Source organism: Streptomyces sp. NPDC060049, assembly GCF_042736715.1.
Taxonomy (GTDB): domain Bacteria; phylum Actinomycetota; class Actinomycetes; order Streptomycetales; family Streptomycetaceae; genus Streptomyces.
Genome location: NZ_JBHWVV010000009.1, coordinates 301649 through 357185, shown reverse-complemented (window position 1 = coordinate 357185; position 55537 = coordinate 301649). Strand labels below are relative to the sequence as shown.

53 protein-coding genes (1 of these 53 only partly in view) are annotated in these 55537 nt (G+C 72.9%); 29 read left to right on the top strand and 24 right to left on the bottom strand.

The genetic code is table 11. The features are described 5' to 3' along the window. Positions 1-1062, top strand: the 3' portion of a protein-coding gene (locus ACFWBY_RS19640; protein ID WP_385342677.1) for an aminotransferase class I/II-fold pyridoxal phosphate-dependent enzyme. It extends 270 nt beyond the left edge of the window; only the last 1062 of its 1332 coding nucleotides appear in the window; its start codon lies off the left edge, out of view; its stop codon occupies positions 1060-1062. Positions 1063-1149: 87 nt separating this feature from the next. Here ACFWBY_RS19640 and ACFWBY_RS19635 read toward each other — a convergent pair whose 3' ends face one another. Further along, on the bottom strand, positions 1150-2094 hold the full coding sequence (locus ACFWBY_RS19635) for a DMT family transporter (protein ID WP_385342679.1): 945 nt from the start codon (positions 2092-2094) through the stop codon (positions 1150-1152). A gap of 74 nt (positions 2095-2168) precedes the next feature. Between ACFWBY_RS19635 and ACFWBY_RS19630 the strand changes: the two genes are divergently transcribed. After that, entirely contained in the window at positions 2169-3089 is a 921-nt protein-coding gene (locus ACFWBY_RS19630; protein WP_385342680.1) for a LysR family transcriptional regulator, read from the top strand. Between the two features lie 58 nt (positions 3090-3147). Here the strand turns inward: ACFWBY_RS19630 and ACFWBY_RS19625 are convergent, their stop codons facing one another. Further along, the gene (locus ACFWBY_RS19625) at positions 3148-3606 is read right to left on the bottom strand and encodes a pyridoxamine 5'-phosphate oxidase family protein (protein ID WP_385342704.1); all 459 of its coding nucleotides are present in this window, start codon (positions 3604-3606) and stop codon (positions 3148-3150) included. Between the two features lie 91 nt (positions 3607-3697). Between ACFWBY_RS19625 and ACFWBY_RS19620 the strand changes: the two genes are divergently transcribed. The 8 genes from ACFWBY_RS19620 to ACFWBY_RS19585 all read left to right on the top strand — a co-directional run bounded on the left by ACFWBY_RS19620 (position 3698) and on the right by ACFWBY_RS19585 (position 10397). Then, the gene (locus ACFWBY_RS19620; RefSeq protein WP_385342682.1) at positions 3698-4312 is read left to right on the top strand and encodes a cysteine hydrolase; all 615 of its coding nucleotides are present in this window, start codon (positions 3698-3700) and stop codon (positions 4310-4312) included. Positions 4313-4330: 18 nt separating this feature from the next. Beyond that, entirely contained in the window at positions 4331-5170 is an 840-nt protein-coding gene (locus tag ACFWBY_RS19615) for a HipA family kinase (protein ID WP_385342683.1), read from the top strand. Further along, positions 5167-5550 (top strand): DUF3037 domain-containing protein, encoded by a 384-nt coding sequence (locus tag ACFWBY_RS19610; protein ID WP_385342684.1) that lies wholly within the window; start codon positions 5167-5169, stop codon positions 5548-5550. The genes ACFWBY_RS19615 and ACFWBY_RS19610 overlap by 4 nt, the downstream gene beginning before the upstream one ends. Positions 5551-5693: 143 nt before the next feature. Next, the gene (fabG, locus tag ACFWBY_RS19605) at positions 5694-6455 is read left to right on the top strand and encodes a 3-oxoacyl-ACP reductase FabG (protein WP_385342686.1); all 762 of its coding nucleotides are present in this window, start codon (positions 5694-5696) and stop codon (positions 6453-6455) included. A gap of 20 nt (positions 6456-6475) precedes the next feature. After that, complete coding sequence (locus ACFWBY_RS19600; RefSeq protein ID WP_385342688.1) at positions 6476-7258, top strand: SDR family oxidoreductase; 783 nt, start codon at positions 6476-6478, stop codon at positions 7256-7258. 152 nt (positions 7259-7410) lie between these two features. Continuing rightward, entirely contained in the window at positions 7411-8994 is a 1584-nt protein-coding gene (locus ACFWBY_RS19595; RefSeq protein ID WP_385342690.1) for an ABC transporter substrate-binding protein, read from the top strand. Positions 8995-9144: 150 nt separating this feature from the next. Then, positions 9145-9813, top strand: coding sequence for a uracil-DNA glycosylase (locus ACFWBY_RS19590; protein WP_385342706.1), 669 nt, complete (start codon positions 9145-9147; stop codon positions 9811-9813). Between the two features lie 95 nt (positions 9814-9908). Next, positions 9909-10397: a hypothetical protein gene (locus ACFWBY_RS19585; RefSeq protein WP_385342708.1), complete on the top strand. Its 489-nt coding sequence runs from the start codon at positions 9909-9911 to the stop codon at positions 10395-10397. A gap of 65 nt (positions 10398-10462) precedes the next feature. Here ACFWBY_RS19585 and ACFWBY_RS19580 read toward each other — a convergent pair whose 3' ends face one another. Together ACFWBY_RS19580 and ACFWBY_RS19575 are read right to left on the bottom strand one after the other, a co-directional pair. Continuing rightward, positions 10463-11044 carry a hypothetical protein gene (locus ACFWBY_RS19580; protein WP_385342692.1) on the bottom strand — a complete coding sequence of 194 codons (582 nt, stop codon included), beginning with the start codon at positions 11042-11044 and terminating at the stop codon, positions 10463-10465. A gap of 115 nt (positions 11045-11159) precedes the next feature. Then, complete coding sequence (locus ACFWBY_RS19575; protein WP_385342693.1) at positions 11160-11684, bottom strand: DinB family protein; 525 nt, start codon at positions 11682-11684, stop codon at positions 11160-11162. A 117-nt stretch (positions 11685-11801) separates the two neighbouring features. On the opposite strand from ACFWBY_RS19575, the gene ACFWBY_RS19570 reads away from it, so the two are divergent. Then, positions 11802-12707 (top strand): Gfo/Idh/MocA family protein, encoded by a 906-nt coding sequence (locus ACFWBY_RS19570; RefSeq protein ID WP_385342710.1) that lies wholly within the window; start codon positions 11802-11804, stop codon positions 12705-12707. On the opposite strand, the gene lnt is transcribed toward ACFWBY_RS19570, so the two are convergent. From lnt to ACFWBY_RS19545, 5 genes are all read right to left on the bottom strand, one after another. Further along, positions 12652-14223, bottom strand: coding sequence for an apolipoprotein N-acyltransferase (lnt, locus tag ACFWBY_RS19565; protein WP_385342694.1), 1572 nt, complete (start codon positions 14221-14223; stop codon positions 12652-12654). The two genes, ACFWBY_RS19570 and lnt, sit on opposite strands and share 56 nt — an antisense overlap. A 38-nt stretch (positions 14224-14261) precedes the next feature. After that, the gene (locus ACFWBY_RS19560; protein ID WP_385342696.1) at positions 14262-14732 is read right to left on the bottom strand and encodes a nuclear transport factor 2 family protein; all 471 of its coding nucleotides are present in this window, start codon (positions 14730-14732) and stop codon (positions 14262-14264) included. 69 nt (positions 14733-14801) lie between these two features. Then, entirely contained in the window at positions 14802-14978 is a 177-nt protein-coding gene (locus ACFWBY_RS19555) for a hypothetical protein (protein ID WP_385342698.1), read from the bottom strand. Between the two features lie 281 nt (positions 14979-15259). After that, positions 15260-16138, bottom strand: a complete 879-nt coding sequence (locus ACFWBY_RS19550) for an undecaprenyl-diphosphate phosphatase (protein ID WP_385342699.1) — start codon at positions 16136-16138, stop codon at positions 15260-15262. Positions 16139-16186: 48 nt separating this feature from the next. Further along, positions 16187-16915, bottom strand: coding sequence for a TVP38/TMEM64 family protein (locus ACFWBY_RS19545; protein ID WP_385342701.1), 729 nt, complete (start codon positions 16913-16915; stop codon positions 16187-16189). A 49-nt stretch (positions 16916-16964) separates the two neighbouring features. Between ACFWBY_RS19545 and ACFWBY_RS19540 the strand changes: the two genes are divergently transcribed. The 4 genes from ACFWBY_RS19540 (at position 16965) to ACFWBY_RS19525 (ending at position 21147) form a co-directional block, all read left to right on the top strand. Then, positions 16965-17681, top strand: a complete 717-nt coding sequence (locus tag ACFWBY_RS19540) for a DNA alkylation repair protein (protein ID WP_385342702.1) — start codon at positions 16965-16967, stop codon at positions 17679-17681. Between the two features lie 458 nt (positions 17682-18139). After that, positions 18140-19318: an elongation factor Tu gene (gene tuf, locus ACFWBY_RS19535; protein WP_385343259.1), complete on the top strand. Its 1179-nt coding sequence runs from the start codon at positions 18140-18142 to the stop codon at positions 19316-19318. Between the two features lie 82 nt (positions 19319-19400). After that, the gene (locus ACFWBY_RS19530; RefSeq protein ID WP_385343257.1) at positions 19401-20273 is read left to right on the top strand and encodes a patatin-like phospholipase family protein; all 873 of its coding nucleotides are present in this window, start codon (positions 19401-19403) and stop codon (positions 20271-20273) included. 82 nt (positions 20274-20355) lie between these two features. Continuing rightward, the gene (locus ACFWBY_RS19525) at positions 20356-21147 is read left to right on the top strand and encodes a spermidine synthase (protein ID WP_385343268.1); all 792 of its coding nucleotides are present in this window, start codon (positions 20356-20358) and stop codon (positions 21145-21147) included. Positions 21148-21221: 74 nt separating this feature from the next. Here ACFWBY_RS19525 and ACFWBY_RS19520 read toward each other — a convergent pair whose 3' ends face one another. Both ACFWBY_RS19520 and ACFWBY_RS19515 read right to left on the bottom strand, forming a co-directional pair. Next, positions 21222-22577, bottom strand: a complete 1356-nt coding sequence (locus ACFWBY_RS19520) for an MFS transporter (RefSeq protein ID WP_385343255.1) — start codon at positions 22575-22577, stop codon at positions 21222-21224. 70 nt (positions 22578-22647) lie between these two features. Then, entirely contained in the window at positions 22648-23730 is a 1083-nt protein-coding gene (locus ACFWBY_RS19515; RefSeq protein WP_385343252.1) for a hypothetical protein, read from the bottom strand. Positions 23731-23825: 95 nt separating this feature from the next. Between ACFWBY_RS19515 and ACFWBY_RS19510 the strand changes: the two genes are divergently transcribed. The 4 genes from ACFWBY_RS19510 to ACFWBY_RS19495 all read left to right on the top strand — a co-directional run bounded on the left by ACFWBY_RS19510 (position 23826) and on the right by ACFWBY_RS19495 (position 27990). Further along, positions 23826-24278 (top strand): DUF4442 domain-containing protein, encoded by a 453-nt coding sequence (locus ACFWBY_RS19510; RefSeq protein ID WP_385343249.1) that lies wholly within the window; start codon positions 23826-23828, stop codon positions 24276-24278. Between the two features lie 188 nt (positions 24279-24466). After that, entirely contained in the window at positions 24467-24619 is a 153-nt protein-coding gene (locus tag ACFWBY_RS19505; protein ID WP_385343265.1) for a DUF2191 domain-containing protein, read from the top strand. A 129-nt stretch (positions 24620-24748) separates the two neighbouring features. Further along, complete coding sequence (locus tag ACFWBY_RS19500) at positions 24749-27253, top strand: beta-glucosidase (protein ID WP_385343246.1); 2505 nt, start codon at positions 24749-24751, stop codon at positions 27251-27253. A 59-nt stretch (positions 27254-27312) separates the two neighbouring features. Further along, the gene (locus ACFWBY_RS19495; RefSeq protein WP_385343243.1) at positions 27313-27990 is read left to right on the top strand and encodes a DedA family protein; all 678 of its coding nucleotides are present in this window, start codon (positions 27313-27315) and stop codon (positions 27988-27990) included. A gap of 44 nt (positions 27991-28034) precedes the next feature. Here the strand turns inward: ACFWBY_RS19495 and ACFWBY_RS19490 are convergent, their stop codons facing one another. Continuing rightward, positions 28035-28580: a gamma carbonic anhydrase family protein gene (locus ACFWBY_RS19490; protein ID WP_385343240.1), complete on the bottom strand. Its 546-nt coding sequence runs from the start codon at positions 28578-28580 to the stop codon at positions 28035-28037. Between the two features lie 124 nt (positions 28581-28704). Between ACFWBY_RS19490 and ACFWBY_RS19485 the strand changes: the two genes are divergently transcribed. Both ACFWBY_RS19485 and ACFWBY_RS19480 read left to right on the top strand, forming a co-directional pair. After that, a complete protein-coding gene (locus ACFWBY_RS19485; protein ID WP_385343237.1) occupies positions 28705-29445 on the top strand; it encodes an acyltransferase in 741 nt (246 codons plus the stop codon). After that, complete coding sequence (locus ACFWBY_RS19480; RefSeq protein ID WP_385343235.1) at positions 29442-30038, top strand: GNAT family N-acetyltransferase; 597 nt, start codon at positions 29442-29444, stop codon at positions 30036-30038. The genes ACFWBY_RS19485 and ACFWBY_RS19480 overlap by 4 nt, the downstream gene beginning before the upstream one ends. 159 nt (positions 30039-30197) lie before the next feature. Here ACFWBY_RS19480 and ACFWBY_RS19475 read toward each other — a convergent pair whose 3' ends face one another. Beyond that, positions 30198-31067: an EamA family transporter gene (locus ACFWBY_RS19475; protein WP_385343232.1), complete on the bottom strand. Its 870-nt coding sequence runs from the start codon at positions 31065-31067 to the stop codon at positions 30198-30200. Between the two features lie 107 nt (positions 31068-31174). On the opposite strand from ACFWBY_RS19475, the gene ACFWBY_RS19470 reads away from it, so the two are divergent. After that, the gene (locus ACFWBY_RS19470) at positions 31175-31756 is read left to right on the top strand and encodes a helix-turn-helix domain-containing protein (protein WP_385343262.1); all 582 of its coding nucleotides are present in this window, start codon (positions 31175-31177) and stop codon (positions 31754-31756) included. A gap of 31 nt (positions 31757-31787) precedes the next feature. Here ACFWBY_RS19470 and ACFWBY_RS19465 read toward each other — a convergent pair whose 3' ends face one another. Beyond that, the gene (locus ACFWBY_RS19465) at positions 31788-32192 is read right to left on the bottom strand and encodes a CoA-binding protein (protein ID WP_385343229.1); all 405 of its coding nucleotides are present in this window, start codon (positions 32190-32192) and stop codon (positions 31788-31790) included. A gap of 110 nt (positions 32193-32302) precedes the next feature. On the opposite strand from ACFWBY_RS19465, the gene ACFWBY_RS19460 reads away from it, so the two are divergent. Beyond that, positions 32303-32929, top strand: a complete 627-nt coding sequence (locus ACFWBY_RS19460; RefSeq protein ID WP_385343226.1) for a YigZ family protein — start codon at positions 32303-32305, stop codon at positions 32927-32929. Here ACFWBY_RS19460 and ACFWBY_RS19455 read toward each other — a convergent pair. The 5 genes from ACFWBY_RS19455 to ACFWBY_RS19435 all read right to left on the bottom strand — a co-directional run bounded on the left by ACFWBY_RS19455 (position 32898) and on the right by ACFWBY_RS19435 (position 40490). Further along, positions 32898-33227, bottom strand: a complete 330-nt coding sequence (locus ACFWBY_RS19455) for a hypothetical protein (protein WP_385343223.1) — start codon at positions 33225-33227, stop codon at positions 32898-32900. The two genes, ACFWBY_RS19460 and ACFWBY_RS19455, sit on opposite strands and share 32 nt — an antisense overlap. Before the next feature lie 475 nt (positions 33228-33702). Next, positions 33703-34857: a trypsin-like peptidase domain-containing protein gene (locus ACFWBY_RS19450; RefSeq protein WP_385343221.1), complete on the bottom strand. Its 1155-nt coding sequence runs from the start codon at positions 34855-34857 to the stop codon at positions 33703-33705. A 6-nt stretch (positions 34858-34863) separates the two neighbouring features. Then, positions 34864-39162, bottom strand: a complete 4299-nt coding sequence (locus ACFWBY_RS19445) for an AAA family ATPase (RefSeq protein ID WP_385343218.1) — start codon at positions 39160-39162, stop codon at positions 34864-34866. 193 nt (positions 39163-39355) lie between these two features. Continuing rightward, positions 39356-39532, bottom strand: a complete 177-nt coding sequence (locus tag ACFWBY_RS19440; RefSeq protein ID WP_385343215.1) for a hypothetical protein — start codon at positions 39530-39532, stop codon at positions 39356-39358. A 94-nt stretch (positions 39533-39626) separates the two neighbouring features. Next, positions 39627-40490, bottom strand: coding sequence for a DNA/RNA non-specific endonuclease (locus ACFWBY_RS19435; RefSeq protein WP_385343212.1), 864 nt, complete (start codon positions 40488-40490; stop codon positions 39627-39629). Between the two features lie 326 nt (positions 40491-40816). Between ACFWBY_RS19435 and ACFWBY_RS19430 the strand changes: the two genes are divergently transcribed. From ACFWBY_RS19430 to ACFWBY_RS19415, 4 genes are all read left to right on the top strand, one after another. After that, on the top strand, positions 40817-41116 hold the full coding sequence (locus ACFWBY_RS19430; RefSeq protein ID WP_385343209.1) for a hypothetical protein: 300 nt from the start codon (positions 40817-40819) through the stop codon (positions 41114-41116). 106 nt (positions 41117-41222) lie between these two features. Then, positions 41223-41621: a hypothetical protein gene (locus ACFWBY_RS19425; protein WP_385343206.1), complete on the top strand. Its 399-nt coding sequence runs from the start codon at positions 41223-41225 to the stop codon at positions 41619-41621. A gap of 378 nt (positions 41622-41999) precedes the next feature. After that, positions 42000-43172 (top strand): exonuclease SbcCD subunit D, encoded by a 1173-nt coding sequence (locus tag ACFWBY_RS19420; RefSeq protein WP_385338605.1) that lies wholly within the window; start codon positions 42000-42002, stop codon positions 43170-43172. Next, positions 43169-46180, top strand: coding sequence for an AAA family ATPase (locus ACFWBY_RS19415; protein WP_385338608.1), 3012 nt, complete (start codon positions 43169-43171; stop codon positions 46178-46180). The genes ACFWBY_RS19420 and ACFWBY_RS19415 overlap by 4 nt, the downstream gene beginning before the upstream one ends. Before the next feature lie 130 nt (positions 46181-46310). On the opposite strand, the gene ACFWBY_RS19410 is transcribed toward ACFWBY_RS19415, so the two are convergent. Beyond that, the gene (locus tag ACFWBY_RS19410) at positions 46311-48035 is read right to left on the bottom strand and encodes a DUF885 domain-containing protein (protein ID WP_385338610.1); all 1725 of its coding nucleotides are present in this window, start codon (positions 48033-48035) and stop codon (positions 46311-46313) included. A gap of 48 nt (positions 48036-48083) precedes the next feature. Beyond that, positions 48084-48566 carry an Lrp/AsnC family transcriptional regulator gene (locus ACFWBY_RS19405; protein ID WP_385338613.1) on the bottom strand — a complete coding sequence of 161 codons (483 nt, stop codon included), beginning with the start codon at positions 48564-48566 and terminating at the stop codon, positions 48084-48086. A gap of 60 nt (positions 48567-48626) precedes the next feature. Here ACFWBY_RS19405 and ACFWBY_RS19400 point away from each other — a divergent pair, with 60 nt between their 5' ends. Beyond that, positions 48627-49856, top strand: coding sequence for a trans-sulfuration enzyme family protein (locus ACFWBY_RS19400; protein ID WP_385338616.1), 1230 nt, complete (start codon positions 48627-48629; stop codon positions 49854-49856). Here the strand turns inward: ACFWBY_RS19400 and ACFWBY_RS19395 are convergent. The 3 genes from ACFWBY_RS19395 to ACFWBY_RS19385 all read right to left on the bottom strand — a co-directional run bounded on the left by ACFWBY_RS19395 (position 49780) and on the right by ACFWBY_RS19385 (position 54256). Beyond that, positions 49780-51222 carry a GNAT family N-acetyltransferase gene (locus ACFWBY_RS19395; protein ID WP_385338619.1) on the bottom strand — a complete coding sequence of 481 codons (1443 nt, stop codon included), beginning with the start codon at positions 51220-51222 and terminating at the stop codon, positions 49780-49782. The genes ACFWBY_RS19400 and ACFWBY_RS19395 overlap by 77 nt on opposite strands. A 231-nt stretch (positions 51223-51453) precedes the next feature. Continuing rightward, on the bottom strand, positions 51454-53055 hold the full coding sequence (locus ACFWBY_RS19390) for an alkaline phosphatase D family protein (RefSeq protein WP_385338621.1): 1602 nt from the start codon (positions 53053-53055) through the stop codon (positions 51454-51456). 361 nt (positions 53056-53416) lie between these two features. After that, positions 53417-54256, bottom strand: a complete 840-nt coding sequence (locus tag ACFWBY_RS19385; RefSeq protein WP_385338624.1) for an alpha/beta fold hydrolase — start codon at positions 54254-54256, stop codon at positions 53417-53419. Between the two features lie 299 nt (positions 54257-54555). Here ACFWBY_RS19385 and ACFWBY_RS19380 point away from each other — a divergent pair, with 299 nt between their 5' ends. Next, positions 54556-55314: a GntR family transcriptional regulator gene (locus ACFWBY_RS19380; RefSeq protein ID WP_385338627.1), complete on the top strand. Its 759-nt coding sequence runs from the start codon at positions 54556-54558 to the stop codon at positions 55312-55314. Positions 55315-55537: the final 223 nt, after the last annotated feature.

Here is a 55537-nt window from a genome sequence, read left to right as displayed (position 1 = left end):
CCGGAGGGGGCGCGTGACCTCACCTCGGGCAACCCGGACGTGCGGCTGCTGCCCCCGCTCGACGCCGCTCTGGCGGGCGCGGCGCGGCGCTACGCCCAGGAGCCGACGCTCTACGGGATGGACCCCGTCGTTCCGGAGCTGGCGCGGCTCGCCAGGGCGGGCCTCGACGCCGACGGGGTGCCCGCCGGAGCGGTCGCGGTGACCTCGGGGGCGCTGGACGGCATCGAACGGGTGCTGGCCGCACACCTGCGGCCCGGGGACGCGGTGGCGGTCGAGGACCCGGGGTGGGGGAGCGTGCTGGACCTCATCCCGGGGCTCGGTCTGCGGGTGGTCCCGGTGGCCGTGGACGACGACGGGCCGGTGCCGGACTCCGCGGCGCGCGCCCTGGCCGAGGGAGCGCGGGCGTTGCTCGTGACGGCCCGCGCGCAGAACCCGACCGGGGCCGCGGTCAGCGCGCAGCGGGCGCGGGAGCTGCGGGCGGTGCTGTCCGGGCATCCGGAGGTGCTGGTCATCGACGACGACCACGGACACGGCATCGTGGACCTGCCGCTGCACGTGCTGGGCGGGGTCACGCGGCACTGGGCGCTGGTCCGCTCCACGGCGAAGGCGTACGGGCCGGACCTGCGGCTCGCCGTGCTGACCGGCGACGACGTGACGCTCGACCGGGTACGGGGCCGCCAGCGGCTGGGGCCGGGGTGGGTGAGCCGGCTGCTGCAGTACGCGGTGGTGGAGCTGTGGAACGCGGGAGCGGTCGACCACGCGGCGGTCGCGCGGTCCTACGGGGAGCGGCGGGACGCGCTCGTCGCCGCGCTGGCCGAACGGGGCGTACGGGCCCACGGGCGGAGCGGGATGAACGTGTGGGTGCCCGTCGCCGATGAGACGGCGGTGGTGACGAGCCTGCTGGGCGCGGGCTGGGCCGTCGCTCCGGGGGCCCGGTTCCGGGTGGAATCGCGGCCCGGGGTGCGGATGACGGTGTCGGCGCTGTCCCTGTCGGAGGTGCCTCGGCTGGCGGCGGCGGTCGCCGCGGCCGTCCGCCCCGAGGCCGGCGGCCGCTTCGACTGACCCGGCCCGGCCGGGTCCTGGCGTCACGGTCGGGCCGGGCGCCGCTGTGACGACAGGACCCGGCTCGGCGAGATCCGAAGAGCCGGCCTAGGAACGGCGTGGCTGGCTGAGGGCCGCGCCCGCGAGGACGATGACCGCGCCGACCGGGGTGTTCCAGTGGAGCTGTTCGTCCAGCAGGAGGACGCCCGCCGTCGTGGCGATGACCGGGATGAAGTAGGTGACCATCTGCGCGGTGGTCGGGCCGACTTCCGTGACCAGGCCGTACTGCATCCGCAGCGCCATGCCCGTGCCCAGTGCGCCGAGCGCGATCACCGACAGGGTGGGCCAGAGCGGGAAGGAGGTCGGCGCGGAGGTGAACAGGACGCTGACTGCGCCCAGTTGGACCGTGGCGATGAGGAGCTGGGCGCTCGTGAGGGCCAGCGGCGAGCCCGGGGTCGAAGCCATCGTGCGGCGGATGTAGATCCAGCCGATCGGGTAGCTGAGCGCGGCGAGCAGGGCGAGCAGGGTGCCCTTGGCGTCGATGCCCGAGAAGCCCTGCCAGGCGCCGAGGACGGTGAGCACGCCGAGGAAGCCGAGGCCCAGGCCCGCGAACCGGCGGCGCGTCGGGCGGTCCTCGGAGAGGGCGACCAGGGAGAGCGCCATGCCCCACAGTGGCGAGGTGGCGTTGCAGATGCCGGCGAGGCTGGAGGGGATGGTCAGCTCCGCGTACGCGAAGAGCGAGAACGGCAGGGCGTTGAGCAGCAGCGCGGCCACCGTCAGGTGGGCCCAGGTGCGTCTGCCCCGGGGGAGCGGTTCCCGGCGGATCAGGAGCACGGCGAGCAGGGCGAGCGCGCCGAAGAAGACCCGGCCGAGAGCGACTTGGAAGGGGGCGTACGCCTCCGTGCCCACTTTGATCAGCAGGAAGCTGAAGCCCCAGATCGCGGAGAGGACCGCGAAGCGCAGGCGCCAGTCCAGCCGCCCGGCGGCGGGGGTCGACGGGGTGATGGTGGGGGAGGGTGAGGATGCCGGGTGAGGAGTGGTGGGTGCGCTCATGACCGTTACTCTCGCCCGCGCGACCTCGTAGGACAAGCGAGAGTTGTTGGGCGGGACGCCGTAGCATTGCTTATATGTTGAACTTGGAGCGCCTTCGCACGCTCGACGCCCTCGCACGCCACGGCTCGGTCAGCGGCGCCGCCGACGGCCTCCACGTCACCACCTCCGCCGTGTCCCAGCAGATGGCCAAACTGGAGCGCGAGGTCGGCCAGCCGCTGCTGGCCAAGAACGGGCGCGGAGTCCGGCTCACCGACGCCGGCCGGCTCCTGGCCGACCATGCGGCCCGGATCATCTCCCAGGTGGAGCTCGCCCAGGCCGACGTCGAGGCCCGCCGCGGCTGCGTCGTCGGCGAGCTGCGCATCGGCGCCTTCCCGACCGCCATGCGGGGGCTGCTGCCCCGGACCCTGGCCGCCCTGCGCGCGGATCACCCCGAACTGCGCCCGCACGTGAGGGAACAGGAGCCGGAGGAGGGCCTGGCCGCCGTCGTGCGGGGCGACCTCGATCTGGCCCTGGCCATCGACTGGCACAACAAGCGCATGCCGGTGCCGGCGGAGCTCACCCGGACGCACCTCCTGGACGACTCCGTGGACATCGCGGTGCCGGTCGGCCACCGGCTGGCCGGCCGCCCCGGGATCTCCCTCTCCGAGTTCGCCGACGACGACTGGATCTCTTGGAACGAGGGCCAGTTCTGTCACGAGTGGCTCGTCCACACCCTGCGCGGCACCGGTGTCGAGCCCCGGATCGCCCACATCGCCGAGGAGCACCACACCCAACTGGCGTTCGTCGAGGCCGGACTCGGTGTCTGCGTGGCCCCGCGACTGGGGCGCGGGCCGGTGCCGCCGGGGGTCCGGCTGCTGCCGGTGTGCGACAGCGTCCGCCGCCACGTGTACGTCGTCTGGCGGGCGGACGCCGGCCGGCGGCCCTCGATCCGGGCGGCCGTCGAGGCCCTGCGGCGGGCGGCGGCCGATGACGGCGGGGACCAGGTCCCGCACTAGTGACCTGAGGCCGTCTCTTTCGGATCTTGCCGGGCCGACACGGTCCGAAGGCGACGGCCTAGATCTTGCGGAAGTCCCACGACACGATCGACTCCGGGGTCAGCCGGATCCAGGCGTGCCGCCCGTCGTGCGGCATCTCGGTGATGCCGAAGTTCTTGACGGGGAAGATCCGCTCGGCCTCCGCCAGCTCCTCGCAGGGCTCGCCCGTACGCGGGGCCTCGCCGACGAAGACGGCGTTGCCGGACAGTTCCACGCCGCGCAGTTCGCCGTACTCCTCGCCGGCGTCCACGACCACCGAGATCCGGGGGTCCTCGCGCAGATCGGACCAGCGCCGGCTGCGGGTGATCGAGTACAGCCACAGCGAGGTGCCGTCCCAGGCGAACCAGAGCGCGCCCACGTGCGGGCGCCCGTCGGGGGAGACCGTGGCCACTCGGCAGGTGCGCTGCTCGCGCAGGAAGAGGTCGACCTCCCCGTCGGTCATCATGATGCGGCGGCCCCGCCGCTGCGCCTTGTCCACGCGTGTCTCGTCCATCCGCTCCGCGCCCCTTCACATCTGACTGTGTGTCAGGAATCATGGGTGCTCTTCCGTCGCCACGCCAGGGGGAGCCATGGCCGAACTCGATCCCGCCACCACCGCGCTGCTCACCGTCGAGTGCCAGAGCGGTGTCGTCGGCGAGGAGAGCGCCCTGCCGGAACTCGCGAAGGAAGCCCGGGACTCCGGAATGCTGGACCGGGTCGCCGCGCTCGTCGAGGCGGCGCGCGGAGCCGGCGTACAGGTACTGCACGCCGTCGCCGAGCGGCGGCCGGACGGGCTCGGGGCCAGTACCAACGCGCGGCTCTTCCGGGCGGCCGGGAGGCTGCCGGTGCGCCAGCTGACCGGCAGCCCGGCCGTCGAGGTCGCCGCCCCCATCACCGTCGCCGAAGAGGACCTGGTGGTGCGCCGCCTGCACGGGCTCTCACCGATGGCCGGAACCGACCTGGACGCCCTGCTGCGCAACCTCGGCATCCGCACGCTCGTCGTCACCGGGGTCTCCTCGAACATCGCGATCCCGAACACCGTCTTCGACGCCGTGAACCTCGGCTACCAGGTCGTGGTCCCCTCCGACGCCATCGCCGGGGTGCCCGCCGCGTGCACCGCCGAGGTGATCCGCAACTCCCTCTCCCTCGTCGCGGCCATCACCACGGCCGAAGCGCTCATTACTCAGTGGGCTACCGCGCACTGACCCCCGTAACCTGGGCGGATGCTGTCCGAAGTGATCGCGACCCGCTACGTCACGCCCTTGCGTGAGGGCGGCTCGCTCCCGGGGATCGTCGAGGCCGACGACCTCGGGACCTACGTCATGAAATTCACCGGAGCCGGCCAGGGCCGCAAGACCCTGGTCGCCGAAGTCATCTGCGGCCGCCTGGCCCAGCGGCTGGGGCTGCGCGTCCCGCGGCTGGTGCAGATGCAGCTCGACCCCGTCATCGGGCTCGGCGAGCCCGACCAGGAGGTCCAGGAGCTGCTCAAGGCCAGCGGCGGGCTGAACCTCGGGATGGACTACCTTCCCGGCTCGATCGGCTTCGACCCGCTCGCGTACCGGGTGGATCCCCTGGAGGCGGGGCGCGTGGTCTGGTTCGACGCACTGATCAACAACGTCGACCGGTCCTGGCGCAACCCCAACATGCTGGTCTGGCACGGGGACCTCTGGCTCATCGACCACGGCGCCACCATGATCTGGCACCACAACTGGCCCACCGCCGAGAGCGCGGCCGCCAAGCCGTACAACGCCTCCGACCACGTCCTGGCCCCCGTCGGCCCGGACATCGCCCGGGCGGCCGCCGAGCTGGCACCTCTCGTGACCGAGCAGGTGCTCACCGAGGTCGCGGCCGACGTGCCCGACGAGTGGCTGGTCGACGAGCCCGGCTTCGGCTCCACCGACGCGCTGCGCCGCGCCTACGTGGAGGCCCTGCTGCCGCGCGCGGCCACGATCCACGAGAGGATCACGATGGAGGCCGAGGTGAAGGCCCGGTCGGGTCCGCCCGGCTGGCTCGCCGACCGCCTCGACCCCCGGCCCCGGAAGATGAAGAGCGACAGCGAGTGACCAAGCGGGACGTGTTCGAGTACGCGCTGGTGCGTGTGGTGCCCCGGATGGAGCGCGGCGAGTGTTTCAACGCCGGCGTGATCGTCTACTGCCGGGCGCATTCCTACGTGGCCGCGCGCACCCACCTCGACGAGGCCAAGCTCCTGGCCCTGGACCCGAAGGCCGACGTGCCCGGGGTGCGGGCCGCCCTGCGCGGCGTCGAGGGGGTGTGCAGCGGCGGCGAGCTGGCGGGGCAGGCGGCCGGCGACGACGCCGGTCGGCGTTTCCGGTGGCTGATCGCGCCGCGCAGCACGGTGGTGCAGCCGGGCCCGGTGCACACCGGACTGACGGCCGACCCGGCCGCCGAAGTGGAACGGCTGCTCGACCTGCTGGTCCGCTGATCGGCGGAGCCTCGAGAGCCCTGGCACCTGGTGGCGTTGACACCGGGTGCCAGGGCTCCTAGCGTCTCCTCAGCCGAAGCTACTAAGCGGTTGCTCACCCATGGGAACCGTTTCGGCCACCACAAGGGCGAAGGAGATCCAGCATGTCCACCACCGAGCAGCGCGTCGCGATCGTCACCGGGGCGGCCCGGGGCATCGGCGCGGCCACCGCCGTACGCCTGGCCGCCGAGGGCCGGGCGGTCGCCGTACTCGACCTGGACGAGGCGGCCTGCAAGGACACCGTGGAGACGATCACGGCGGCCGGCGGCAAGGCCGTGGCGATCGGCTGCGACGTCTCCGACGCCGCGCAGGTGGAGGCGGCCGTCGAGCGCGTCGCGAGCCTGCTCGGCGCCCCGACCGTCCTGGTCAACAACGCGGGTGTGCTCCGGGACAACCTCCTCTTCAAGATGAGCGAGAACGACTGGGACACCGTCATGAACGTGCACCTGCGCGGCGCGTTCCTGATGTCGAAGGCCTGTCAGAAGCACATGGTGGAGGCCAAGTTCGGCCGCATCGTGAACCTCTCCAGCAGCTCCGCGCTGGGCAACCGCGGCCAGGCGAACTACTCGGCGGCCAAGGCCGGCCTGCAGGGCCTGACCAAGACGCTGGCCATCGAGCTCGGCAAGTTCGGTGTCACCGCGAACGCCGTCGCCCCCGGTTTCATCGCCACCGAGATGACCGCCCAGACGGCGGCCCGCGTGGGCATGGGCTTCGAGGACTTCCAGGCCGCGGCCGCCACCCAGATCCCGGTGCAGCGGGTCGGCCGCCCGGACGACGTCGCCAACGCCATCGCGTTCTTCACGGGCGAGGCCGCCGGCTTCGTCTCCGGCCAGGTCATGTACGTGGCCGGCGGCCCGCTCAACTGACGAGAGGCAGGGTCACGATCATGACGGACGAGGCGTACGGGTCCGCGCGCGGCGGCGCGGACAGCGGCAAGGTCGCGCTGATCACCGGTGCGAGCCGGGGCATCGGCTACGGGATCGCCGAGGCGCTGGTGGCGCGCGGCGACCGGCTCTGCATCACCGGCCGGGGCGAGGAGGCCCTCAAGGAGGCCGTCGAGCGGCTCGGCGCCGACCGGGTCATCGGGGTCGCGGGCAAGGCGCACGACGAGGCCCACCAGGCCGCCGCCGTGGAGCGGACGATGGAGGCCTTCGGCCGCGTCGATTTCCTGATCAACAACGCGGGGACCAATCCGGTCTTCGGGCCGATCGCGGACCTGGACCTCGGGGTGGCCCGCAAGGTCTTCGAGACCAACGTGATCTCCGCGCTCGGCTTCGCCCAGCGCACCTGGCACGCCTGGCAGAAGGAGAACGGCGGGGCCATCGTCAACATCGCCTCCATCGCCGGTGTCTCCGCCTCGCCCTTCATCGGGGCGTACGGGATGAGCAAGGCGGCCATGGTCAACCTGACCCTCCAGCTCGCCCACGAGATGGCGCCGGGCGTGCGGGTCAACGCGATCGCGCCCGCCGTGGTGAAGACCAAGTTCGCCCAGGCGCTCTACGAGGGCCGCGAGCAGGAGGCCGCGGCGGCCTATCCGCTCGGCCGGCTCGGCGTACCGCAGGACATCGGAGGGGCAGCGGCTTTCCTCACATCTGCACAAGCGGAATGGATCACCGGGCAAACTCTCGTCGTTGACGGGGGAATGTTCCTCAATGCCGGAGTGCACTGACCGATAATCGGACGCATTTGCCTCCAGAGAGGGGGCAAATGCGTACCGAATATGCACGTATTCGGTCAAGTGCCGCACGAAACCTACCCATTGGATTTGTGAGGCACTGCGGTAGGGTCTGCCGCACCCCTGGCTGATCGAGGAGCGTGCACGTGTTCAACCGGACCAGATGCCTGCAGATCACTGCGGCCCTTGCGTCCATATCCCTGCTCTCCGGATGCGGCCTGTTCTCGGACGACGGCGGCGACGGCGCACAGCGGATTGTCGTCGGAACGACGAGCGCACCCACCACCCTCGATCCGGCGGCGGCCTGGGACGGCTCGTGGGAGCTGTACCGGAACGTCTACCAGACCCTGCTGGCTTTCCCCACGGGCGCCACCAAGCCCCAGCCGGACGCCGCGCAGAGCTGTGAGTTCACGGACTCCGGGAACGAGTCGTACCGCTGCATTCTGAAGAAGGGCCTGAAGTTCTCCAACGGCGAGGTGCTCGACGCGAAGGCCGTCAAGCACTCCCTCGACCGGATCGGCGCCATCGACGCCCCGGCCGGCCCCAAGGCCCTCTTCGGCAGCCTGGACAAGATCGAGACGCCGGACGCCCTGACGGTGGTCTTCCACCTGAAGACCCCGGACGCCACCTTCCCCTTCGTGCTCGGCTCGCCGGCCGCCTCCCTCGTCGCCCCGAAGGAGTACCCGGCCGACAAGCTGCGGGAGGGCTCCGCGGTCACCGGCTCCGGCCCGTACACCCTCGAGTCCTACAAAGAGGGCGGCGAAGCGGTCCTCGACCGCAACGGCAGCTACACCGGCTTCGCCAACCGCCGCAACAACGGCGTGACCATCCGGTACTTCACGGACTCCAAGAAGATGATCGCGGCGCTCAAGGCCAAGGAGATCGACGCGACGTACCGAGGCCTGTCGGCCCCGGAGATCAAGGACCTGCAGACCCCCGAGTCGCACAACGAGGGCGTCCAGGTCGTCGAGAACGTCGGCGCGGAGATCCGCTACCTCGTCTTCAACCCCAAGGACCCGCAGGCCGCCAAGACCCCGGTGCGCCAGGCGATCGCCCAGATCGTCGACCGCGGGGCGCTCGTCTCCAAGGTCTACCAGGGCACCGCCGAGCCGCTGTACTCGATGGTCCCCAAGGGTGTCGTCGGCCACAAGACGCCCTTCTACGACACGTACGGCCAGGTCGACGCCGGCAAGGCCAGGAAGATCCTCAAGGACGCCGGGGTCCCCACGCCGGTGGAGCTGACCTTCTGGTACACCACCGACCGGTACGGCGCCTCGACCGCGGACGAGTTCACCGAGCTCAAGCGCCAGCTGGACGAGAGCGGCCTCTTCAAGATCACCCTGCGCGGCCAGCCCTGGAAGGCCTTCCAGGAGGGCTACAAGAAGGGCGAGTACCCGGTCTTCGGCCGCGGCTGGTTCCCCGACTTCCCGGACCCGGACAACTTCATCGCGCCGTTCGTCGGCAAGGACAACGCCGTCGGCACCCCGTACGAGTCCAACGAGATCCTCAGCGTCATCCTGCCCAAGTCGCGCCGCGAGGGCGACCGGTCGGCCGGCATCCACGAGTTCGAGCGGGCCCAGCAGATCTTCGCCGACGACGTCCGGCTGCTCCCGCTGTGGCAGGGCAAGCTGTACGTCGCCGCGCGCGACGACATCGCGGGCGCCGAGCGGGCCCTCGACCCGCAGACCGTCATGCAGGTGTGGGAGATGTACCGCAAGACGAGCTGGTAGCGGACGCCGTGGCCGCCGGGTCCGGGCACGGACTCGGCGGCCGCGTTGTCAGTGGCGCCCGGTAGGTTCTGAAGCAGTCGCGCGAGCAGTTGAGCGAGCGCGACGCGACGTCTCGAAGAACTCGTACCGGAGGTTGTCCCCGTGACCCAGATGCTGCCCGAGTCCTGGCTCCCCGTCCTCGGCGGGGAGCTGGAGCAGCCCTACTTCAGGGAGCTCGCCGAGTTCGTCGAGAAGGAGCGGGCGAACGGGCCGGTCTACCCGCCCCGAGAGCAGGTCTTCGCGGCGCTCGAGGCCACCCCCTTCGACGAGGTGAAGGTACTGGTCCTCGGCCAGGACCCCTACCACGGAGCGGGCCAGGGCCACGGCCTGTGCTTCTCCGTGCAGCCCGGTGTCAAGACCCCGCCCTCGCTGCGCAACATCTACAAGGAGATGCAGGCCGAGCTGGGCACCCCCGTTCCGGACAACGGCTATCTGATGCCGTGGGCCCGCCAGGGCGTCCTGCTGCTCAACGCGGTGCTCACCGTCCGGGAGGCCGAGCCCAACTCGCACAAGGGCAAGGGCTGGGAGAGGTTCACCGACGCGGTGATCCGCGCGGTCGCCGAGCGCCCCGACCCCGCCGTCTTCGTCCTCTGGGGGGCGTACGCGCAGAAGAAGCTCCCGCTGATCGACGAGGGGCGGCACGTGGTCGTCAAGGGCGCCCACCCCTCCCCGCTCTCGGCCAAGAAGTTCTTCGGCTCCCGGCCCTTCACGCAGATCAACGAGGCCGTCGCCGCCCAGGGCCATGCGCCGATCGACTGGCGCATCCCGGACCTGGGCTGACGCGCGACCGCGCCTAGGCGGCATTGCCGGTGCCTGCGGCTAGCGTCGTGACGATCAGACCGGAGCAGGTCTGGCAGACCGAGCCGGAGGCCGCGTTGACCGAGCAGCAGGAGGCGTCGGAGGACGCCGTCATGACCAGGATCGGCCAAGCGGTCATCCTGCTGCACGCCGGAGACCGCGAAGAGGCCCGCAACCGGCTCGGCGAGATCTGGTCCGAGATCGGCGAGGACGGCGACTCCCTGCACCGCTGCACGCTCGCCCACTACATGGCCGACGCGCAGGACGACCCCGCCGAGGAGCTGGCCTGGGACCTGCGCGCGCTGACGGCCGCCGACGGGCCCGGCCCGGCGCCGGCCGTCAGGGTCTTCTACCCCTCGCTGCACCTGAGCCTGGCCGCCGACTACGTGAAGCTACGACGCCCCGAGGCGGCCCGGATCCACCTGGCCCGGGCCAGGGCCGCCACCGGGGCACTGGGCGACGACGGGTACGGCGACGGCGTACGGGCCGCCATCGCCCGGCTGGAGCGCCGGCTCGCGGCGGAACCGGGCGAGGCACACCGGCCGTTCCCGGAGCAGCACACCTAGGCCGTGGCCTCGTAAGCCGGCCGGGCGGATCCGCCCGGGGTTCAGGGGCCGGGCCGGGTCGGGTGTCAGCCGCCGTGGACGCCCGCGCAGATCCGGGCCTCGGGGCTGTCCGGGTGCCAGCGTCCGTGGCGGCGGCCCAGGGCGCACACGTCGGCCGGCCGCACCGGCAGCTCCCGGGCCAGCTCGCGGGGCACCTGCGCCTCCTCGGAGCGGGGATGCCGAGGCCGGTGGCCGCCGGGACGCCCGTCCGCGTGGCCCCGGGGCTCACCGGCATGGCGGGGCTCCGGGATGTCCGGGACCGGAGGAGCGCCGCGTGAGGCGCCGGTACCGGCGGCTCCGCGCTCCGCCGTTCCGCGCCGGGCGTCGGGGGCCCCGGTCCCCGCGGCGACCTGCCGCCCGGTGACCGAGGGCGCGGGCCCGGCGGGCCGGCCCGGCGCCGCCTTCAGCGCCTCCAGGGCGGGTGCCTGGACGACCACCGACGTGGTTCCCGGCCCACCGCGGGCCTCGTGCCGGGGCGGTTCCTCCGGGGTGCCGGGAGCGGTCGCCGGCCGCATGGGGGCCGGGCTCACATTCACGCAGCCGGAGACGGCCGAGATCGCGCAGGCGACGCCGAGCAGCAGCTTCGTCGTGGTTCGGGTTGGATGCACTCGCGCAACTCTGCTGTGCGAGGACCCCGTTGCGAAAACCCGGAGCCGATATTCACCCCGCACGGGTGACGGCTACTCGCCTTCGACGGGGTTCCGTTACGGCCCGCCCTCCCGGCTACTCGCCCGTGGATCCGTCGAGGTGCTCCCGCAGCAGGTCGGCGTGGCCGTTGTGGCGCGCGTACTCCTCGATCATGTGCGTGTAGACCCAGCGCAGGCTGAACACCTCGCCGCGGCGGTGGCTTTCGGCCTCGGAGGCGAGGTCCAGGGAACGACCGGAAGTGGCCTGACGGGCCAGCTCGACCTCGGTCTGCCACACCTGCTCCGCCTCGCCCCAGGTGTCCTGGCCGCCGAAGTGGAAGTCCCCGTCCGGTTCGTCGTCGGTGCAGTAGAGCTCGGGGAGCTCCTCGCCCAGCATGATCTCCCGGAACCAGTACCGCTCCACCTCCGCCATGTGCCGTACCAGCCCCAGCAGGCTCAGTTCGGACGGCAGCAGGGGCTTCGCGCGAAGCTGCTCCTCCGAGAGTCCCCCGCACTTCCAGGCAAGAGTGGAACGGTGGTAGTCGAGCCAGCCGTCGAGCATGTCGCGCTCGTTCGCCGTGGTGGAGGGTTCGGTGCGGTGGGATGCGCTGGTGAGGGTCATGACCCCATCCTTGTCGAACGCGCCCGCGCCCACCAGCGATTAGGCTGCGTACATCCCACGAGGCTGCGTACATCCCACGAGGTGCGCGCATCCACGAGCAATGATCTGGAGGCTCCGGTGAAGGTCGGCTGTATCGGACTCGGTGACATCGCGCAGAAGGCCTACCTGCCGGTCCTCGCCACCCGCCCGGGGCTCGAACTGCACTTGCAGACCCGCACCCCGGCCACCCTGGAGCGGGTCGGCGCCCACCACCACATTCCGGCCGAGCGCCTGCACGCCGACCTCGACTCGCTGCTCGCGCAGAAACCCGACGCGGCCTTCGTGCACGCCCCCACCGCCGTCCACCCCGAGATCGTGGAACGGCTGTTGGAAGCGGGCGTGCCCACCTACGTCGACAAGCCGATCGCGTACGATCTCGCGGACTCGCGCCGCCTGGTCGAACTGGCCGAGGCGCGCGGGGTCTCGCTCGCCGTCGGTTTCAACCGCCGTTACGCGCCGGGCTACTCGCAGTGCGCCGACCACCCGCGCGAGCTGATCGTCATGCAGAAGAACCGGGTCGGCCTGCCCGAGGACGTACGCACCTTCGTCCTGGACGACTTCATCCACGTCATCGACACCCTGCGCTTCCTGCTGCCCGGCGAAGCCGACCACCTCGACGTGCGGGCCGTGGTGCGCGAGGGCCTGATGAGCCAGGTGGTGCTCCAGATGTCGGGTGCCGGCTTCACCGCGCTCGGCATCATGAACCGGCTCTCCGGTTCCACCGAGGAGATCCTGGAGGTTTCCGGCCAGGACACCAAGCGCCAGGTCGTCAACCTCGCGGAGATCATCGACCACAAGGGCCAGCCGACGGTCCGCCGACGGGGGGACTGGGTGCCGGTCGCCCGCCAGCGCGGCATCGAACAGGTCGTGGACGCCTTCCTGACGGCCGTGGAGACGGGCCGCACCCTCAGCGCCCGCGACGCGCTGCTCACCCACGAGCTCTGCGAGCGGGTGGTGGAGTCGGCTCTGGAGCAGGCGCGCTGACCGGCCTCCCGGGCCGCACGGAGCGGGCGCCCGCGACCGCGCAGTAGGCGGCCAGGGCCGTCAGCGCGGCGCCCACCGCCCAGTCCCCGAAGCGGACGTACAGGGTCGTGCCCCGGGCGAGCGGGACCTCGTACACGCGGGCCGTGCTCGCCGAGGTGGACAGGGCCGGCCCGACGCGCTCGCCGGCGGGGCCGCGGACCTCGCTGACGCCGGTGAGGGTGGCGTGGACCACGGGGCGGCCGGTCTCGGCGGCGCGCAGAGCGGACAGCGAGGCGTGCTGGGCCGGGGCCCAGCTGTTCTGGAAGGTGGACGTCGCCGACTGGTCGACGAGCAGAGCGGCCCCGCTCCGGGCGAGGTGGCGGCTCATGTCGGGGAACGCCGACTCGAAGCAGACCAGCGGGCCGAGGCGGACGTCCGTCCGTCCGGGCAGCTCCATCAGCACGGGGGCGACGCCGGGAACCCTGTTCTCGTCGGCCGCCTTGCCGACCGACGTGGCCCAGCCCAGCAGCGTGCGGGCCGGTACGTACTCCCCGAAGGGCACCAGGCGCATCTTGTCGTACCGGTCGCCGGTGGGCCCAAGCGGCCCGACGAGGACCGCCGATTTACGGATCCCGGGGCGGTCCGCCGCCCGTGCGTCCACATTGACCAGTAGGGGAGCCCCGACCTCGGCCGACAGGGCGGCGAGCCGCCGGGCCAGGTCCGGCCGGGTCGCCAGGTCCTCGCCGACACTGCTCTCGCCCCACACCACCAGGTCCGGGCGCTGCCCCGCCAGGGACCGGGTCAGCTGCTCCCCGAGGGCGAAACGCCGCTCCGGGGCGCTCGGTCCGTCCGCCGTCAGACCCGGCTGCACCACGGCCACGCGGAGCCCGCCGGACGCCTCAGGGCCCGGCGCCCACAGCCACACCGCCCCCGTCAGCACCGCGCACCCGGCCACCCCCGCGACCGCGGGCGACCGCGCCCCCGGCACCGCGATCAGCAGCACCACCGCGCAGTTCACCGCCACCACCAGCAGGCCGACCAGCCAGACCCCGCCCACCGAGGCCAGCCGCAGGGCGGCCGGCACCTGCCACTGACTGGCCCCGAGCAGCCCCCACGGCCCGCCCAGCCCCTGCCAGGACCGGGCCAGCTCGGACAGCAGCCACCCGGCCGGTACGAGGACCAGCGCGGCCGCGGCCCGCCCCCGGCCCGGGGTCCCCCCGAGGAGCTCGCGCACCAGCAGGGCCCAGGGGATCCAGAGCACGCCCAGCAGAGCCGCCAGGACGATGAGGAACACGTGCAGGCTGGGCAGCAGCCAGTGGTGCACGGCGAAGACGAACCCGGCTCCGCCGAGCCAGCCCTCCAGGGCTGCGCGCCGTCCGGTGGGCGCCGACCTCAGCAGCAGGATCCAGGGCACGAGGGCGACGTAGGCGAACCACCAGAGCGCGGGGGCGGGAAAGGCGAGAAAGGGCAGCGCTCCGGCGGCGGGCGCGGCCGCCGCACGCCACCACAGCCGCGGCTTCGGGACGGTGAGCACCATGACGCGCCTCCGCATCCAGTGTGGAACAGCCCTGCGCGTCATGCCGACACGTGGCGCCACTTCTCGTGGACGGTGACGCGGGAGAGCCGCCAGCCGGCGCGGGGGGTGCGGGTGAGGGCGAAGGCGTAGCGGCCCGCGGCGACGAAGTTGGGTGCGGTGACCGACCCGTCGAACTCTTCGCCGGCCAGCCGCATCGGGTTGAGGAAGTCCGCCCGCACCTCGGCCGTGTCGCCGGGGGAGCCGCCCTCGTCCGCCACCCGGATCAGCCGGTTGACGATGAGGTGCTGGCGCACCGGGAACAGCTTCATCGTCTCCTCGAGCCAGCCCGCGACCTCCCCGGCCGGGCCCTCGATCCCGCCGGCCGAGCTGTAGTCGGCCCGCCCGCCCGGGGCGAAAAGGCCGCGGTACGCGGCCCAGTCACCGTCGTCGACGGCCACCGCGTACCCCGTGACCACCTCGTCGATCGCCAGCCGGTCCATCACGGCCGCAAGGTCCACACGCTGCGTCATCGGGACAGTGTGGGGCTGCGGGGCCCGCAGGCCAAGGGGCATGCGGGAACCGGATCATCCGGCGGCCGGTCAGCGGCCGGAATGCGCCTCCCGGGGACGGACCACGACGAGGAACGCGTCGCTGTCCAGGTCCATCACCACCTCGGCCGCCACGCCCTCGCGCAACCGCTGCGCCGCGTACTCCTCGGCCGGCCAACTCCCCCTCGGACTTCCGGCCGGAAACCGCTCCAACACCACTCGCCCCATGGGACACCCCCTGTCGCTCGTCTTCAGGTCGCTTCAGGTCTTACAGGCACAACGACGCGAAGGCCGCCCGGGAACGTTCCCGAACGGCCTCCGATTCACGCGGAGCAGTGAACCGCGACGCGAGTGCTGTGACCGGGAAGGTCCACCGGGTCGCGGCGCCCGGCACGGCACCTCGCCGCGTTGTCGGGCCACGGCGGTACGCCCAGTACGAGCCGTGGCCCTCCGCCTTGCGATGCACCGCACCGAACACCGGGACCCGGCACACCTTCCCGGCCACAGCACTAGCCCGCCGACTCGCCGGCGTGGGGGCTCAGCACGCCCATGCCGATCAGGGCGAACAGCACGATGCCCAACAGGATCCGGTAGATCACGAAGGGCATGAAGCTCCTGCTGGAGATGAACTTCATGAACCAGGCGATGACCGCGTATCCGACCAGGAAGGCGATGACCGTCGCGAAGATCGTCTCGGGCCAGGAGATGTGGCCCGGGTCCTCGATGACGTCCTTGATCTCGAACAGGCCGGAAGCCAGCACGGCCGGGATCGCGAGGAGGAAGGAGTAGCGGGCCGCCGCCTCGCGGGTGAAGCCCAGCAGCAGCCCGCCGGACAGCGTCGCGCCGGAGCGCGAGACACCCGGGATCAGGGCCATCGCCTGGCACAGACCGAAGATCAGGCCGTCCTTGACGCCCAGCTCCTTGAGCGTCTTGCGCTCGCGGATCGCGCGGTGCCGGCCGCCCTCCTCGTCACGCGCGGCCAGCCGGTCCGCGGCGCCGAGCACGATGCCCATCACGATGAGGGTGGTGGCGATCAGTCGCAGGTCGCGGAAGGGGCCCTCGATCTGCTCCTTGAAGGCGAGGCCGAGAACACCGATCGGAATCGAGCCGACGATCACCAGCCAGCCCATCTTGGCGTCCTGCTCGGAGCGCAGCGCCTTCGTGTACAGGGAGCGGAACCAGGTGGAGATGATCCGCGCGATGTCCCTGCGGAAATAGATCAACACGGCGGCCTCGGTGCCGATCTGCGTGATCGCGGTGAAGGCCGCCCCCGGGTCCTGCCAGCCGGCGAACGCCGCGGTCAGGCGCAGGTGGGCGCTGGAGGAGATCGGGAGGAACTCCGTAAGCCCCTGGACGAGACCGAGGATTAGGGATTCGAACCAGCTCATGTCGGGGTGCGCTCGTCCTTGTGATCGTCGGGCAGTTCGGGTCCGATGCTAGGGCCCGTGGGGTGCGGCCGTGACCACAGGGGGGTGTACGGGCGTCAGTTCGCGGGAGGGCGCGGGCCGTCGGACGGGCACCAGCCGGTGCCGCTTGCGCCAGGCGACGACCGCCGCACCCACCGCGGACAGGGCGATGAAGCCGAACGAGGCGAGGAACGCGGGGGAGGAGGGGGAGGAGGCGCTGGCGCCCGCGACCACGTACGCGGTGGTGTTCGGGACCACGCCGATCGCGGTGGCGAGGAGGAAGGGCAGCCAGCGGCAACGGGACAGCGCGGCGGCGTAGTTGGCCACCGCGAAGGGCAGGCCCGGAAAGATGCGCACCGCCAGCATCGAGCGGAAGCCGTGCCGGGCCAGCTGGTCGTCGGCCGCCTGCAGCCAGCGGCCGCGGATCAGCGGACGCAGGGCGTCGCGGCCCATCATCCGGCCGAGCCCGAACGAGATGCCCGCGCCGACGACCGAGCCGGCGACCGCGGCGAGCAGACCGAACGGGGAGCCGAAAAGGGCCCCGGAGGCCAGGTTCAGCAGGGGCCGCGGCACCAGGGCGGCCGTGCACACCCCGTACGCCGCGGCGAAGAGCAGCACCGCCGCGCCCACCGGGAGCCCCGGGGGCCAGCCCTCCGACAGCAGGCGCTGGGGCTCGTACAGCACGACGCAGACGCCGGCCGCCAGGAGCAGCGCGACGAGCAGCGAGAGCCGGGTCCACGGCGCGAGGAGGAGGGACATCCCGGGAGACTAACCGACCCCTCGTCGCGCGCGCCGTAATCTGGACCTCATGCAGCCGACCGTCCAGCGGTGTCCGCCGGTTCCGCACAGCCCCCTCGCGGAGCTGCTGGCGGAGCGCCTGGTGCGGTCCTTCGGCGCGGCCGCCGACGCGGGGCAGGCCACGCACATGGCCGCCTACATGAAGGGCGTCGCTCCCTTCCTCGGGATCCGCACCCCGCTGCGGCGCGAGCTGTCGCGGGCCGTGACCAAGAACACCCCGAAACCGGACGAGGCGGACTGCGTCGCGCTCGCACTGCGCTGCTGGGAGCTTCCGGAGCGCGAGTACCACTACTTCGCCGCCGACTACCTGCGCCGGCACGTCGCGCGCTGCTCCTCCGGCTTCCTCCCCCTCGTCCGGCAGCTGATCACCACCGTCCCCTGGTGGGACACCGTCGACACGCTCGCCGCGCACACGGTCGGCCCGCTGGTGGCGGCCGACCCCTCGCTCACCGCCGTCATGGACGAGTGGATCGGCGACGACGACCTGTGGGTGGCCCGCACCGCGCTCCTGCACCAGCTCCGGTACAAGTCCGCGACCGACGCCGATCGGCTCTTCGCGTACTGCCGCCGCCAGGGCGGCCACCCCGACTTCTTCGTCCGCAAGGCCATCGGCTGGTCCCTGCGCGAGTACGCGAAGACGGACCCCGGCGCGGTACGCGCCTTCGTGGCCACCGAGCGGGAGTCGCTGTCGCCTCTCTCGGTGCGCGAGGCACTCAAGAACGTCTAGTGCTGTGGCCGGAAAGGTTCACCGGGTCGCGACGCCCGGCACGGCACCTCGCCGCGTTGTCGGACCACGGAAGTACGTCCAGTACGAGCCGCGGTCCTCCGCCTTGCGATGCACCGCACCGGACGCCGCGACCCGGCAAACCTTCCCGGCCACAGCACTAGGCGATCCTTCCCGGCCGGAGCCCTCGGCCAGAACGCCGGTCGGCCAAAAATCATTCGACGGGCCGAACCGCCTCCGGCAGGATCGTCCCCATGACCAGGCACGCCTTCCCCGCAGCGCCGTCCGCAGTCGCGGACGCGCCGGAGGCTGCCGTCCTCGCGGAACTCGCCGCGGGCGCACCCGCATTCGGCGGCGCACGAAGCTGACCCTTCCCGGATCGTCCGGCGGACCCCACAGGGGGAGGGTCGGTTCGCTCCGGGGGTCCCGTATTCCAGCTTCGGATCACACGGGAAGACATCATGGCCAAGACGGCCTTCGTGCGCACCAAGCCGCACCTCAACATCGGCACCATGGGTCACGTCGACCACGGCAAGACGACGCTGACCGCCGCGATCACCAAGGTTCTCGCCGAGCGGGGCGGCGCCTCCTTCGTGCCGTTCGACCGCATCGACCGGGCCCCCGAGGAGGCCCGGCGCGGCATCACCATCAACCTCACGCACGTCGAGTACGAGACCGACACCCGGCACTACGCGCACGTCGACATGCCCGGCCACGCCGACTACGTCAAGAACATGGTCACCGGCGCGGCCCAGCTCGACGGGGCGATCCTCGTCGTCTCCGCGCTGGACGGGGTCATGCCGCAGACCGCCGAGCACGTGCTCCTCGCCCGGCAGGTCGGCGTCGACCACATCGTCGTCGCGCTCAACAAGGCCGACGCCGGGGACCCCGAGCTCACCGACCTGGTCGAACTGGAGGTGCGCGAGCTGCTCACCGCGAACGGCTACGGCGGCGACACCGCCCCGGTCGTACGGGTCTCCGGGCTCGGGGCGCTGGAGGGCGACCCGCGCTGGACCTCGGCGATCCTGGCCCTGCTCGACGCCGTGGACACCTACGTGCCGATGCCCGTGCGGTACACGGACGCGCCGTTCCTGATGCCGGTGGAGAACGTGCTCACCATCACCGGCCGCGGGACCGTCGTCACCGGCGCCGTCGAGCGCGGCACCGTCCGCACGGGCGACCGCGTCAGCCTGCTCGGCGGCGACGGCGAGCCCGTGGAGTCTGTGGTCACCGGACTGGAGACCTTCGGGAAGCCGATGGAGTCCGCCGAGGCCGGGGACAACGTCGCGCTGCTGCTGCGCGGGGTGCCGCGCGACGCGGTGCGCCGGGGTCACGTGGTGGCCGCGCCCGGCAGCCTCGTGCCCACCAGGCGCTTCACGGCCCGGGTGTACGTCCTGTCCGCCCGGGAGGGCGGCCGCACCACGGCGGTGGCCTCCGGCTACCGGCCGCAGTTCTACATCCGCACCGCCGACGTGGTGGGCGACGTGGACCTGGGCGAGACGGGTGTGGCCCGGCCGGGGGACACGGTCACCATGACCGTCGAGCTCGGACGGGACGTCCCGCTGGAGAGCGGGCTCGGTTTCGCGATCCGTGAGGGCGGTCGCACCGTCGGAGCGGGCACGGTGATCGAGGTCGGGTAGCCGGGCGGCACCCCTTGGTGGTGGCGGTGGTCGGGTTGCGCCAGACTGCCGTCACCACTAGTACGCGGGGAGGGAGCGGTTCATGGACGACGGCGGCGCGGACGGCAAGGGCACGGCGCTGGTGCTCGGCGGGGGCGGGCTGACCGGCGTGGGCTGGGAGGCCGGAATCCTGTACGGGCTCGCCCGCGCGGGCGTCGACCTCTTCGACGCCGACCTGGTCGTCGGGACCTCGGCCGGCTCGGTCGTCGGCGCGCAGCTCACCTCCGGGGCGCTCACCCCGCAGGAGCTGTACGAGCGCCAGCTCGGCGACGCCCGCGGGGAGCTCACCGCGAGGCTGCGGGCCTCCCTGATCGCGCGGTACGCCGTCGCGATGGTGCGCTCGCGCGACGCGGAGGCCTACCGCCGGCGGGTAGGCGCCATCGCGCTCGCCGCAGCCACGGGGCCGGAAGCGGAGCGCCGCAAGGTGCTGGAGGCCCGGCTGGTCTCGCACGCCTGGCCCGAGCGGCGGCTCGTCGTCACGGCGGTCGACGCGCTGACCGGCGAGCTCGCCGCCTTCGAGCGGGGGAGCGGCGCCGGACTGGTCGACGCCGTGTCGGCGAGCTGCGCCGTACCGGGGGTGTGGCCGCCCGTGACGGTCGCGGGGCGGCGGTTCATCGACGGCGGGATCCGCTCCGCCACCAACGCCGACCTCGCCTCCGGCTACGCACGGGTGGTGATCCTCGCACCGATGTCCATGGGGTCCGGGCTCATCCCCTCGCCGGCGTCCCAGGCCGCGCGGTTGCGGGCGGCGGGGGCGAAGGTCCTGCTGATCACCCCCTCGCCGGAGGCCCGCAAGGTGTTCGGGCGCAACGTGCTGGACCCGGCCCGGCGCGACCCGGCCGCCCGGGCGGGGCTCGCGCAGGCAACGGTGCACGTGGAGCGGGCGGCGGAGATCTGGGCGGGCGGGGCGGCCTGACAGCGGGCGGCCCGACAATGGTGCGGTGAGTGACGAACAGATCCCGGTGATCCGGGACGTGGCCCAGGGCACCGCCAAGCTGATGCCGGACGTCGACCGGGAGCGGGCCTGGCTGCTGACGGTGGACGGGGCCCCGCAGTCGTACGTGGACCTCGACGACCCGGAGCACCTGGAGTTCGAGTACGTACGGCGCCTCGCGCACGTACTGGACCACGTCGCCGGGCCGGGGAGCGGGCTGGACCTGCTCCACCTCGGGGGCGGCGCGCTGACGCTGCCGAGGTACGCGGCGGCGACCCGGCCCGGGTCGCGGCAGGACGTGGTCGAGTTCGACGGCGGGCTGGTGTCGCTGGTCGCAGAGTTCCTGCCGGTGGCGGCGGGGAGCGGGATCACCGTGCACGTCGCCGACGCGCGGGCGTGGCTGGAGGCGGCCGCGGCCGCGAGCGCGGACGTGGTGGTGGGGGACGTCTTCGGGGGATCCAGGGTGCCGGCTTCGCTGACCTCCGTGGAGTACGCGCGGGAGGTGGCGCGCGTACTGCGGCCCGGCGGCGTCTACGTGGCGAACCTGGCCGACGGGGCGCCGTTCGCGTTCCTGCGGGGGCAGCTGGCGAATTTCGGGGCGGTCTTCGGCGAGCTGGCGCTGGTCGCGGAGCCGGGGGTGCTCCGGGGGCGGAGGTTCGGCAACGCGGTGCTCTTGGCTTCGGACGGGGAATTGCCCGTGGCGGGGCTCTCGCGTGCGTGCGCCGCCGACGCGTTTCCCGCGCGGGTGGAGGCGGGGCCGGCTCTGGCGCGCCTGATGCGGGGGGCCCGGCCCGTGGGCGACGCCGACGCGGTGGCGTCGCCCGAGCCGCCGGCCGGGGCGTTCAGCCTGGGCTGAGGGCGGGCGCCCCCGATGTTTCCCGGGGCTCCGCCCGGACCCCGCTCCTCAGACGCCGGCGGGGCAGAAGGGGCTCAACCGCCGGCGGAGGAAGAGGAGGCGGGGCTGGCGGGGCAGGCGGGTTCGGCGGGAGAGGCGGGGCTGGGGGGGATGGATTGCGCGGGGCTGGACTTGGACGGTTTGCGCGTCATGTGGCGGACGTCCGGGACTAGGAGGACGGCCGCGGTGACCAGCACGACCAGGGCCGCGCAGCCCCAGAGGGCCGAGGTGCGGCCGACGGCGGACTCGACCGGGCCGGCGACGGCCGTGGCCAGCGGGAGCATCGAGACCGAGCCGAACCAGTCGTAGGCGGAGACCCGGGAGAACTTCTCCTCGGGGATCTCCTGGTGCATCGTCGTCATCCAGCTCACGCCGAACACCTCGATGGCCGTGCCGCTCACGAACATCACCGCGCACAGGCCCCACACCGGCAGCGGAACCGCCAGACCCGCCGAGGGGAGCGCCAGCGGGAACACGCACAGGGTTCCGACCAGCAGTAGCCGGCGCGGCTTCCACAGCATCATCAGGATCGCCCCGCCGATGGTGCCGAGGCCGAAGAAGGCCAGGGCCAAGCCCCAGGGAGCCGCCCCGCCCAGACGGTCCCGGGCGACGAGGGGCCCGTAGACCGCCTCGGCGGCGCCGACGACGGCCACGACGACGGAGAACTGGAGCACGATGCTCCACAACCAGGGTCGGGTCTTGACCTCCGTCCAGCCCTCGCGCAGATCGGCCAGCAGGCCGCCGCCGGGAGCCCGGTCGGCGACGTGGCCGACGTCGAGGAAGGCCCGCAGGGCTCCGGCGACGGCGAAGGCGGCCGCGTCCACGGCGAGCACCCAGCCCGGGCCCATCGCGGCGATCATGGCTCCGCCGAGGGCGGCTCCGCCGATGCCGGCGCCGTTCATCGCCATGCGGAAGAGCGCGAAGGCGCGGTTGGCGTGCTCGCCGGAGACGCTGGACAGGAGCATGCCCTCGGCGGCCGGGTTGAAGAAGGCCGTACCGGTGCCGCACAGCGCGGTGAGCAGCATCATCTGCCACAACTGCGGGTCGCCGGCCAGGACGAGGACGGCGAAGGCGGCCTGCGAGAGACAGTTCAGGGCATTGGCCGCGACCATGACGTGGTGGCGGGGTATGCGGTCGGCGAGGGCTCCGCCGATGAGCAGGAAGAGGACGAGCGGCAGCGTGCGGGCGGCGGCCACCAGGCCGACGTCGCCGGCGGAGCCGCCCGCTTCGAGGACGGCGAAGGAGGACGCGATGAGCGCTCCGTGGCTCCCGAGGTTCGTGACGACGGCCGCACCCGTCAGCAGGGTGTAGTTGCGGCCGGCCCAGGCCGGGCGGCGCCGGATACCGGCGGAACGGGAGGCTTCGGGGGAGGGGGAGGAGGGAGAGCTCACCCACGGACTATCCCCGCCCCGAGCCGGGAATCCAAACGGATAACCGGCCCGGGAGGGAGTGCGTGGGAGATCAGCCGGTGTTGAGGCGGACGCTGCTCAGGATCTTCTCGTAGGTCTCCTTGCTCACTTCGCCCTCGACGCCCGCGGCGCCGTAGAGGACCCAGGTGGAGAGGTCACCCTTGGCGGTGGTGAAGCTGAAGGCGATGGACTTGCCGTCGGAGGAGCACTTGTTCTCCTTCGGCAGGCCGGACACGGTGGCGGTCGCCATGTGGCCCTTGAGTCCGGAGGCGGTGGTGTACTCCTTCGCCTCGGAGACCTTGGTGGTGCCCTTGGGCGCCTTCTGCGCGTAGGAGGCGAAGACCCAGTTGCCGGCCTCGTTGCGCGCGGCCTCGGCGGTGTCCTTGGCGCCCTGGCCGCCCTTGGTGCCGGAGCCCGCCAGTGAGGTGGACTCCTCCTTGCCGTCCTTGTTGGAGTCGACCTTGCACCAGTCCTCCTTGAGGAAGGCGGGCGCTCCCATCATGACGAGGGGGGAGCCGTCGTTCTTGGACTCGTCCTCGAAACCGGTGGACGTGCCCGAGGACAGGACGTTCCACTCGGGCGGCACGTCGAAGGCGGTGCCGTGCTTCGGGTTGATGACGACCTTCCAGCCCGGGATGACCGGCTTGGCGTCGGCGCCGCCGCGCGGGTTGGCGCCGGGGCTCGCCGGGGCGGACGCCCCGGAGGAGGCCCCGGAGGAGGCCGGGGCGGAGGGCGAGTTGCTCGGCTTGTCGTCCGCCTGGTCGGTGGTCCCGTCATCCCGGGTCAGGACGAACGCGCCGGTGGCGAGCGCCGTCACGGCGACGGCCGAGGCCGCCACGATGGCCACGGTCTTGGTCGAGAACGGGCTCCCGCTGCGAGGAGGCCGGGGCGCGCCGGGCGGCGGCGTGCCCCCCCACTGCGGTACGGGGACGGTCGGGGGCTGGGCCCACTGCTGGGGGGCGGGCTGCTGCTGCGGGTACCCGTAGCCGGGCCCGGGCTGCTGCTGCTCGCCGTACGGCGCCGCCGGCTGCTGCTGGTACGGGTTCGGCGTTCCCGGCTGCTGCTGGTACGGGTTCTGATGCGCGTCCTGAGGGTTTTGTTCTCCCCCGGGCGGCTGCTGCTGTCCTGGCCACATGGCCGGTAACGATAGTGGGAGGCGGGGCCGGGAGCCACGGCCGCCCCCGTGCGGGTATGGCCAACGCCTTCTACTCGTGGGTAACATCGGGCCTCATGAGCGCTGAACAGATGAACGTGGGCGAACTGCTCGCCGCGACCGTGCCGATGGCCAAGACCCTGAACCTCCAGTTCCTGGAGACCACCCCCGAGCGTGCGGTCGTCCGGCTGCCGGACCAGCCCGACTTCCACAACCACCTCGGCGGCCCGCACGCCGGCGCCATGTTCACGCTGGCCGAGTCCGCGAGCGGCGCGATCGTCCTGGCCGCCTTCGGCGACCAGCTCTCGCGCGCGGTACCCCTCGCGGTCAAGGCCGAGATCGGCTACAAGAAGCTCGCCAAGGGCGTCGTGACGGCGACCGCCACCCTCGGCCGCCCGGCCGCCGAGGTCGTCGCCGAACTCGACGCGGGCGGCCGCCCCGAGTTCCCCGTCACCATCGCCATCCAGCGCGAGGACGAGGCCGTGACGGGCGAGATGGTCGTCGTGTGGACGCTGCGCCCCAACGCGTGACGCGGACGGCGCGCGGCGGCGAGTGACGCCGCGCCGCGACCCGGCACACGGTCCCGGCCGCAGCGCCGGCGCCGTGGCCGGGAAGGTCGACCGGGTCTAGAGTCCCTCCCACAACGGATGGAGGGGGTCCCGTGACAGGCCGGGCCAAGGTCAGCATCAGTCTCGACGCCGAGCTCGTGGTGGAGGTGATGGTCCTCGCCGGCGTGGGTTCGCCCCAGGACGCCGTGGAGGCCGTCGTTCGCGACTACATCGAGCGCGGCCACCGCACCGAGGCCCGGGTCCAGCGCCAGGACGAGCCCCGGCGGAACGCCGACATCGTGCAACAGCCGCCGCAGGGCTGAACCTCGGCGGGCCGGTGGCGCGCCTGAGGCGGACCCGCGCGGACCCCGGAGCACAGTGGGCGGCGGGAGCGGTCCGGCGCGGGCCGCTCCCGCCTCCGACGCCGATGCCCGCGCCGCAGGGAGCGCCCCGTGAGCGAGGCCGTGTCCAGACGCCGTGCCATGAGCCTCCTCGGCGCGGTGGCCGCCGTCGGCGCCGCCGGCTGCGTACCGGCTCCGCCACCCGGCACGCAGCCCCGTAGGGCCGTCGCCGCCGCCGCTCCCCGGGCCGCCGCCGCCCGGATCGACGGTCTCCTGGAGCGGCTCACCCTGGAGGAGAAGACCGTCCTGCTGCACGGCGGACCGGACCCCACTCCGCTCGGCCAGGCCGGCTACGTGCCCGGCATCCCGCGCCTGGGCATCCCCGCGCTCCGCCTCGCGGACGGGCCCGCCGGGATCCGCGTCACCGAACACGCCACCGCCCTGCCCGCGCCCGTCCTGCTCGCCTCCGCCTTCGACCCGGCGCTGGCACGCGAATACGGCCGGGTCATCGGACGGGAGGGCCGCGCGCTCGGCCAGGACGTCGTGCTCTCGCCGATGGCCAACCTCATCCGCACCCCGTACGCCGGACGGAACTTCGAAGCCTTCTCGGAGGACCCGAAGCTCACGGCCGACCTGGTGGCCGAGGTCGTCCGGGGCATCCAGGACGAGGGACTCATCGCCGCCGTCAAGCACTTCGCCCTCAACAACCAGGAGAAGGGCCGCGACACCGTCGATGCGATCGCGACCGATCAGACCCTCCACGAGACGGAGCTACGGGGCTTCGAGGCCGCGGTGGCCGCCGGCGCGGGGGCTGTCGCGGGCGCCTGCAACAAGGTCAACGGCGTCTACGCCTGCGAGAGCAAGCCGCTCCTTGACGAACTGCTCCGCGGGCGCTGGGGGTTCGACGGCTGGGTGGTGTCCGACCGGGACGCCGTCCACAGCACCGTCGCCTCGATCGGCGCCGGACTCGACATGGAGTTGCCGGGCGGTACCCACTACGGCGCCCCGCTGCGCGAGGCCGTGCGCGGCGGCTCCGTCCACGAGAGCGCCGTGGACCTCGCGGTCCGCCGGATCCTGGTCACGATGGACCGCTTCGGGCTGCTCGCCGAGCGCCCCGCCGCCCGGCCGGCCCGGGACGCGGCGGCCGGGGCCGGGGTCGCCCGCCAGGTGGCCGTGGCCGGCGCGGTCCTGCTCCGCAACGAGCGCGCGACGCTGCCGCTGACGGGAGCCGCGGCCCGCTCGGTCGCCGTCATCGGCCCGACCGGGCAGACCCCCTTCGTCAGCGGCGGCGGCAGCGCCCACGTGGTCCCGGACAAGGCCGCGGGACCCCTCGCCGCGATCCGGCAGCGGGCCGGGAAGGGCTCCACGGTCGGCTACGCGCTCGGCGAGGACCTGTACGGGCGCCCGCTGCCGGCGCGGCTGCTGACCCCCGCCGCCGCCCTCGACGACCGGAGCGTGGACGCGGGACGGACCTGGACCTACGCGGGGACCTTCCGGCTGACGGCCGACGACGAGTGGACCCTGCTGATCCACTACACCGAGAAGCGGCCGAGCGTCCGGCTCGACGGGGAGGAGCTGTTCCCCGTGCGCCAGGGCGTGGCCGAGTACTTCACCGGCGGACTCCTGGGCACCGCGCCCGACGGGCTCACCGTCCGCCGCCGCACGCTCGCGCTCAAGGCGGGCGTCCACCGGCTCGCCGTCAGCGCCGAAGGCGGACCGAGGGGACAGCGGCTGCGGCTGCGGCACACCACGAAGGCCACCCGGGCAGCCGACCTCGCCGAGGCGGTGAAGACAGCCCGGGCGGCCCGCAGCGTGGTGCTGTTCGCCTACGAGGACGCCACCGAGGGCAGCGACCGCACGTCGCTGGGGCTTCCGGGCGGCCAGGCCGCGCTGATCGAGGCGGTGGCCTCCGCCAATCCGCGCACCACGGTGGTGCTCAACACCTCCTCCAGTACGACGATGCCGTGGCTGCCCCGCACCGGAGCGGTCCTCCAGATGTACTACCCGGGCCAGGAGGGCGCCGGCGCCACCGCCGAGGTGCTCTTCGGTGACGCGGACCCGGGCGGCCGGCTCACCCAGACCTTCCCGGCCGACGAGCGCGCGAGCCCGGTGGGAGCGGACCTGACGCGCTACCCGGGAGTGGGCGGGCGCCAGGAGTACTCCGAGGGCGTCCACGTGGGCCACCGCTGGTACGACGCGCAGCGTGTGGCTCCCCTCTTCCCGTTCGGGCACGGACTCTCGTACACGACGTGGGAGTACGAGAAGCTCACGGTCCGACCGGGCGGAGCCCATGGCCGGAGCGGCGGGCTGCGCGTGGAATTCACCGTGCGCAACACCGGGCGGCGCAAGGGCACCGAGGTGGCCCAGGTGTACGTGGGCCGGTCCCCGGACCTGAAACTGGACCAGCCGGTGCGGGCACTGGCCGGCTACCGGCGGCTCACCCTCGCGCCCGGCCAGGCGCAGCGGGTCGTCCTGGACATCGACGCCCGCACGCTGTCGTCCTGGGACCCGGAGCGGGACGCGTGGGTGCTGGGAACCGGCCGTCGCGAGGTGTTCGCGGGCCGTTCCTCGCGCGAACTGCCGCTGCGGGCCAAGGCTGTGGTGGCGACGGGATAGGCTGCCCGTTCGGCCTGTCACAGGGGGCGGGCCGGCGGAGGACTTTGGAGGACGTACCGGTGCACATCCAGGAATGGCTGGAGACGATTCCGGCGGTCAGCATCTACCTCCTGGTGGGGCTCGTCATCGGGATCGAGAGCCTCGGGATTCCGCTGCCCGGGGAGATCGTCCTGGTCAGCTCGGCGCTGCTGGCCTCGCAGCAGGGGCACATCGACCCCGTGGTGCTGGGCGTCTGCGCGACGACCGGGGCGATCGTGGGCGACTCGATCGGCTACGCGATCGGGCGCAGGGGCGGCAAACCGCTGCTGGAACGGCTGGGACGGCGCTTCCCCAAGCACTTCGGGCCGGACCAGGTGGCCGTCGCGGAGCGCTCCTTCGACAAATGGGGCATGTGGGCCGTCTTCTTCGGGCGGTTCGTGGCACTGCTGCGGATCTTCGCGGGGCCGCTGGCGGGCGTGCTGCACATGCCCTACTGGCGGTTCCTGATCGCCAACGTCCTCGGCGGGATCCTGTGGGCGGGCGGCACGACGGCAGTGATCTACTCGATCGGGATCGTCGCCGAACCGTGGCTGAAGGGCTTCTCGTGGGTGGCTCTCGCGCTGGCGCTGCTCTTCGGGATCGGGGTGACGGTGGTCGTGCGCGGGCGGATGAAGAAGGCGGCCGCGGCGGCGCGTGCCGAGACCGCCGCTCCGGACCCGGAGCCTGCTCCGGCCGCTCCTGCCGTGCTCGCCGACTGATCGGCCCGTCCCCCGCCCCCTGAGGGAGGGCGGGGAGAGGCGCTTTACGCGTCCGGGGTCACCGAGGCGCGGTGCTGCCCGGCCAGCTCGGTGTACATGAGGGCGTTGACCTTGATGCCCTCGCGCTCCTCCGCGGTCAGCTCGCGCCGCACCTTCGCCGGAACGCCGGCGACCAGCGAGCCGGGCGGGACCACCATGCCCTGCGGGACCAGGGCCTGGGCCGCCACCAGCGAGCCGGCGCCGATCACCGCGCCGTTCAGGACGGTGGCGCCCATCCCGATGAGGCAGTCGTCCTCGACCGTGCAGCCGTGCACGACGGCGTTGTGGCCGATGGAGACGCGCTCGCCGATGGAGACCGGGAAGCCGGGATCCACGTGCACGGTGCAGTTGTCCTGCACGTTGCTGTCGGCGCCGAGGGTGATCGGTCCGCAGTCCGCGCGGAGCACCGCCGAATACCAGATGCTCGAGCCCGCGGCCAGGGTGACGTCGCCGACCACGACGGAGGTGGGAGCGGTGAACGCCGTGGGGTCGATCTCGGGGTTCTTCCCGCCGACACCCGCCACGAGTGCCTGGGCCGCCTGCTGCGTCATGTTCTCTTCCTCCGTCGGTACGTCGTGTCGCGCTACGGGCACCGTAGGGCACGCCGGACCCGGCTCCGGAGATGGGGTGAAGATCACGGCGCGGTCCGGGCATCCGGCGCGCTACGGTGACCCGGTGGCGAAGAACCAGAACACGTTCTCATCCCTGACGGCCCTGCGCCGCCGGCTCGCCGGCCGCGCCGTCCATGCGGGCTGGCGCTGGATGCAGCGGGCCGGCGCCGTGACCGCACAGACCCCGGGAGGACTGCGCTTCCGCGCGATCGGGCACGGCACGCGCCTCGCCTTCCCGCAGGGCACGGTCTTCGGGGAACCGTGGATCGAACTCGGCGACCACTGCATCATCGGCGAGCAGGTCACGCTCACCGCCGGGATGATGCCGGACCTCGACCTCGGCGCCGAGCCGATGCTCGTCCTGGGCAACGGCGTGGTCATCGGCCGGGACAGCCACGTCATCGCCGACACCCGGATCACCATCGGCAACGACACCTTCTGCGGTCCCGGGGTGTACATCACCTCCACCAACCACAGCTACGACGATCCGCACGAGCCCGTCGGCAAGCAGTGGCCGCGCAGCGCCCCGGTGGAGATCGGCCCCGGCTGCTGGCTGGGCACGGGCGCGGTGGTCCTTCCCGGCGCTCGGCTGGGCCGCAACGTCGTGGTGGCCGCGGGGGCGGTCGTACGGGGAGACGTGCCGGACCACGCCGTGGTGGCGGGCGCGCCGGCGAGGATAGTGCGCCGCTGGGAGCCCGAGACGGGCTGGCAGCCCCCCCTGCGGACCCCGGCACCGGTCCCGATCCCCGACGGGGTGACGCCGGAGCAGCTCCGCGCACTGGCGGACCTGGCGGAGACGGAATGAGCACCGCGAGCGTGCCCGTGCTCCGGGTGGACGCGACGCCGTCCGCCGCCGGACTCGTACTGCGGCCGTGGGGCGAGGCGGACGCCGAGGCGCTCGTCGAGGCGCACCGGGATCCGGCGATGCGGCACTGGCTGACGCACCACGTCGACGGAGTCGAGGACGCGCGGCGGTGGCTGGAGGAGCAGCGCATCGGCTGGGAGAACGGGAACCGGTGTGGTTTCGCGGTGTACGAGGTCCCGCGCGAGGGCTCGTACGACGGCGCGCTGGTCGCCGGTGTGGTGCTGAAACGGACCGGCGCCGACCCGGACTCGACGGAGGTCGGCTACTGGACGGCGGCACCCGCCCGGGGCCGCGGGGTCGCCTCCCGGGCCCTCGAAGCCGTCACGGCCTGGGCGTTCGAGGCGTTCGCGGCCGAGTGCCTGGAGCGGATCGGGCTGGTGCACCAGGTGGACAACGCGGCGTCCTGCCGGGTCGCGGAGAAAGCCGGCTTCGCCTTCGACCGGATCCTTCCCGCGACCGGACCCTGGCCCCTGGACGGCCACCGGCACGTCAGGCACGCGCAGGCCCGGCGGGACTCTCGGAACACGCGCTAAGGGCTGTCCGTAGTCCCCGGCGGGCGCACGACGACAGCTACGGCACCTCGCCGCGTTGTCGGAACGCCCGAATATGCCCGGTGTGCGGACGCTCCTCCGCCTTGCGGGGCACCGCATCTGACGCCGCGCGCTGATCCACCGGGGCTTACGGGACAGCCTTTAGCCGGCCGCGAGGAGGACCGTGCCCGCCAGGGCCAGGCCCGCGCCCGCCGCCTGGACGGTGCGCAGTCGTTCCTTGAGGACGGCGAAGGCGGCGAGCGCGGTGATCACCGGGTAGAGCGAGGAGAGCACGGCGGCCACCGTGACCGGGCCGTGCTGGGCGGCGATCGAGTAGGTGCCGTTCGCCGCGACGTCGGCGAGTCCGACGAAAGCCAGCGCCGGCGCCAGCCCCCACAGGAGCCGCAGGCCGCCCGTGCCCACCGGGAGGGCCGGGGTACCGCGCCGGGTCCGGATCCACAGGGCGGTGCCGCCGACGGCGACGTTGGTCACGCGCTGCACGAAGAGCGCGAGGAACAGGCCGGGGACGGTGGAGGAGGCGGGCGCGATCAGCGCCATCACCGCTCCGAAGCCGAAGGCCGCCACGAGGGTGAGGACGACCGCCTGCCGCTGGACGGGAGCGCCGCGCAGCTCCGGCCCGCCGGCGAGGACGATGCCGACCACGGCCACCGCGATGCCGGCGAACTGGCCGGGGCCGGGCCGCTCGCCGAGCAGCAGTCCCGCGCCCACCGGTACCACCACGCCGAGGGAGCCGAGCGGGGAGACCACCCCCATGGGGCCGAGGGCGAGGGCCTTGTAGAAGCTGAGCATCGCGACCGGCCCGACCAGGCCCGCTCCCACCGCGAACCAGAGCTGCGGCCCGGCCTCCCGCCACGCGCCGGTGCCCAGTACCACCGCGCCGAGCGCGGCGACGGCGAGGACCTGGGAGGCGACCACCACGGTGAGGGCCGGAATCCGGCGGGTCAGCAGCCCGCCCCCGAAGTCGGCGAGGCCCCACAGGACGGCTGTGGCCAGGGCGAACAGGGCGGTCATTGGCGGGCCTCGCAGTACAGTGCGTTGAACGGTGGAGTACATGGTGGAGTACGACGCACGATAGTTCAGTCTGTTGGACTCTGTCATCTAAAATATTGGACGGAATGGTGTCGGACCTCGAACAGCTCACCCAGGCGCTGGCCCGCAACCTCAAGCGCTGGCGCGGGGAGCGCGGTTTCACCCTGGAGGCCCTCGCCGCCCGCGCGGGGGTGAGTCGCGGCATGATCATCCAGATCGAGCAGGCACGCACGAACCCCAGCGTCGGCACCACGGTCAAACTGGCCGACGCGCTCGGCGTCAGCATCACCACGCTGCTCGACTACGAGCGCGGCCCCAGGGTGCATGTGGTACTGCCGGGGCAGGAGGTGCGGATGTGGTCCACCGAGGGGGGCAGCGGCGCGAGCATGCTGCTCGGCGACGACCGGCGCGGTCCGGTGGAGATGTGGACCTACCGCCTGGAGCCCGGCGAGGGCACCGCCTCCGACCCGCATCCCTCCGGCACCTTCGAGATGCTGCACGTCACGGCGGGAGAACTGACGCTGGTGATCGGCGACGACCGGTACGCCGTACCGGCCGGCGGGGCCGTCTCCTTCGAGGCGGACGCCCCGCATGCCTATCGCAACGAGGGTCCCGCCCCGATGGAGATGACGATGGCGGTCTCCATCCCCCCGGTGGCCACCCAGGGGTAGCCGGCGGGGGCGTGAGCCGCGGCGCCGGGCCTCAGAGCGCGGGGATCTCGATCGCCGGGCAGCGGTCCATGATCATGTCCAGTCCGGCCGCCCGGGCGCGGTCGTAGGCCGCCTCGTCGATCACGTTCAGCTGGAACCAGACCGCCTCCGCACCCTTCGCGACGGCCTCGTCCGCGACGGCGCCCGCCAGGGCGCTGTTCACGAAGACGTCCACCACGTCCACCTTGAACGGGACCGCCTCGAGCGAGGGGTAGCCCTGCTCGCCGTGGACCGTCTCGGCCTTGGGGTGCACGGGGACCACGCGCTTGCCGTACCGCTGCAGGACCTGTGCCACGCGGTAGGCGGCCCGGTCCTCGTTGTTGGACAGGCCCACCACGGCCCAGGTGTCGCCGAGCTCGGTGAGGACCTTGCGGATGGTTGCCGGATCGCCGTACACGTGTGCCGCCTCCTGCTGCTTGGGCGGGCGTACCGCTGCGCACGCCCGCTGACTACTGCCAGGTCGGTCAACAGAAAAGACGCATGTGCGATTCCCCGTAGGGTGGACGGGTGAAGGCAGACCAGTACGTGACGGTGGCCCGTGAGGGCGTGCACGAGTCGGAGATCAACCGCTCGCGGTTCCTGTGCTCGCTCGCGCCCGCCGCGACCGAGCGGGAGGCGCAGGAGTTCGTCGCCCGCGTCCGCAAGGAGCACCCCACCGCCACGCACAACTGCTACGCCTACGTCATCGGCGCCGACGCCTCCGTCCAGAAGGCCAGCGACGACGGCGAGCCCGGCGGCACCGCCGGTGTTCCGATGCTGCAGATGCTGACGCGCAGGGACGTCCGCTACGCCGTCGCCGTCGTCACCCGCTACTACGGAGGGGTCAAGCTCGGTGCCGGCGGGCTCATCCGTGCCTACGGGGGAGTCGTCGGCGAAGCGCTCGACGCGCTGGGCACCGTCACCCGCCACCGCTACCGGCTGGCCACCGTCACCGTCGACCACCAGCGGGCGGGCAAGACCGAGAACGACCTGCGCTCCACCGGCCGGACCGTGCTGGACGTGCGCTACGGGTCGGCCGTGGAGATCGAGATCGCCCTGCCCGAGGCCGACGTGCCCGCCTTCGCGGCCTGGCTCGCCGACAGCACCGCCGGCAGCGCCACCCTCACCCCCGGCGGGGAGACCTACGCGTCCTGAGCGCCCGCGGCGGCCGGAGGGACGCCGGGGAAGCATTGGCGTAGAGGGGTTCGGGGTCCATCAGCAGGTGACGCCGCAGCGACCGTCTCCCACAGCGGTACCGCGAGGCCATGTCCGCCTCGCGGTGGATGCCCAGCACCTCGGTGACCTCGTACTCGAAGGAGCCGTCACCCGGGGCCGCGCCTGCGAGCTGTAGTTCCTCCGTGGTGTCCACCCGGGCCGTCATGCCCGACCGGAAGACCCAGCCGGAGTTCCCGTCGCTGCGGGTGAACCCGGCGGCCACATGACGGTTGGTCATCACCGCCTTCCCGGCCGACCGGGAAGGCGGTGCCCACCCAGTCCAGGGAGGGGTGCCCGGTCACCTCCACCCGGCCGACCCGGGCGATGGACTCCCTGATGGGGGCGCGGTGCCCGTCGGGCACCGCCCGGTCGTCCGTCGGCGTGGCGAAGTCCTGGCCCTGCACCAGCAGCGCGGGGCGGCCCTCCAGCAGGGCGATGGCCTCCACCCCGAAGTGCTCGTCCTCGTCGATCTCGTCGTCGCGGCCCTCGGCCGGCTTCTCCAGCCCCCGGGCCCCGCCGCCGGCACCCGGTCCCGTTCCTCCCGGGCGAATCGCGAGATCTGCCCGGCCGGGGCGGCGGCGTCTCCGCCAGGGAGATCCTCGGCGGACTCCATGATCTCCGCGTCCCGGCGGTCACGGATGCGTGCGGCAACGGCCGCCAGGTCGTCGAAGACCTGCGCCGGGTCGGTCGCCACGGGTGAACGGCTGGACATCTCACACCTCGGGTTGCATCTGTCCGGCGAGCGCTGCCTGTGCCGCCGTGATCTCGGCGTACACCTCGGGGCTGTTCTGATGCAGGTGGCGCAGGACACTGCTCATCTGGGTGCCGACGTTCACGAACGCCGTGCTCTTGCCCCGGAAGCTGACGTCCTCGACCCGGCGGGCGCCGCGGTGCAGCGCGACCACGGTCCAGTCATCGGTGAGGACGGGCGATCCCGAGGAGCCGGCGCGGGTGTCGGTGAAGTAGCGCAGGTCCCGCTCGTCCGCTTCGTAGACGAGGTTGTTGCGCAGGGCGATCCGTTTGGGCCGGCCGCCCGGGTGCTGGATGACGTTGACCGCCACCGGCTGGTCCCTGGTCACCTTCAGCGGTTCGGTGGCCACCCGCAGGACGGTCTGCGGGGCGCTCTGGCCGTCCGCCAGCCGCAGGACCGCGTAGTCGAGGGCCTCGTCCGAGGCGAGCAGGGCGCCGCCGGGCACCTCCTCGCTATACGAGATGTCGTCCAGGTAGTCGAAGCGGCACGTGGAGTTCTGTGCCTGCAGCTGCAGGTCGGCGGGGTCCACCACGATCCCCTCGGGCCCGGTGCGGTTCCGCGCGGTCACCACGTGGTGGTTGGTGACGAGCAGGTTCGGGGCGATCAGCCAGCCGGTTCCTGCGTGCGGAAAGGCGTGGGGCTGCGGGGAGCCTCCCCGGTACGGGGGAACCTTGATCCGGGCCACGGCGCGGCCGGCCACGTCGCCGCCCTGCAGGAAGAGGAACGGAACCGTGTCGTCCCGGAAGATGATCTCCTCTTTGGCCTCTCCGGTGAACACCACGGGGGCCACGTCCGGCTCGCCCGTCGACTTCCGGATCACCGTGTCCAGGGCGCGGTCGAAGACGGCGACCGCGGTCGCCACCGGGGTCAGCCTGCGGGCGTTCTCCAGCCACTGCTGCAGGGGGACGCTGGAGTCGATGAGCCGTTCCACCTGGTTCATCGCGTTCAGGTCGGAGAGCACCTGCTGGTAGGGGCCGGTGGCGCCGGGCAGAAAGTTCTTGTACTGCGGCGTGATGCCGATGAACAGCAGCTGCCGCTGGCCGGCCAGCTCGGCCTCCATGGCGGCATCCGCGATCGCATAGATCTCTTCGGTCGGCAGATACGGTGTCGCGCTCATGGCTGATCAGGCCGCTCGCGGGCCGTTCCCTTCCAGAGGCGTTTGGCCAGTCGGCCCGGCATCCGGTCCGGCGCCACCGCCCGGGGCTTCCACTGGCCGGGCGGGCCGGTTCTCCGCCGGCCCGGGCACGGGGGCACCGGTGGCCATCGCGGCCGCCACCCCGGAAAGCAGCTCCCCGCTCTGGTCCTTGATCTGCAGCAGGCGCCGGGCCAGCTCGTCGAGGGCGCCGAGCCGCTGGGCCTCGCGCAGGATTCCGGCCGTCCCCGTGGGCGGTGCGTCCGCCGTCGGCGCGGCACCGGCCTCCCGGGGTTCCGGCGGACCGGCCGCGCTCTCCAGGATCGTCAGCAGTGCCTGGCGCAGCTGCGGCTGGTCGGCGACGGCTCGCCGGATGGCTTCGGCGAGGGTGTCCGGTACGGCGTCCTCGGACGCGGGCAGACCCACCACCTCCAGGGTGTGCTCCAGCGCCTTCGGGTCCTGCCGGGACACCTGGGCGGCGGCCAGGCGCACCAGCGCGGAGTTCCGGTTCAGCTGTTCGGCGGGCATGGAACGCAGCTGCCGGGCCAGCTTGGTGCCGGCCTCCGGGTTCTCCTCAGGCGATGCGGCGGTGAGCTTGGCACGGGCCAGCAGCGCGCCCATCGCCTCGAAATCACGGCCGACCCGGGTGGCCACGTCCTCGGCCTCCGCGAGGGCGTGATCGGCCTCGTCGATGTCCCCGTCCTCCTCGGCCAGGCGCGCGGACAGCAGCAGCAACTCGAACTGCAGCTCGGGCTGCCCCCCGTCCTCCGCCCGGTCCACGGCGGCCTCAGCCTCAGCCCGGGCCTCCGTACGGCGTCCCTGCCGGGCCAGGGTCTCCACCAGCAGCGGGTGCAGCCAGCTGCCGGGCGTCCACGGGCGGCGCTCGGCCAGGCGGGCCGCGGCCGCGTCGACGAAGCCCTGGGCCAGCAGGTCCTCGACCTCGCGGGCCGCGAGCTGCTCCCAGTCCTCCTGATCGGCCTGGGCCAGATCCGTCTCCGGGATGTGCCCGCCCATGCGAGCGGTGAGGAAGGCGGCCGACCTGGGCGCCATGTCCTTGCTCGCCCCGGTCAGGAAGCGTTCGACTCCGGGCAGCCAGCGCTGCTCGACCTCCCGCGGGCTCTCGTTGCGCCGCAGCCGGTGGTAGATCTCCTCGGCGCGGGCCTCCAGCCCTTCGCGCTGCTGGTAGTACGTCACCGCACGCTGGTCGACCGTCTTCATCAGCTGGATCTCGTCCCGGTCGGCGAGGCGCAGCATGATGCCGCGCAGGTCCGCACGGTGGCTGACGGCCCCCGGCCCGGCCGGCTCCACGAGGTCGAGGCGGGACAGCAGGCCGAACAGGTGGCGGGCGTGCTCCGGGCCCGCGACCTCGATCCCGCAGGCCTCGGCGAGCACGTCCTGGATCAGCTCCGGGGTGATGGTCCGTAGGGCCAGCGCAGCCTCGGCCAGCAGGCGCACCTCGTCGTTGACGATGTGGCGGAGGATGCGGTCGTACAGGATCCCCTGGACCATCATCTGGTCGACCGCGCGGTAGAGGCCGCGGCGCCTGGCGGGGAGGTCCCCGATCAGCTGGGCCATCGACCCGGCCTCGTTGCCCGTGAGGACGGCCGCTCGTGCGGCCAGCTTCAGGCTGAGCGGATGGCCGCCCACCCGCTCCACGAGGGCCCGGGCCACGCCCTCGTCCTCGACCCCGTTGCAGACGAGGAGCTCCACGGCCGCATCCGCCTCCAGCTCGCCCAGCTCCATGGTCCGCAGCTCGGCCAGGCGGCCCGGGTGCGGGACCGGCGCGCTCCCGGAGACGATGAACCGCAGCCGCGGGTACACCTCCTGCAGCGCGGCCCAGACGGCCCACATTCGGCCGATCATCGGGGAACCGCGGTACTGGGCCTCCTCGAAGGAGTCCACCGCGATCACCAGGGGCGGGCCGGGCTCGCCCGCCGGGACGGCCACCGCCTCGGCGACCAGGGCGGCGACCCGCTGTACGAGTTCCGTCTCCCGGGCCCTCGACTGTGCCTGGAACTCGGCGGACGAGCTCCGTCCGAGGGCTGAGCGGGTGGTGGACAGCGCGTACAGCTCCTCGATCTCTTCCTGCTCCTCGCGCAGGTCGCCGACCGTCTCCTCGCACTCGCGGGCGAGTGCGTCGAAGGCGTCCCGGTGGTGCGGGAACTGGATGCCGAACTGCCGGGCGATCTCCGCGATCAGGGTGGCCGGCTCGTTGATGGAGATGGTGGGGCGGTCGAAGTCGACGTATGCGAAGGGGAAGCCGGGCCGGTAGTCGCGCAGACTGTTCAGCAGGAACTTCGCGAGCAGGGTGCTCTTGCCGACGCCGGCGAGGCCGTGGATCAGCAGTGGGGGCTCAGGGTCCCGGGTGCGGGCCCGGACGAAATCCTGCGACCCGCCGGGCCCCTTCGGCCTCGCGGGTCTCCCGGCCCCCGCCGGTCCGTCCGGTGCCTCCGGCCCGCGGTGCGGCTCCTCGGCGGGCAGGCCGACGTAGGCGCGCAGTTCGTTCAGCTCCGCGGTCCGCCCGTGGACGGGGTCGCGGACGAGCCGTTCCAGGGGCTGCACCAGCCGGGCCCGCTCCATCAGCTGCTGCACGTCATCGGGATCGGGGAGACCGGTCGTGCCGGGCACCTGCGAGAGCCACAGCACGGCCTGCAGGGTGTCGGTGAGCTCGGTGGTGTTCTGGGCCTTCACGGGCGGCGGACTGCCCACGAGGTAGGCGAGGGCCCGGGCCTCGGTGTCACGGCTGCCCGGCCGGGGTGCGGGTGGCGGTGGAGTGAAGTGGTCCTGCCGCCGTCGGAGTTCCCTTTCCGCGGTGCCCTGGATGAGGGCCTGTACGGCGTCCGGGGAGAGGTTCGCGGCCAGCGCCCGGACAGCGGCCTCGGGGCCGGAGAGCCCGCGCAGCGTTGCCTCGCGTACCTCGGGCTTGAGCACCCAGAGGGGATGCTCTCCCATGCCGACCGTCCGGCAGTCGTCGACCAGTTCCAGCTTGGCCTTCCCGCTGGGTTCGGTCTCGTCCGGCAGTCGCAGCCGTCCGGGGTCGAAGTGGGTCAGCAGACAGGCCGCCTCGCGGTAGGACTGGCGCAACTCCGGCACAACTACGGGCTGTTGCTCCTGCGACGTCTGCAGCTCCGTGCGCAGTCGTGCCGCGAACTCCTCGTCGGCGTCAAGGGATTCGTAGACCCGTACGGCCGTCTCCGATGCCGTGCAGATCCGCCGCATGTAGCTGTCCTCACCCGGACCCCGGGCGGCCCGCAGGACCTCGGACACGGCCGTGTCCACGAGCGGGGCCAGCCCGTCGAAGTCCGAGGACGGGACGGGCGGCTCCCGCGACCCGGTGAACAACTCGCGGAAGAAGCAGCGCAGATCCTCCTCCTCCACCACCCGCGCGGTGTCCCAGCTCTGGTACTTGCGTACCTCGTGGGGGAGATGGGGCATCGACGGGGAATAGCCGAGCAGCACCAACCGGGGAGCGGACTCCGGGCGGGCGTTGTCGTAGATGGCCTGAGCGAGCTTTCCGATGCAGTCCCAGACGTCGGAGTTCACATCGAGCTTGTCGCATTCGTCGAACACCAGCCAGAACCGGTCTTCCGAGGCGGTCGCCCAGCGCACCACGCTGTTCGCGTCGTTCTGCAGCCTGGCCTGTGGATCGTTCAACTGTGTTGCGTTCAACGGCGGGGCTCCGGTGCGATGGCCGATCGTTTCGGGGGCTACCCAGGTGGCCAGCTGCTGGAGCACTTCGACGGCCGTGGACGTACGCGAGAGCACCACCCGCACCGGGGTGAATTCGCAGTGCTGCGCGAGGTGGCGGATGTAGGAATAGGTGTACGAGCGTCCGCTGTCGGGTGCGCCGTCGACCAGCAGCACCATTCTTCTCGGGTCGTCGACGAGTTTCCGCACGCTCTGGCGGAGTTCCGCGCGGTCCATGAAGACCTCGGCACCTCCTCCGAGGACGGTGCTGCGGTAGGGGTTTCTTTCGGATCTCCTCAGTTCCAGGTCCTTCTGCAGGGTGTCCCGGTACTCCACGGCCAGGGGCGCGGTGTCGCCCCGCACGCCCACCTCGGTCTGGCGGATCAGGCCGTCGACCAGCAGGTACTGATGATGAATCTTCCGTTTGGCTGCCCGGACGACCTCGACCGCGTTCTCGCCGGCTTTACCTGTGAGCGAGAGGGATTTGATGAATGTTTCATCAAATCCGATGGCTCGGAGGCGAGAGTAGGGGTCGATGTTGTCGAGGAGATACGTCCCCACCCACTCGGTGACGATGTCCCACTGGGGTTCGGTGAGCGGCATTCCGCACCTGCCCGGCCGCCCGTTGAGGGCGGGGAGAGGATCGGCTGAGACATCTCATGGTTTCACTCGGTCTGTTCCGTCGCAAGGCGGCTGAACAGGCCCCGGACCGGATCCCGTACCGGACCGGCGGCCAGGTACGCGCGGATGCCGTGGTGGTTCGGGCTGCTGCCTGCAGCCGGCCCGCGAGCCGCTCCTACGCCGCCGGGTCGCGGGCGGCGCCCTCCTCGGTGCCGGCCGAGGCCGCCGCCTCACGCCGGGCCTCGGCGAGGACCTGGGCCGCGAACTCCTCCGGCGGGGCCTCCGGCCCGGGGCCCAGTACGCCGTCCGGGAGGCGCTCCCCGTGTCGGTGCCGAACAGCGCCCGGTCCCACTGGGACTGGAGCAGTTCCTTACGGACCTTGTTCCCGTTGCCGTTGCCGTTGCCGTTGCCGTTGCCGTGGACGTGGACGACCGTGGGCTCCACAGTCAGTTCTGCATCATGATGTCGTCGTAGCTCTCCAGGCGGTGCCAGCGGTCCCCGGGGGCGCGGACGGGAGGCATCAGGTCCACGTCGGGGAGCGGGCCGAGGTCGAGGCCGGTCACCTCGGCGATGTCCGCCACCGGCACCTGGAAGGTGCGGAAGGGGCCCAGCGGTGGCGGGCCGGCCTTCGCCCCCGCCATGGCCCGCTCGCGGTCCCGGCTGAGGTCGGGGCTCTGGTCGAGGATGTACGCCGTGGAGGCGAGGTTGCCGTCCTGCGTGAAGGCCGCCACCTTCCAGAACCGCAGCGGTACCTGGATGCCGCGGTAGGGCGGGTCGGAGTCGTGCAGCACCGGGCCGGTGAACACGCTCAGCTTCCGGTCGAACTTGGCCGCGTGGTCGAGGAGGAAGTTCTCCAGCCCCAGCCACAGCTTCTTGCCCTGGTTGAACGTGTTCTGCTGCGGGGCCGCGTTGGTGAAGTGGAAGGTGTCGGCGTTGGCCTTGTCGGCCTCGGTGACCGTGCCCCACACCGGGTCCAGCCGGCGCACCAGATGTCCCCTGTCCAGGTCGTTGTCAGCGTAGATCGCCTGGCCGGCCTGCTGGTTCGCCGGGATGCGCGGGTCGAGGTTCCAGTCGTCCTCCCGGTCCACGTTCTCCACCAGCTTCGAGCCGTCGATGCAGACGGCGGTGGAGGCCGCGAACCGGCGGTCGGGGCGGTGGACCACCGTGAAGTGGGTGTACGGCAGAACGATCGTCGGGATGCCGTCGCCGGGCACGGGCAGGGGCACGACCTTGCCCAAGAAGGCCTCGTCGTAGCCGGTGCGATCGCTCAGCGGACCGCGCGAAGCCGTGGTCTCAGGTGAAGTGTTCATAGGATGGAAGTACCGCGCTGCGGTGATCACTCACGGTGTCCGCCGCCAAGTCACTCGAACAGGGGCCACGCTCGGGGGAGCCCCTCGGGGCCGCCGGAGGAGCCCGATCGGGGGGCGTAGGCGCACTCCTGGTTCAGCCGGGTCCGGCCACGGAACGCATGAGGTGACTCCCCGTGACATCCGTGACCCGGTGCCCTGCGCTGCCGCGCCGAAGGAGACCTGCTCACCCTGGAGGCGCTCGAATCGCAGTTCCAGACCAGGGACCCGGCCGAGGTGGAGGCCGCCCCCCGGCTGATGCCGATGCTCAAGCAAGGAGGTCTTCGCCCGTGACCGGGAGTTCTACGCCGGGCTGCAGTGCGAGCCGAGGAACGCACACGACGGGGCGGGCGAGCCCGACGCCCTCCTCATCGGCCTGTCAGGACAATCAGCTCGCCTCGGACGGAGACGTCAACGGCCTGTTCACCGCGCACCTGCTCAAGGTCTGGAACGAAGGGCAGTTCGAGGGCGGGTACCGCTCCTTCCACCGCGCGATCCAGCGCCGCATGCCCGCCATCCAGAGCCCCGACTTCTACCTGACAGGGGAGCCGGCGGCGAGTTTCCTCCGTCAGGAGCGCTTCACGGTCTGAGCATGCGGGGCCCCCGCAACCCGCCTAGCCTGGGACAGGGAGGTGCACTCTCCCCTCCGCGCCTTCAGACGGCTGGCCAAGGGCCGCCGCAGCGAAGGAGGTTGAAGTGAATACGGACATACGCCGGCGGCTCGGCCGGTCGGCCGTCACCCTGGTGCTGGCGGGCGGCCTGCTCGGCGCCGTGGCCCCGGCGGGCTCCGCGAGCACGGCGAGCGGCCCGTACGGGCCGTTCACCTGCAAACAGGGCTATGTGTGGCGCGAGGCGTACACCGGTGACCTGGTGTGCGTGACCCCGGACATCCGGGACCAGTCTGCCCGTGAGAACCGGCTCGGCCCGTCCCGCAAGCAGCCCGGCGGCGGCGCCTACGGCCCGGACACCTGCAAGCCGGGTTACGTCTGGCGCGAGGCCGCACCCTGGGACACGGTGTGCGTCCCGCCGGACAGCCGGGACCAGGCCAAGGAGGACAATGCCGCGGCGGTGTCCCGGCTGGCCTCCACCCCGTGAGCCCGTACCCAGTGAGTCGCACCCCGTGATCCGCACGCCGTGAGCTCCTCCGGTCCGGCAGCCGTGACGCCCGCCCCGCAGACGGGCGTCACGGCTGCCGTCCCTCACAGTCCGCGGCCTGGCCCTCCGGAGGCCCGGGCCGTGCTCGATTCCTCCGGCTGTATCCAATTCCACATCTCGGATCGAAGCGCCTGATCGGTCCGCTGACATCCATGGTCACCCGACCCCGGACGCCGGTGGCAGACTGAAGGTCTGTGACGGATCAGGTGCTGACTGGCGTTAGCGTGGTTGCCGACCGCGGCGCCCGTGCTGGTTCCGTGCTGGTTTCGGAGGCGGAGGAGCGGTAAACGTGCAGGTCGGAGCGGTCGGAGTGATGCCTTGAAGATTTTGCACACCTCCGACTGGCACCTGGGGCGGTCCTTCCACCGCGTGAACCTGCTCGGCGCCCAAGCCGCCTTCATCGACCACCTCGTGGAGACCGTCCGGGAGCACGGGGTCGACGCCGTCCTCGTCGCCGGTGACATCTACGACCGTGCCGTGCCCCCGCTGCCCGCCGTCGCCCTGTACGACGAGGCCCTGCACCGGCTGGCCGACCTCGGCGTGCCCACCGTGATGATCTCCGGGAACCACGACTCCGCGCGCCGCCTCGGGGTCGGGGCCGGCCTGATCGGCCGGGCCGGGATCCACCTGAGGACCGACCCCGCCGGGTGCGCCGACCCCGTGGTGCTGGCCGACGTACACGGTGACGTGGCGCTGTACGGGCTGCCGTACCTGGAGCCCGCTCTCGTCAAGGACGACTTCGGCGCAGGGAAGGTGAGCCACGAGGCCGTCCTGGGCGCGGCCATGGACCGGATCCGGGCCGACCTGGCCGGCCGCGCGCCCGGGACCCGCTCGGTCGTCCTCGCCCACGCCTTCGTCACCGGCGGGCAGGCCAGCGACAGCGAGCGCGACATCGCCGTCGGCGGGGTCGAGGCCGTGCCGGCCTCCGTCTTCGACGGGGTCGACTACGCCGCCCTCGGCCACCTCCACGGCTGCCAGACGATCAACGAACGGGTCCGCTACTCAGGTTCCCCGCTCGCCTACTCCTTCTCCGAAACCGGCCACCGCAAGACCATGTGGCTCGTCGAGCTGGGCGCGGAAGGGGAGATCGCCGGCGCCGAGCGCCTCGACACCCCCGTACCGCGCGGCCTCGCCAGGGTCCGGGGACCCCTGGAGGAACTGCTCTCCGAGGGCTCGTACGCCGCCTACGAGGACTGCTGGCTGGAGGCCACCCTCACCGACCCCGTCCGGCCCGAAGACCCCATGGCCCGGCTCGTCGCGCGCTTCCCGCACACCCTCAGCCTCGCCTTCGACCCCGAGGGCCGCGCGCAGGACGGCGCGGGCAGCTACGCGCAGCGCCTCAAGGGCCGCAGCGACCAGGAGATCGCGGAGGACTTCGTCAGCCACGTGCGCGGCGGCGGCGGTTTCGCGGACGAGGACGAACGGGCCGTGCTGCGGGGCGCCTTCGACGACGTACGGGTGGACGACGGCCGGCAGGAGACCCACCGATGAGGCTGCACCGGCTGCGGATCACCGCTTTCGGACCCTTCGCCGAACCGCAGGAGATCGACTTCGACGGGCTGTCGGGCGCCGGGATCTTCCTGCTGCACGGCCCCACCGGCGCCGGCAAGACCTCCGTCCTGGACGCCGTCTGCTACGCCCTCTACGGCTCGGTCCCCGGCTCCCGGCAGGCCCCCGGCACCAGCCTGCGCAGCGACCACGCGGCCGCCGACACCCCGACCGAGGTCACCCTCGAACTCACCGCCGGCGGACGCCGCCTGGAGATCACCCGGCGCCCCGAGCAGGACCGGCCCAAGAAGCGCGGCACCGGGACCACCAAGGACAAGGCGCAGAGCCGGCTGCGCGAGTACGACGGCGAGCACTGGAGCGCCCTCAGCCGTTCCCACCAGGAGATCGGCGAGGAGATCGAGCAGCTGCTCGGCATGAGCCGCGAGCAGTTCTGCCAGGTCGTGCTGCTTCCCCAGGGGGAGTTCGCACGCTTCCTGCGGGCCGACGAGGCGGCGCGGGGCCGGCTGTTGGGCAGGCTCTTCGACACCCGTCGCTTCGCCGCCGTCGAGACCCTGCTCGGCGAACGCCGCCGGACCGCCGAGGCCAAGGTCCGCGCCGGGGACGAGCGGGTGCTGCACACCGCCCAGCGCCTCGCCCAGGCCGCCGGGGACGCCGCCGACCTGCGGGCCTGGCCGCTGCCCCGGCTCCAGCCGGGCGACCCCGGGCTCGCCGGAGCCGTCCGCGCCTGGGCGGCCGTCGCGCGCTGCTCCGCCCGGGAGCGGCTCACCGTCGCCGAGTACGCCCTCGCCGCCGTCGAGGGGCGCCACGCCGCCGCCTGGCGGGCCGCCGAGGAGGCGCGCGAGCTCGACCGGCTGCAACGCCGGCACGCCGAGACCACCCGCCGGGCGGCCCTGCTCGCCGAGGCCGCCCCGGAGCGGGAGCGGGTGCGCGCCCTGCTCGACCGGGCCCGGCGCGGAGCCCTCGTCGCCCCCGCCCTGGAGCTGCGCGGAGCCGCCGCCGGAGCCCACATGGCCGCCGCGCACGCGGAGTCGGTGGCCCGCGCGAAGCTGCCGTCGCCGCTCGACGGGGCCGGCGCCGAGCAGCTGGCCGCCGTGGAACAGCGGCTGCGCGAGGATCTGGGCGCCCTCGGGGCCGCCCGCCGCGCCGAGCAGCGCAGCGCCGAGATCGGCCGGGAACGGGCCAACCTGGAAAGGGAGTCCCGGGCCGCCGAGGAACAGCAGCAGGAGACAGCCGAGTGGCTCGCCCGCTGGGAGACCACCCGGGCCGAGCTGGCCGGGCGCGCGGACGCCGCCCAGCAGGCCGCGACCCTCGCCGAGCAGCTCACAGGCAAGCTGGAGCCCGCCCGGCTGCACCTGCACGCCGCCCAGCGCCGCGACGCCTTCGACGCCGACGCGGAGCGGGCCGAGGGCGAACTGCTCACCGCGCGCGAGGAGTCGACGGCCGCCCGGGAGGACTGGCTGGAGCTCAAGGAGACCCGGCTGCGCGGGATCGCCGCCGAACTGGCCGCCGCCCTGGTCGCGGGCGAGCCGTGCACGGTGTGCGGAGCCGAGGAGCACCCCGCTCCCGCCCGCCCGGCACCCGGCCACGTCGACCGGGCCGCCGAGGACGCCGCGCACGCCCGCTTCGAGCGGGCCGAGGAACGCAGGGCCGGGGTCGAGCGCAGACTGGCCGCCCTGCGGGAGGCCCGCGCCGAGGCAGCGGCCGCCGCCGGCAACGCCACCACCGCCGAACTGCTGGAACTGACGGCCGACCTGAGCTCCCGTCACGCCGAGGCCCATGCGGCGGCGGCCGGACTGCACACCGCCCGCGAGCGGCTCGCCCGCGCCGAGCGGGAGCACGCCGTGCGCAGCTCCGAGCGGCTGGAGGCGGAGGTCCGGGCCGGCGCCCGGGCCTCCCGCCGTGAGGGCCTCGACCAGGAACAGGCCTCGCTGGAGGCGGAACTGGCCCTGGTGCGGGCGGACGCCCCCAGCGTCGCGGCCCGGGCGGGGGTCCTGGAGGACAGGGTCCGCATGGTCACCTCGGCCGCCGCCGCGCTGCGCCGGGCCGAAGACACCGCCGCCCGGCTGAAGGAGGCCGACGGCCGGCTCGCCGACGCCGCCTTCAAGGCCGGCTTCGACACCACCGAGGAGGCGGCCGACGCCGTGCTCCCGGAGTACGAACGCACCGCGCTGCAGCACCGGACGGACGCCTGGCAGGCGGAGGAGGCCATGCTGGCCGACCGCCTCGGGGAGAGCGACACCGCCGCGGCGGCGGCCCTGCCCCCGGCCGCGCCGGAGGAGGCCGAGGCGTACGCGGCCCGGGCCGCCGCGAAGCTTCGTACGGCCGGTTCCGCCGTGGACGCGGCCCGGGTGCGCTGCAAGGACCTCGACGGGCTGTCCCGCCAGGCCGAGCAGGAGCTGCGGGCCCTGGGCCCGCTGCGCGAGGCGTACGACCGGGTGGCCCGGCTCGCCGGTCTCACCGCGGGCACCTCCGCCGACAACGAGCGCAAGATGCGGCTGGAGGCGTACGTCCTGGCGGCCCGGCTGGAGCAGGTCGCCGCCGCCGCGACGGTACGGCTGCTGCGCATGTCGGGCGGCCGCTACACCCTCGTGCACTCCGACGCCAAGGCGAGCGGACGCGGGCGTTCCGGGCTCGGGCTCCACGTGGTCGACGCCTGGACGGGCAGTGAGCGGGACACCGCGACGCTGTCCGGCGGCGAGACCTTCTTCGCCTCGCTCGCCCTCGCGCTGGGCCTGGCCGACGTGGTCACCGACGAGGCGGGCGGCATGCGGCTCGACACCCTCTTCATCGACGAGGGCTTCGGCAGCCTCGACGACCAGGCGCTGGACGAGGTCCTCGACGTACTGGACTCGCTGCGCGAACGCGACCGCAGCGTCGGCATCGTGAGCCACGTCGCCGACCTGCGCACCCGCGTCCAGGCCCAGCTGGAGATCGTCAAGCAGCGCGGCGGCTCCGTCGTGCGCCACCGCGCGGCCGCCGGGACGCACTGAGGCCCCGTCGCGGAAGACGACCGGACGTCTCCTCGTGCGCACGGCGGACCGCCCGGCTCCGGCAAGGGAGCCGACCGGTCCGCCGTGCGCCGCACCACGGCCGACGGAGCGCCGGCCGACGGAGCGCCGGTCAGAGCTTGGACAGCTCGTCCACCAAGTCGTCCAGGCCCAGCGAACCCTGCGACAGCGCCGCCATGTGCCACGCCTTCAGGTCGAAGTTGTCGCCGTGCGCGGCGCGCGCGTTGTCGCGGCCCAGCAGCCAGGCGCGCTCGCCCAGCTTGTAGCCGATCGCCTGGCCCGGCATCGACAGGTAGCGGGTCAGCTCGCTCTCGATGAAGTCCGCCGGCCGGCCGCTGTGCAGGCCGAAGAACTCCTGCGCCAGGTCCACGGTCCAGTGCTCGCCCGGGTGGAACGGTGAGTCCGCCGGGATCTCCAGGCCCAGGTGCATGCCGATGTCCACGATGACCCGCGCGGCCCGCATCATCTGGCAGTCGAGGTACCCGAGCCGCTGCTCGGCGTCCTTGAGGTAGCCCAGCTCGTCCATCAGCCGCTCGGCGTACAGCGCCCAGCCCTCGGCGTTGGCGCTGACCAGGCCCACACTGGCCTGGTAGCGGGAGAGCTGGTCCGCGACGTGCGTCCACTGCGCCAGCTGGAGGTGGTGGCCCGGCACGCCCTCGTGGTACCACGTGGAGACCAGGTCGTAGACGGGGAAGCGGGTCTGGCCCATCGTCGGCAGCCAGGTGCGCCCCGGACGGGAGAAGTCCTCGGACGGGTTGGTGTAGTACGGGGCCGCCGCGCCGCCCGGGGGAGCGATCCGCGACTCCACCCGCTTGACCCGCTCGGCGAGCTCGAAGTGGGTGCCGTCGAGGTTCTCGATGGCCTCGTCCATGAGGCCCTGCAGCCAGGCCTGGACCTCCTCCACGCCCTCGATGTGGGTGCCGTGCTCGTCCAGGTGGCGCAGCGCGTCCCAGGGAGAGGCGCCCGGCAGGATCTTGCCCGCCTCCTCCTTCATCTCGGCGAGCAGCCGGTGGTACTCGGACCAGCCGTAGGCGTACGCCTCGTCCAGATCGAGGTCCGTGCCGTTGAAGTAGCGCGACCAGCGGGCGTAGCGCTCGCGGCCCACCGGGTCGGGCTGCCCCTGGACCGCGGGGGCGTACACGTCGCGCATCCAGTCGCGCAGTTCCACGACGGCGGCGGTCGCGGCGGCGGCCGCCTCGTCGAGCTCGGCGCGCAGCGCCTGCGGGCCGCCGGCGGCGAACTCGGCGAAGAAGCCGCCCTCCCCGGTGCCCTGGGCGCCGGCCCCGCCGTCCTGGCCGGCCCAGCCGGTGAGCTGCTCGATGAAGGTGGCGGTGGGGCGCGGGCTTCCGTACAGGCCGCGGTCCAGGCCGAGCGCGAGGCACTCGCGGTAGCCGGCGTAGGCGGCCGGGACGGCGCGCAGCCGCTCGGCGATGGCGGCCCAGTCCTCGTCCGTGTCGGACGGGGTCAGGGTGAAGACCTCACGGACGGCGTGCGCCGGGGAGTGGATGTTGCTGACCGCGCGCAGGTCCTCGTCGGCTTCGTGGACGGCGAGTTCGGCGCTGAGGCGCTCGCGCAGCAGGCGGGCGCAGCGGCGCTCGACATCGCTGTCCGCGCCCGGCTGGCGCTCGGCGGCGTCGAGCAGGGCGAGCGTGGCGCGGGAGAGTTCGGCGGCCGCCGCACGACCCGCGGGGGAGAGGTCCGGCAGCTTGCCGGAGCTTTCGGCGATGCCGAGGTAGGTGCCCGTGATCGGGTCGATGGCGATGAGCTCGTCGACGTAGGCGTCGGCGATCTGGCGGGGCAGCCGCGCGGCACCGCTGCTGGTGAGGATGTCTGACATGTGGACATCTTCGTATGCCGGACGGGTCCCCGTCATCACCAAACGGCCTCAGCCTGCTGACGTAGGGGGGAGTAGGGGGCCGCAGTCCCACTCCTGGAAGATCAGCCTCGTTTCGACGCGGGCGACTTCCCGGCGCGAGGTGAACTCGTCGAGGACCAGCCGCTGGAGCTCGCCGGGATCGGAAACGGCCACGTGTACGAGGTAGTCGTCGGGCCCTGTCAGGTGGAAGACCGCCCGCGAGGCCGGGAGCGAGCGGACCCGTTCGACGAAGGGACCGATCAGCTCGCGGCGGTGCGGGCGCACCTGTACGAGGAGCAGCGCCTCCAGGCCGCGCCCGAGCTTGGCCGGATCGAGCCGGAGCCGGTTGCCGAGGATGATGCCGGAGCGGCGCATCCGGGCGACCCGGTCCAGGCAGGTCGACGCGGCGACGCCGATCTCGGCGGCGAGATCGCGGTAGGTGGTCCGGGCATCGTTCTGCAGAAGGCGCAGAATCTGCAGATCGACCGGGTCCAGAGCGACGGATTCGGACATTGGCCGAACGTAGCACGGCCTTTTCCCGCCAGAGCCGACCGGATGAGCACAGTACGGCCCATGGAGACGAACGCCCCGACCGTACGACGGTCACTGGCCACCGAAGCCGTTCATGCCGGACGCGAGGACCTCGCCGGGCTCGGACTGCACGCGCCTCCGCTCGACCTGTCGACGACGTACCCGTCGTACGACAGCCGGGCGGAGGCCGCTCGCATCGACGCGTTCGCCACGACCGGAGCCCGGCCCGAGGGCCCGCCGGTGTACTCCCGGCTGGACAATCCGACCACCGCCCGGTTCGAGACGGCCCTCGCCCGGCTCGAAGGCACGGAGAGCGCCGTCGCCTTCGCGAGCGGGATGGCCGCCTTGTCGGCCTGCCTGCTGGTGCGGGGGATGAAGGACCTGCGTCACGTGGTCGCCGTACGGCCCCTCTACGGGTGCAGCGACCACCTGCTGACCAGCGGGCTGCTGGGAACCCAGGTGACGTGGGTCGATCCGGAGGGCATCGCGGACGCCATCCGGCCGGACACCGGTCTGGTCATGATCGAGTCGCCCGCCAATCCGACGCTCGCCGAGATAGACCTGCGCGCCGCCGCGCAGGCCTGCGGGGAGGTGCCGCTGCTCGTCGACAACACCTTCGCCACGCCCGTCCTGCAGCGGCCGGCCGAGAGCGGCGCACGGCTCGTCCTGCACAGCGCCACCAAGTACCTCGGCGGCCACGGGGACGTCCTCGGCGGGATCGTGGCTTGCGACGAGGAGTTCGCGCGGCAGCTGCGCCAGGTGCGGTTCGCGACCGGCGGGGTCCTGCACCCGCTGGCCGCGTACCTGCTGCTCCGAGGGCTCTCGACGCTTCCCGTACGGGTACGGGCGGCCTCCGCGAGCGCCGCGGAGCTCGCCGCGCGGCTCGCGGCCGATCCGCGCGTCCTGCGGGTGCACTACCCGCGGATCGGCGGCGCCATGGTCGCCTTCGAGACGGCCGGCGACCCGCACGAGGTGATCGCCTCCGTCCGGCTGGTCACCCCGGCGGTCAGCCTGGGCAGCGTCGACACGCTCATCCAGCACCCGGCCTCCATCAGCCACCGCATCGTGGCCGAGGGGGACCGCCACGCCTCGGGCGTGAGCGACCGGCTGCTGCGGATGTCGGTCGGGCTGGAGGACGTCGACGACCTGTGGGCCGACCTGGACCAGGCGCTGGACCGGGCGATGGACGCACGGCTCAGTGCTGGGTACGGGGCCGCGTACCCGGCAGGCCGGGGGACTCGCGAGGAAGCTCGTACGGCAGCCGGGAGCTGACCGGGGTCGCGTCCAGCCGTGCCGTGATCACCAGGGTGCCCTCCTCGATCTGGTAGTCGAGGGGGAGGCCGAGTCCGCGCATGGCGGCGACCATCCCGGTGTTCGCGGCCTGGGTGACGGCGTACACGCTGTCGCAGCCGGCCTCGACGGCCATCGCGATCAGCCGCCCCAGCAGCTCGGTGCCGATGCCGCGGCGCTGCCAGTCGTCCTCGATGAGCAGCGCCACCTCGGTCTCGTCGCCGTCCCAGAGCAGGTGGCCCAGGGCGACGAGCTTGCCGGACGTGGTGGTCGCGGCGAGGGTGCGGCCGAAGCGCGGGCTCAGCAGGTGGCCGAGGTAGCGGTCGGCGTCGGCGACGGGGCCGTGGTAGCGCAGGGCCAGGGTGCGCTCCGAGCACCGGTCGTGCATCGCGAGGGCGGCGGCCTTGTCCGAGCCGTCGGCGCGGCGGACGGTGATCTCGTTGCCCTCCGGCAGGGTCAGTACGTCCTGGCTGCGCGGCACGCGCGGCCCGAGCCGGGCGTCGAGCTCGACGAGCGCGCGGGCCCGGGCGAACTCGGTCGGGGTGAAGGGCAGGTAGGGCCGCTCGATGGTGATCGCACCGCCGGAGGGGTCGCGCAGCCGCATGACCGTGGCTTCCAGGACCCCTTCGACCGGGGCGTCGGCGCCGGCGTTGGGCCGGCCGGACAGGGTGGTCGCAGGGATCGAGTGGATGGTGCAGCGGCCGAGCAGCTGGCGCAGCGCGAGCGGCAGTTCGGCGGCGTCCAGCGCGGTGCGGGTGGCAAGGCCCAGGACGCGGGTCGGGGTGTCGACGAGGTCGTGGGCGTCGGCGCGCTCGATCCACGTGCTGTGGCCGCCGGCGCCGGCGATGGCGCGGGTGAGGTCGCCGGCGGGCAGCTGCTGCGGGGCGCGCAGCAGGAACTCGTCCACGGTGCCGCCCTCGGGCAGCGGGTGCGTCTGCAGCGTCAGGATGTCGACGCCGCTGCCGGCGAGGGCGGTGCAGATCGCGGCGAGGCTGCCGGGCCGGTCGCGCACGGTGGTCCGCATCCGCCACAGGGAGGTGGTGAGCGCGGTGTCCGAGGGTTCGGCGTCGGAGTGCGACGTGCCGGAGTGCGCGGTGGCCGCCCCGCGGGCCGTCGGAGGCGGCGCATGGCTGTGGCGCCGTGCCCACCAGGTGTGGAACGCCGCCGTGAACAGGAGCGCGACGGCCGAGGCGACGAGCAGGACCGGGCCGCGCGGGCCGTGCACGACGAGGTTCGCGATGCCGTCGGCCACGGCGACGGCGCAGAAGAGGGCGGCGAGTTCGACGACGTCCCGGCGCCAGTGGTGGCGGTGGGAACGCTGGGCGGGGGCAGGAGTGCGCTCAGTCATGCAGACCACTGTGACGCAGGGGTGTTGCGTGATCACGAACTGTTTGTGACCGACTGGTTAATGATCCATCTGGCCGATTTCGCCCTGTTTTCCGGCTCATTTCAGAGGGTGTGTGTGCGGGGTGTGCCGGGTGTGCCGGGAGTGCGGGGTGCGCGCGGGGGCCGATGGCGGGTGGGTGGGTTGGCCGGCGGGCGGGGCTGCCGGGGGATCGGGCGGTTTCCGGACCGTCCGTCACTGACCCACCCGTCCGGGCCGGAGCGTCCGCGTGAAGAGGACACCGCCGCCCTGGCGCCGCAGCCGCACGGTGAGCTCGCCGCTCTCCCCGTCGATCTCCACCTCGCCGTAGTACGGCGGGTTCTCGGACGGCGACATGTTGGCGAAGGGGGCGGACTGGACGAACTGCGTCCGCGGGCCGAAGGTCGCGTCGAGCCGCCCGGCCGGGAAGCCTCCCGCGCCGATGGGGCCCGAGACGAACTCCCAGAACGGCGCGAAGTCGGTGAAGGCGGCCCGCTCCGGCGCGTAGTGGTTCGCGGCCGTGTAGTGGACGTCCGCGGTGAGCCAGAGGGTGCCGGTGACGCCCTGGTGCTTGATGTGGCGCAGCAGCTCGGCGATCTGCAGCTCGCGGCCGAGCGGCGCGCCGGGGTCGCCCTGGGCGACGGCCTCGAAGTCGACCGCCCCGTCCGGGACCACGATGCCCAGCGGCATGTCGGCCGCGATGACCTTCCAGGTGGCGCGGGAACGCGAGAGCTCGCGCTTGAGCCAGGCCAGTTGCTCGGGGCCGAGGATGCCGATGGGGTCGTCGGTCTGCCGACCGGGGGAGTTGGCGTCGCGGTGGGTGCGCATGTCGAGGACGAACACGTCGAGCAGCGGGCCGTGTCGCAGCACCCGGTACATCCGGCCCTCGGCGCGGCCGCCGCGCAGGTCGGTGACGGGGAAGTACTCGCCGAAGGCCCGGCGGGCCCGGCCGGCGAGGGTGTCGACGTCCTTCACGGTGTACCGGGGGTCTTCGAGGATCTGTCCCGGGTACCAGTTGTTGCGGACCTCGTGGTCGTCCCACTGGGCGAGGACCGGGACCTGGGCGTTGAAGTCGCGCAGGTTGCGGTCGAGGAGGTTGTAGCGGAAGTTGCCGCGGTACTCGGCGAGGGTCTCGGCGACCTTCGCCTTCTCCTCGGTCGTCACGTTCTTCCAGAGGCTGCCGTCGCGCAGGGGCACGGAGGCCTGGACCGGCCCGTCGGCGTAGATGGTGTCCCCGCTGAAGAGGAAGAAGTCGGGGTCGCGCAGCCGCATCTCGTCGAACACGCGGTAGCCCCCGACGTCCGGGTTGATCCCCCAGCCCTGGCCCGCGAGGTCCCCGGACCACAGGAAGCGCACGTCGCGGCGGCGGGAGACGGGGGTGGTGCGGAAGGTGCCGCGCACCGGCTCACCGGTGCGGCGCGGGTCGTCGGGGTCGGCGAGGACGACGCGGTAGTGGACCTGACGGCCGGGCGGGAGTTCGCGCAGCGTGGTGGTCCCGGTGAAATCGGTGCCGGGACCGAGCAGCGGGCCCCGGTGGCGGCGCACGGCGTAGCGGAACGACTCGCTCGGAGAGGTCTCGACGTACATGCGCGCGGGCCGGTCGGAGCGCGTCCAGACGGTGGCCGAGTGGGCGGTGATCTCGCCGGACTGGACGCCCCAGAGGGCGTTGGGGCGGCCCGAGCGGACGAAGGCGGCGGCCGCCGCCGCGTGGGCCGGGGCGCTGAAGGCGCCGGACAGGGTGGTGGACAGGGCGAGACCCACCGGAACGGCGAGGGAACCACCGAGCAGGGAGCGTCGGGTGTGCGGCAGGGGTGCCATCGGTGCGTCTCCAGAGGCCGGCGGGGACGGGCCGGACCAGTGTGCGGCGACACACCGGCCGCACACCGGACCGTCCGCGTCGGGCACGCGAAGCGTGGGTGAACACTGATGGCACCGGTGGGTACGGGTGCCGTCCCGTCGGCGGGTCAGCTCGTCAACGGGCCGATCGGGTTGACCGGTCAACCGACGTCAGGTCAACCGACGTCAGGTCAACCGAGGTCAGGTCAACCGGTCGACGGGTCAACCGGTGCACCGGGTGGCGGGCAACCGGTGCACCGGCCAGTGGGTGGCGGGCAACCGGTGCACCGGCCAGTGGGCGACGGGTCAACCGGTCAACCGGATGAGGCACCCGGTGAACCGGTCACCGGGCGCGCCGGGTCGTGTCCAGGATGACCCGGGCGACCAGCGCCGGGTCGTCGTGCATCGGGACGTGACCGCAGCCGGGGAGCCGGACCAGACGTGCGCCGGGGATCGTCCGCTTGGCGCGTACGCCCTGGCGGCGCAGGAGCAGCCGGTCGCGGCTGCCCCAGGCGATGGTGACCGGCAGGCCGGGCAGATCGTCGGCGAACCGTACGGAGCCGCCCGCGGCCAGGGTCTCCTCGAAACCGGTGGCGTCGCGCAGGGCCAGGGTCTCGGCGACCACGGCGTCGGGCGAACGGCGGCCCGGGCGCGCGTAGATGGTGCTGGTGAGCGCGGTGCGGCCGGCGGCGCTGCGCGAGAGCCGCTCCACGACGGACCGGGGCAGAACGGTGGCACCGGCACGCATCGCGCGGAGCGCGGCGAAGGCGTAGCGGCGCTCGCCCTCGGTCCAGAAGCCGGCCGGGGACAGGGCGGTGACCGAGCGGGCCAGGCGGGCGCGGCCCATCTCGAGCGCGAGCAGCCCGCCGAGGGAGTTCCCGGCGACGTGCGGGCACTCGACGCCGAGCGCCGCGCAGAGCGCGCCGAGCGCCGGGGCGATGGTGCCGAGACCGTACGGGACCCCGTCCGGCAGGGGCTCCGAGACTCCGAAGCCGGGCAGATCGACGGCGATCACGTCGTAGTCGGCGGCCAGGACGTCCATCACCGGGTGCCAGGCCTGCAGGTGGTGGCCGATGCCGTGGAGCAGCAGGAGGGGCTCGCCCGCGCCCTTGCGCTCGTAGGCGGCGGTGGTGGTGCGGGGGCCCAGCGGCGAATCGATCGTGAAGGAGACCGTGGCGGTCATGCTGCTCCTCGTCGGGGTCGGCGGCGCATGTGAGACAGGTTGTCAGGAGTGTCTCCCGCCATCGTTACCGCCCGGTAGCCCTCCGACACCAAGACCTTCGTCTTTCCCGCGCCCCGCGAACATCCCGTGAACGGCTTGCTGCATATGCCCGATCTGCCCGACAAAGGGGTGAGGATTGGTCTTGACCAAGGGGGTGCGCCGTCCTATCGTCGCTGGGATAGTGCAGGAACCTTTAATAAACAAGGGCGCGGAACTGCCGCTGGAACACGGCGATTGCGGCGATTGCAGGAGGAGTCAGGGTGGGGACCACGCAGCTCGAATCGGTGCCGGAGCCGAAGTACTGGCACCTGAAGACCGTCCTCAGTGAGGCGCTCGACCAGGACTTCGCCGTGGGCGAGATCCTGCCCAACGAGCGTGACCTCGCAGCCCGCTTCGGCGTGGCCCGCGCGACCCTGCGCCAGGCCCTGGAGCAGCTGGAGCTCGAAGGCCGCCTGCAGCGGCGGCGCGGAGTCGGCACGACCGTCGCCCCGCCCCGCGTGGGCGTCGCCGTCGGCACCGCGCAGCACAGCTGGCCCGGCGAGAGCGTCGACTGCTGGGAACCCGTGGACGCGGCCGAGGCCGCGCCGGCCGCCGCCGTCCTGAAGCTGCTGGGCACCGCCGCCGGCGAGATCGTCCTCGCGGTGCGCCGGACCCGCGTCGAGCAGGGGCAGGTCGTCGCCGCCGAGATGCTCTACGTGCCCGCCTCCTCGGTGCCCGGCCTTTCCGCCATCGACACCCCGGCCGGCCCGGCGCGCGCCCGGGCCGTCATGCGCGAGCTGCAGCGGCTTCCCCTCGAGGGCCAGGACCGCTCGGTGGAGCTCGGCTCGGCCCGCGCCGACGACGCGAAGGAACTGGACCGCCTCCCGGGCGCCCCGGTCCTCCTGGTCACCACCCGCTACTTCACGGCGCAGGGCACGGCGGCCCTCTCGGTGGCCACCTACCGCGCGGACACCTGCCGTCTCACCTTCGGCGACACGGGCGACGTCCAGATCACGCACGACACCCGCGTCGCGTCCTGACGGACGGACGGACGGACGGGCTAGTGCTGTGGCCGGGCGGACTGGCTGGTCGTGAGCCTGGCTGCCCGCTGCCGGGCTGACCGACTGACGGGTCGCCCCCGGAAGGCCTGCCGACCAACAGGCCGGCAGGCCGGCTGGCGCTGACCGGCGGACCGGTGACCGGCTGCTCCACCCTGTGGGCCAGGCTGCCCGCTCCTGCTGCGGCTGCCTGCAGGCCGTCGAT

What these genes read in the sequence shown, in the direction of transcription:
- ACFWBY_RS19635 (WP_385342679.1), bottom strand. Translation starts at nt 2,094, where the DNA reads ATGAGCGCACCCACCACTCCTCACCCGGCATCCTCACCCTCCCCCACC.
- ACFWBY_RS19630 (WP_385342680.1), top strand. Translation starts at nt 2,169, where the DNA reads ATGTTGAACTTGGAGCGCCTTCGCACGCTCGACGCCCTCGCACGCCAC.
- ACFWBY_RS19620 (WP_385342682.1), top strand. Translation starts at nt 3,698, where the DNA reads ATGGCCGAACTCGATCCCGCCACCACCGCGCTGCTCACCGTCGAGTGC.
- ACFWBY_RS19615 (WP_385342683.1), top strand. Translation starts at nt 4,331, where the DNA reads ATGCTGTCCGAAGTGATCGCGACCCGCTACGTCACGCCCTTGCGTGAG.
- fabG (WP_385342686.1), top strand. Translation starts at nt 5,694, where the DNA reads ATGTCCACCACCGAGCAGCGCGTCGCGATCGTCACCGGGGCGGCCCGG.
- ACFWBY_RS19600 (WP_385342688.1), top strand. Translation starts at nt 6,476, where the DNA reads ATGACGGACGAGGCGTACGGGTCCGCGCGCGGCGGCGCGGACAGCGGC.
- ACFWBY_RS19590 (WP_385342706.1), top strand. Translation starts at nt 9,145, where the DNA reads ATGCTGCCCGAGTCCTGGCTCCCCGTCCTCGGCGGGGAGCTGGAGCAG.
- ACFWBY_RS19575 (WP_385342693.1), bottom strand. Translation starts at nt 11,684, where the DNA reads ATGACCCTCACCAGCGCATCCCACCGCACCGAACCCTCCACCACGGCG.
- lnt (WP_385342694.1), bottom strand. Translation starts at nt 14,223, where the DNA reads ATGGTGCTCACCGTCCCGAAGCCGCGGCTGTGGTGGCGTGCGGCGGCC.
- ACFWBY_RS19560 (WP_385342696.1), bottom strand. Translation starts at nt 14,732, where the DNA reads ATGACGCAGCGTGTGGACCTTGCGGCCGTGATGGACCGGCTGGCGATC.
- ACFWBY_RS19555 (WP_385342698.1), bottom strand. Translation starts at nt 14,978, where the DNA reads ATGGGGCGAGTGGTGTTGGAGCGGTTTCCGGCCGGAAGTCCGAGGGGG.
- ACFWBY_RS19550 (WP_385342699.1), bottom strand. Translation starts at nt 16,138, where the DNA reads ATGAGCTGGTTCGAATCCCTAATCCTCGGTCTCGTCCAGGGGCTTACG.
- ACFWBY_RS19545 (WP_385342701.1), bottom strand. Translation starts at nt 16,915, where the DNA reads ATGTCCCTCCTCCTCGCGCCGTGGACCCGGCTCTCGCTGCTCGTCGCG.
- ACFWBY_RS19540 (WP_385342702.1), top strand. Translation starts at nt 16,965, where the DNA reads ATGCAGCCGACCGTCCAGCGGTGTCCGCCGGTTCCGCACAGCCCCCTC.
- tuf (WP_385343259.1), top strand. Translation starts at nt 18,140, where the DNA reads ATGGCCAAGACGGCCTTCGTGCGCACCAAGCCGCACCTCAACATCGGC.
- ACFWBY_RS19530 (WP_385343257.1), top strand. Translation starts at nt 19,401, where the DNA reads ATGGACGACGGCGGCGCGGACGGCAAGGGCACGGCGCTGGTGCTCGGC.
- ACFWBY_RS19525 (WP_385343268.1), top strand. Translation starts at nt 20,356, where the DNA reads ATGCCGGACGTCGACCGGGAGCGGGCCTGGCTGCTGACGGTGGACGGG.
- ACFWBY_RS19515 (WP_385343252.1), bottom strand. Translation starts at nt 23,730, where the DNA reads ATGTGGCCAGGACAGCAGCAGCCGCCCGGGGGAGAACAAAACCCTCAG.
- ACFWBY_RS19510 (WP_385343249.1), top strand. Translation starts at nt 23,826, where the DNA reads ATGAGCGCTGAACAGATGAACGTGGGCGAACTGCTCGCCGCGACCGTG.
- ACFWBY_RS19505 (WP_385343265.1), top strand. Translation starts at nt 24,467, where the DNA reads ATGGTCCTCGCCGGCGTGGGTTCGCCCCAGGACGCCGTGGAGGCCGTC.
- ACFWBY_RS19490 (WP_385343240.1), bottom strand. Translation starts at nt 28,580, where the DNA reads ATGACGCAGCAGGCGGCCCAGGCACTCGTGGCGGGTGTCGGCGGGAAG.
- ACFWBY_RS19480 (WP_385343235.1), top strand. Translation starts at nt 29,442, where the DNA reads ATGAGCACCGCGAGCGTGCCCGTGCTCCGGGTGGACGCGACGCCGTCC.
- ACFWBY_RS19475 (WP_385343232.1), bottom strand. Translation starts at nt 31,067, where the DNA reads ATGACCGCCCTGTTCGCCCTGGCCACAGCCGTCCTGTGGGGCCTCGCC.
- ACFWBY_RS19455 (WP_385343223.1), bottom strand. Translation starts at nt 33,227, where the DNA reads ATGACCAACCGTCATGTGGCCGCCGGGTTCACCCGCAGCGACGGGAAC.
- ACFWBY_RS19450 (WP_385343221.1), bottom strand. Translation starts at nt 34,857, where the DNA reads ATGAGCGCGACACCGTATCTGCCGACCGAAGAGATCTATGCGATCGCG.
- ACFWBY_RS19445 (WP_385343218.1), bottom strand. Translation starts at nt 39,162, where the DNA reads ATGCCGCTCACCGAACCCCAGTGGGACATCGTCACCGAGTGGGTGGGG.
- ACFWBY_RS19435 (WP_385343212.1), bottom strand. Translation starts at nt 40,490, where the DNA reads ATGAACACTTCACCTGAGACCACGGCTTCGCGCGGTCCGCTGAGCGAT.
- ACFWBY_RS19415 (WP_385338608.1), top strand. Translation starts at nt 43,169, where the DNA reads ATGAGGCTGCACCGGCTGCGGATCACCGCTTTCGGACCCTTCGCCGAA.
- ACFWBY_RS19410 (WP_385338610.1), bottom strand. Translation starts at nt 48,035, where the DNA reads ATGTCAGACATCCTCACCAGCAGCGGTGCCGCGCGGCTGCCCCGCCAG.
- ACFWBY_RS19405 (WP_385338613.1), bottom strand. Translation starts at nt 48,566, where the DNA reads ATGTCCGAATCCGTCGCTCTGGACCCGGTCGATCTGCAGATTCTGCGC.
- ACFWBY_RS19400 (WP_385338616.1), top strand. Translation starts at nt 48,627, where the DNA reads ATGGAGACGAACGCCCCGACCGTACGACGGTCACTGGCCACCGAAGCC.
- ACFWBY_RS19395 (WP_385338619.1), bottom strand. Translation starts at nt 51,222, where the DNA reads ATGACTGAGCGCACTCCTGCCCCCGCCCAGCGTTCCCACCGCCACCAC.
- ACFWBY_RS19390 (WP_385338621.1), bottom strand. Translation starts at nt 53,055, where the DNA reads ATGGCACCCCTGCCGCACACCCGACGCTCCCTGCTCGGTGGTTCCCTC.
- ACFWBY_RS19385 (WP_385338624.1), bottom strand. Translation starts at nt 54,256, where the DNA reads ATGACCGCCACGGTCTCCTTCACGATCGATTCGCCGCTGGGCCCCCGC.